This is a genomic window from Micromonospora sp. NPDC048839, assembly GCF_040649915.1.
GTDB lineage: Bacteria > Actinomycetota > Actinomycetes > Mycobacteriales > Micromonosporaceae > Micromonospora.
On sequence record NZ_JBEZGL010000013.1, the window covers coordinates 121761 to 177474 of the forward strand.

53 protein-coding genes and 2 pseudogenes (1 of these 55 running past the window's edge) are annotated in these 55714 nt (G+C 71.9%); 28 read left to right on the forward strand and 27 right to left on the reverse strand.

Going from position 1 to position 55714, the window contains the following annotated elements; all coding sequences use genetic code 11:
* Positions 1 to 654, forward strand: a pseudogene (locus tag AB0C25_RS23930) (ATPase); the annotation flags it as partial.
* Positions 655 to 658: 4 nt separating this feature from the next.
* Here the strand turns inward: AB0C25_RS23930 and AB0C25_RS23935 are convergent.
* Positions 659 to 1099, reverse strand: coding sequence for a MarR family transcriptional regulator (locus tag AB0C25_RS23935; protein ID WP_357376466.1), 441 nt, complete (start codon positions 1097 to 1099; stop codon positions 659 to 661).
* Positions 1100 to 1187: 88 nt separating this feature from the next.
* On the opposite strand from AB0C25_RS23935, the gene AB0C25_RS23940 reads away from it, so the two are divergent.
* Complete coding sequence (locus AB0C25_RS23940) at positions 1188 to 1679, forward strand: SgcJ/EcaC family oxidoreductase (protein WP_357376467.1); 492 nt, start codon at positions 1188 to 1190, stop codon at positions 1677 to 1679.
* A 100-nt stretch (positions 1680 to 1779) separates the two neighbouring features.
* Here AB0C25_RS23940 and AB0C25_RS23945 read toward each other — a convergent pair whose 3' ends face one another.
* Both AB0C25_RS23945 and AB0C25_RS23950 read right to left on the reverse strand, forming a co-directional pair.
* Positions 1780 to 2637, reverse strand: a complete 858-nt coding sequence (locus tag AB0C25_RS23945) for an ABC transporter permease (RefSeq protein WP_357376468.1) — start codon at positions 2635 to 2637, stop codon at positions 1780 to 1782.
* Entirely contained in the window at positions 2634 to 3647 is a 1014-nt protein-coding gene (locus AB0C25_RS23950; RefSeq protein ID WP_357376469.1) for an ATP-binding cassette domain-containing protein, read from the reverse strand. Before AB0C25_RS23950 ends, AB0C25_RS23945 begins: the two co-directional genes overlap by 4 nt.
* Positions 3648 to 3803: 156 nt before the next feature.
* Between AB0C25_RS23950 and AB0C25_RS23955 the strand changes: the two genes are divergently transcribed.
* The gene (locus AB0C25_RS23955; RefSeq protein ID WP_357376470.1) at positions 3804 to 4319 is read left to right on the forward strand and encodes a GNAT family N-acetyltransferase; all 516 of its coding nucleotides are present in this window, start codon (positions 3804 to 3806) and stop codon (positions 4317 to 4319) included.
* Positions 4320 to 4344: 25 nt separating this feature from the next.
* Here the strand turns inward: AB0C25_RS23955 and AB0C25_RS23960 are convergent, their stop codons facing one another.
* Together AB0C25_RS23960 and AB0C25_RS23965 are read right to left on the reverse strand one after the other, a co-directional pair.
* Positions 4345 to 5331 carry an aldo/keto reductase gene (locus AB0C25_RS23960; RefSeq protein ID WP_357376471.1) on the reverse strand — a complete coding sequence of 329 codons (987 nt, stop codon included), beginning with the start codon at positions 5329 to 5331 and terminating at the stop codon, positions 4345 to 4347.
* An 83-nt stretch (positions 5332 to 5414) separates the two neighbouring features.
* A complete protein-coding gene (locus AB0C25_RS23965; RefSeq protein WP_357376472.1) occupies positions 5415 to 6167 on the reverse strand; it encodes an SDR family oxidoreductase in 753 nt (250 codons plus the stop codon).
* 102 nt (positions 6168 to 6269) lie between these two features.
* Here AB0C25_RS23965 and AB0C25_RS23970 point away from each other — a divergent pair, with 102 nt between their 5' ends.
* The gene (locus tag AB0C25_RS23970; protein WP_357376473.1) at positions 6270 to 7112 is read left to right on the forward strand and encodes a helix-turn-helix transcriptional regulator; all 843 of its coding nucleotides are present in this window, start codon (positions 6270 to 6272) and stop codon (positions 7110 to 7112) included.
* Positions 7113 to 7180: 68 nt separating this feature from the next.
* Here AB0C25_RS23970 and AB0C25_RS23975 read toward each other — a convergent pair whose 3' ends face one another.
* Positions 7181 to 8032 carry an aldo/keto reductase gene (locus AB0C25_RS23975; protein ID WP_357376474.1) on the reverse strand — a complete coding sequence of 284 codons (852 nt, stop codon included), beginning with the start codon at positions 8030 to 8032 and terminating at the stop codon, positions 7181 to 7183.
* Positions 8033 to 8131: 99 nt separating this feature from the next.
* The gene (locus tag AB0C25_RS23980) at positions 8132 to 9091 is read right to left on the reverse strand and encodes a LysR family transcriptional regulator (protein ID WP_357376475.1); all 960 of its coding nucleotides are present in this window, start codon (positions 9089 to 9091) and stop codon (positions 8132 to 8134) included.
* Positions 9092 to 9142: 51 nt separating this feature from the next.
* Between AB0C25_RS23980 and AB0C25_RS23985 the strand changes: the two genes are divergently transcribed.
* Together AB0C25_RS23985 and AB0C25_RS23990 are read left to right on the forward strand one after the other, a co-directional pair.
* Positions 9143 to 10075 (forward strand): serine hydrolase, encoded by a 933-nt coding sequence (locus tag AB0C25_RS23985; RefSeq protein ID WP_357376476.1) that lies wholly within the window; start codon positions 9143 to 9145, stop codon positions 10073 to 10075.
* Between the two features lie 153 nt (positions 10076 to 10228).
* Positions 10229 to 11206, forward strand: coding sequence for an MBL fold metallo-hydrolase (locus AB0C25_RS23990; RefSeq protein ID WP_357376477.1), 978 nt, complete (start codon positions 10229 to 10231; stop codon positions 11204 to 11206).
* Between the two features lie 32 nt (positions 11207 to 11238).
* Here the strand turns inward: AB0C25_RS23990 and AB0C25_RS23995 are convergent, their stop codons facing one another.
* The 3 genes from AB0C25_RS23995 to AB0C25_RS24005 are packed head-to-tail and all read right to left on the reverse strand — an operon-like array spanning position 11239 to position 13629.
* On the reverse strand, positions 11239 to 11778 hold the full coding sequence (locus AB0C25_RS23995; protein ID WP_357376478.1) for a DUF1697 domain-containing protein: 540 nt from the start codon (positions 11776 to 11778) through the stop codon (positions 11239 to 11241).
* Between the two features lie 28 nt (positions 11779 to 11806).
* The gene (locus tag AB0C25_RS24000; RefSeq protein WP_357376479.1) at positions 11807 to 12475 is read right to left on the reverse strand and encodes a response regulator transcription factor; all 669 of its coding nucleotides are present in this window, start codon (positions 12473 to 12475) and stop codon (positions 11807 to 11809) included.
* Positions 12472 to 13629, reverse strand: coding sequence for a sensor histidine kinase (locus AB0C25_RS24005; protein WP_357376480.1), 1158 nt, complete (start codon positions 13627 to 13629; stop codon positions 12472 to 12474). Before AB0C25_RS24005 ends, AB0C25_RS24000 begins: the two co-directional genes overlap by 4 nt.
* A gap of 169 nt (positions 13630 to 13798) precedes the next feature.
* Between AB0C25_RS24005 and AB0C25_RS24010 the strand changes: the two genes are divergently transcribed.
* The 3 genes from AB0C25_RS24010 to AB0C25_RS24020 are packed head-to-tail and all read left to right on the forward strand — an operon-like array spanning position 13799 to position 18030.
* A complete protein-coding gene (locus AB0C25_RS24010; protein ID WP_357376481.1) occupies positions 13799 to 14560 on the forward strand; it encodes an ABC transporter ATP-binding protein in 762 nt (253 codons plus the stop codon).
* Complete coding sequence (locus AB0C25_RS24015) at positions 14554 to 16983, forward strand: ABC transporter permease (RefSeq protein WP_357376482.1); 2430 nt, start codon at positions 14554 to 14556, stop codon at positions 16981 to 16983. The genes AB0C25_RS24010 and AB0C25_RS24015 overlap by 7 nt, the downstream gene beginning before the upstream one ends.
* 48 nt (positions 16984 to 17031) lie before the next feature.
* Positions 17032 to 18030 (forward strand): hypothetical protein, encoded by a 999-nt coding sequence (locus tag AB0C25_RS24020; protein WP_357376483.1) that lies wholly within the window; start codon positions 17032 to 17034, stop codon positions 18028 to 18030.
* A gap of 10 nt (positions 18031 to 18040) precedes the next feature.
* On the opposite strand, the gene AB0C25_RS24025 is transcribed toward AB0C25_RS24020, so the two are convergent.
* Genes AB0C25_RS24025 through AB0C25_RS24040 form a run of 4 tightly spaced genes read right to left on the reverse strand, consistent with a single transcriptional unit; the run spans position 18041 to position 21079 of the window.
* Entirely contained in the window at positions 18041 to 18604 is a 564-nt protein-coding gene (locus tag AB0C25_RS24025; protein ID WP_357376484.1) for a heme-binding protein, read from the reverse strand.
* 32 nt (positions 18605 to 18636) lie between these two features.
* Positions 18637 to 19386: a hypothetical protein gene (locus AB0C25_RS24030; protein WP_357376485.1), complete on the reverse strand. Its 750-nt coding sequence runs from the start codon at positions 19384 to 19386 to the stop codon at positions 18637 to 18639.
* Positions 19387 to 19388: 2 nt separating this feature from the next.
* On the reverse strand, positions 19389 to 20186 hold the full coding sequence (locus tag AB0C25_RS24035; protein ID WP_357376486.1) for an ABC transporter permease: 798 nt from the start codon (positions 20184 to 20186) through the stop codon (positions 19389 to 19391).
* Positions 20183 to 21079: an ATP-binding cassette domain-containing protein gene (locus AB0C25_RS24040; RefSeq protein WP_357376487.1), complete on the reverse strand. Its 897-nt coding sequence runs from the start codon at positions 21077 to 21079 to the stop codon at positions 20183 to 20185. The genes AB0C25_RS24035 and AB0C25_RS24040 overlap by 4 nt, the downstream gene beginning before the upstream one ends.
* A 132-nt stretch (positions 21080 to 21211) precedes the next feature.
* Here AB0C25_RS24040 and AB0C25_RS24045 point away from each other — a divergent pair, with 132 nt between their 5' ends.
* From AB0C25_RS24045 to AB0C25_RS24060, 4 genes are all read left to right on the forward strand, one after another.
* Entirely contained in the window at positions 21212 to 22465 is a 1254-nt protein-coding gene (locus AB0C25_RS24045; protein ID WP_357376488.1) for a histidine kinase, read from the forward strand.
* 80 nt (positions 22466 to 22545) lie between these two features.
* Positions 22546 to 23331 (forward strand): response regulator transcription factor, encoded by a 786-nt coding sequence (locus tag AB0C25_RS24050; protein WP_357376537.1) that lies wholly within the window; start codon positions 22546 to 22548, stop codon positions 23329 to 23331.
* 103 nt (positions 23332 to 23434) lie between these two features.
* Positions 23435 to 24859, forward strand: coding sequence for a DUF234 domain-containing protein (locus tag AB0C25_RS24055; protein ID WP_357376489.1), 1425 nt, complete (start codon positions 23435 to 23437; stop codon positions 24857 to 24859).
* A 145-nt stretch (positions 24860 to 25004) separates the two neighbouring features.
* On the forward strand, positions 25005 to 25358 hold the full coding sequence (locus tag AB0C25_RS24060; RefSeq protein ID WP_357376490.1) for a hypothetical protein: 354 nt from the start codon (positions 25005 to 25007) through the stop codon (positions 25356 to 25358).
* A gap of 89 nt (positions 25359 to 25447) precedes the next feature.
* On the opposite strand, the gene AB0C25_RS24065 is transcribed toward AB0C25_RS24060, so the two are convergent.
* Positions 25448 to 26227, reverse strand: a complete 780-nt coding sequence (locus AB0C25_RS24065) for a D-Ala-D-Ala carboxypeptidase family metallohydrolase (RefSeq protein ID WP_357376491.1) — start codon at positions 26225 to 26227, stop codon at positions 25448 to 25450.
* 312 nt (positions 26228 to 26539) lie between these two features.
* Between AB0C25_RS24065 and AB0C25_RS24070 the strand changes: the two genes are divergently transcribed.
* Both AB0C25_RS24070 and AB0C25_RS24075 read left to right on the forward strand, forming a co-directional pair.
* Positions 26540 to 27172 carry a hypothetical protein gene (locus tag AB0C25_RS24070; protein WP_357376492.1) on the forward strand — a complete coding sequence of 211 codons (633 nt, stop codon included), beginning with the start codon at positions 26540 to 26542 and terminating at the stop codon, positions 27170 to 27172.
* 34 nt (positions 27173 to 27206) lie between these two features.
* Entirely contained in the window at positions 27207 to 27671 is a 465-nt protein-coding gene (locus AB0C25_RS24075) for a PPOX class F420-dependent oxidoreductase (protein WP_357376493.1), read from the forward strand.
* A gap of 21 nt (positions 27672 to 27692) precedes the next feature.
* On the opposite strand, the gene AB0C25_RS24080 is transcribed toward AB0C25_RS24075, so the two are convergent.
* Positions 27693 to 28925, reverse strand: a complete 1233-nt coding sequence (locus AB0C25_RS24080; protein ID WP_357376494.1) for a serine hydrolase domain-containing protein — start codon at positions 28923 to 28925, stop codon at positions 27693 to 27695.
* A 97-nt stretch (positions 28926 to 29022) separates the two neighbouring features.
* Here AB0C25_RS24080 and AB0C25_RS24085 point away from each other — a divergent pair, with 97 nt between their 5' ends.
* The 3 genes from AB0C25_RS24085 to AB0C25_RS24095 all read left to right on the forward strand — a co-directional run bounded on the left by AB0C25_RS24085 (position 29023) and on the right by AB0C25_RS24095 (position 31154).
* Positions 29023 to 29616, forward strand: a complete 594-nt coding sequence (locus AB0C25_RS24085; protein ID WP_357376495.1) for a pentapeptide repeat-containing protein — start codon at positions 29023 to 29025, stop codon at positions 29614 to 29616.
* Positions 29617 to 29816: 200 nt separating this feature from the next.
* Complete coding sequence (locus tag AB0C25_RS24090; protein ID WP_357376496.1) at positions 29817 to 30722, forward strand: hypothetical protein; 906 nt, start codon at positions 29817 to 29819, stop codon at positions 30720 to 30722.
* Between the two features lie 102 nt (positions 30723 to 30824).
* On the forward strand, positions 30825 to 31154 hold the full coding sequence (locus AB0C25_RS24095; protein WP_357376497.1) for a hypothetical protein: 330 nt from the start codon (positions 30825 to 30827) through the stop codon (positions 31152 to 31154).
* 45 nt (positions 31155 to 31199) lie between these two features.
* Here the strand turns inward: AB0C25_RS24095 and dacB are convergent, their stop codons facing one another.
* Positions 31200 to 32786 (reverse strand): D-alanyl-D-alanine carboxypeptidase/D-alanyl-D-alanine-endopeptidase, encoded by a 1587-nt coding sequence (gene dacB / locus AB0C25_RS24100; RefSeq protein ID WP_357376498.1) that lies wholly within the window; start codon positions 32784 to 32786, stop codon positions 31200 to 31202.
* 67 nt (positions 32787 to 32853) lie between these two features.
* A complete protein-coding gene (locus AB0C25_RS24105) occupies positions 32854 to 33570 on the reverse strand; it encodes an aquaporin (protein WP_357376499.1) in 717 nt (238 codons plus the stop codon).
* A gap of 315 nt (positions 33571 to 33885) precedes the next feature.
* Here AB0C25_RS24105 and AB0C25_RS24110 point away from each other — a divergent pair, with 315 nt between their 5' ends.
* From AB0C25_RS24110 to AB0C25_RS24125, 4 genes are all read left to right on the forward strand, one after another.
* Positions 33886 to 34167, forward strand: a complete 282-nt coding sequence (locus AB0C25_RS24110) for an adhesin (RefSeq protein WP_355032899.1) — start codon at positions 33886 to 33888, stop codon at positions 34165 to 34167.
* 62 nt (positions 34168 to 34229) lie between these two features.
* On the forward strand, positions 34230 to 35117 hold the full coding sequence (locus AB0C25_RS24115; protein WP_357376500.1) for a sulfotransferase domain-containing protein: 888 nt from the start codon (positions 34230 to 34232) through the stop codon (positions 35115 to 35117).
* Positions 35118 to 35600: 483 nt separating this feature from the next.
* The gene (locus AB0C25_RS24120; RefSeq protein WP_357376501.1) at positions 35601 to 35993 is read left to right on the forward strand and encodes a cupin domain-containing protein; all 393 of its coding nucleotides are present in this window, start codon (positions 35601 to 35603) and stop codon (positions 35991 to 35993) included.
* A gap of 48 nt (positions 35994 to 36041) precedes the next feature.
* Entirely contained in the window at positions 36042 to 37841 is a 1800-nt protein-coding gene (locus AB0C25_RS24125; RefSeq protein WP_357376502.1) for a glycoside hydrolase family 15 protein, read from the forward strand.
* A 1-nt stretch (position 37842) separates the two neighbouring features.
* Here the strand turns inward: AB0C25_RS24125 and AB0C25_RS24130 are convergent, their stop codons facing one another.
* Together AB0C25_RS24130 and AB0C25_RS24135 are read right to left on the reverse strand one after the other, a co-directional pair.
* On the reverse strand, positions 37843 to 39033 hold the full coding sequence (locus AB0C25_RS24130; RefSeq protein WP_357376503.1) for a threonine synthase: 1191 nt from the start codon (positions 39031 to 39033) through the stop codon (positions 37843 to 37845).
* Positions 39034 to 39049: 16 nt separating this feature from the next.
* Positions 39050 to 39627 (reverse strand): annotated as a pseudogene (locus AB0C25_RS24135) (DNA polymerase ligase N-terminal domain-containing protein).
* A gap of 94 nt (positions 39628 to 39721) precedes the next feature.
* On the opposite strand from AB0C25_RS24135, the gene AB0C25_RS24140 reads away from it, so the two are divergent.
* Positions 39722 to 40510: an aldo/keto reductase gene (locus tag AB0C25_RS24140; protein ID WP_357376504.1), complete on the forward strand. Its 789-nt coding sequence runs from the start codon at positions 39722 to 39724 to the stop codon at positions 40508 to 40510.
* Between the two features lie 108 nt (positions 40511 to 40618).
* Here AB0C25_RS24140 and AB0C25_RS24145 read toward each other — a convergent pair whose 3' ends face one another.
* On the reverse strand, positions 40619 to 40936 hold the full coding sequence (locus AB0C25_RS24145) for a helix-turn-helix transcriptional regulator (RefSeq protein ID WP_357376505.1): 318 nt from the start codon (positions 40934 to 40936) through the stop codon (positions 40619 to 40621).
* Complete coding sequence (locus tag AB0C25_RS24150) at positions 40933 to 41298, reverse strand: type II toxin-antitoxin system RelE/ParE family toxin (RefSeq protein WP_357256020.1); 366 nt, start codon at positions 41296 to 41298, stop codon at positions 40933 to 40935. The genes AB0C25_RS24145 and AB0C25_RS24150 overlap by 4 nt, the downstream gene beginning before the upstream one ends.
* A 237-nt stretch (positions 41299 to 41535) precedes the next feature.
* Between AB0C25_RS24150 and AB0C25_RS24155 the strand changes: the two genes are divergently transcribed.
* The gene (locus AB0C25_RS24155; protein WP_357376506.1) at positions 41536 to 41688 is read left to right on the forward strand and encodes a hypothetical protein; all 153 of its coding nucleotides are present in this window, start codon (positions 41536 to 41538) and stop codon (positions 41686 to 41688) included.
* A complete protein-coding gene (locus tag AB0C25_RS24160; protein WP_357376507.1) occupies positions 41688 to 42653 on the forward strand; it encodes an N-acetylmuramoyl-L-alanine amidase in 966 nt (321 codons plus the stop codon). Before AB0C25_RS24155 ends, AB0C25_RS24160 begins: the two co-directional genes overlap by 1 nt.
* 162 nt (positions 42654 to 42815) lie before the next feature.
* On the opposite strand, the gene AB0C25_RS24165 is transcribed toward AB0C25_RS24160, so the two are convergent.
* On the reverse strand, positions 42816 to 43928 hold the full coding sequence (locus tag AB0C25_RS24165) for a cellulose binding domain-containing protein (RefSeq protein WP_357376508.1): 1113 nt from the start codon (positions 43926 to 43928) through the stop codon (positions 42816 to 42818).
* Positions 43929 to 44228: 300 nt separating this feature from the next.
* Here AB0C25_RS24165 and AB0C25_RS24170 point away from each other — a divergent pair, with 300 nt between their 5' ends.
* Both AB0C25_RS24170 and ctaD read left to right on the forward strand, forming a co-directional pair.
* Positions 44229 to 45335 carry an FAD-dependent monooxygenase gene (locus tag AB0C25_RS24170; RefSeq protein WP_357376509.1) on the forward strand — a complete coding sequence of 369 codons (1107 nt, stop codon included), beginning with the start codon at positions 44229 to 44231 and terminating at the stop codon, positions 45333 to 45335.
* A gap of 130 nt (positions 45336 to 45465) precedes the next feature.
* Positions 45466 to 47223: a cytochrome c oxidase subunit I gene (gene ctaD / locus AB0C25_RS24175; RefSeq protein WP_357376510.1), complete on the forward strand. Its 1758-nt coding sequence runs from the start codon at positions 45466 to 45468 to the stop codon at positions 47221 to 47223.
* Positions 47224 to 48065: 842 nt separating this feature from the next.
* Here the strand turns inward: ctaD and AB0C25_RS24180 are convergent.
* The 4 genes from AB0C25_RS24180 to AB0C25_RS24195 are packed head-to-tail and all read right to left on the reverse strand — an operon-like array spanning position 48066 to position 53966.
* Positions 48066 to 49313 carry an MFS transporter gene (locus AB0C25_RS24180; protein WP_357376511.1) on the reverse strand — a complete coding sequence of 416 codons (1248 nt, stop codon included), beginning with the start codon at positions 49311 to 49313 and terminating at the stop codon, positions 48066 to 48068.
* Positions 49314 to 49353: 40 nt separating this feature from the next.
* Positions 49354 to 49935, reverse strand: a complete 582-nt coding sequence (locus AB0C25_RS24185) for an isochorismatase family protein (protein ID WP_357376512.1) — start codon at positions 49933 to 49935, stop codon at positions 49354 to 49356.
* 49 nt (positions 49936 to 49984) lie between these two features.
* Entirely contained in the window at positions 49985 to 51271 is a 1287-nt protein-coding gene (locus AB0C25_RS24190; protein ID WP_357376513.1) for a nicotinate phosphoribosyltransferase, read from the reverse strand.
* Positions 51272 to 51287: 16 nt separating this feature from the next.
* Positions 51288 to 53966 (reverse strand): LuxR C-terminal-related transcriptional regulator, encoded by a 2679-nt coding sequence (locus AB0C25_RS24195; RefSeq protein WP_357376514.1) that lies wholly within the window; start codon positions 53964 to 53966, stop codon positions 51288 to 51290.
* 197 nt (positions 53967 to 54163) lie between these two features.
* Between AB0C25_RS24195 and AB0C25_RS24200 the strand changes: the two genes are divergently transcribed.
* Positions 54164 to 55714 carry the 5' portion of a hypothetical protein gene (locus AB0C25_RS24200; protein WP_357376515.1) on the forward strand. 3 nt of this gene lie beyond the right edge of the window, so 1551 of the gene's 1554 nt are visible here — the first part of the coding sequence; its start codon is at positions 54164 to 54166; its stop codon lies off the right edge, out of view.

Below are 55714 nucleotides of genomic sequence, written 5' to 3' on the forward strand. Positions count from 1 at the left end.
GGGCCAGGCCCGCTTGCCGCGCCGGGTCAGAGCGGCGGGCCGGTCAATGCCGGGCCAGGCCCGGCTTCCTCGTCCGGCCGGGCCGCGGCGGACAAGCCAGCCGGCGAGGGGTACGAGTTTCGGCGCGACGGTCCGGTCTGGCAACTCGGGTACGCCGGGTCGGTGGTGCACCTGCCCGACGCCAAGGGCCTGCGCGACCTGCACCTGCTGCTGAGCCGGCCGGGCACCGACGTGCCGGCGGTGGAGCTGCTCGACCCGGCCGCCGGCCCGGAGCTGATCGCCGCCCGCCGGATGGGTGCCGATCCCGTCCTCGACGACGAGGCGAAGGCCCGTTACCGGCAACACCTGGCACGTCTCGACGAGGAGATCGACCGGGCCGCCGCACGCGACGACGACCGCAGGGTGGCCGCGCTGGACAGTGAACGGGGTGCGTTGCTCGACGAGCTGCGGGTGGCAGCGGGGCTGGCCGGCCGGAGCCGCCGGCTGGGCGACGAGGCCGAGCGGGCTCGCAAGACGGTGACCGCGCGGATCCGGGACACGCTGCGCAAGCTCGACGACCGCCACCCGGCGCTCGCCAGTCACCTGCGCGAATCCGTCTCCACCGGCAACGCCTGCCGCTACCTGCCCCCCGAGCCACTGCCCTGGCGGCTCTAGCCGGTCAATCGGGGAGGGCACCCCTGACCCGTACCGCTTGTTCTTCCTGCACCCGGCTGGCGGTCCGCAAAAAGTCCAGGATCGTCGCGAGCTGATCTTCGTCGTACCGCTCGAGGGCCTGTCTCCCGGCGGTGCCGACGGGAAGATAGACCTCCTGTTCGATAGCGCGGGCGGCGTCCGTGGCGGTGACCAGGACCCGCCGTCGGTTCTCGGAGTCCCGGGTGCGGCTGACCAGGCCGACCCGCTCCAGCCGGTCGATGACCGTGGTGGTCGCTGCTGGGCTCAGCCTGAGGGCGCCGGTGAGTTGCCCCGCCGACATCGGACCGCCGTTGGCTAACACGAGATCCATCGCGCGAAGGTCGGTGCGATTGAGCCTGAGCTGAGCGGCAGCAGCCTCCTCGAACGTGTCGAAGCTCTGTTGGAGCAGTCGCACCTGCACCGCCACGTCATGGATCAACCTATCCTTCGACATTCGAAACCTTCTGCTATCGTAGTCTTCGGCAGTCGAAATGATATCAGTCCGGGAGGGCGAAATGACAGTCGATGACCGCGAACTCAGGGAACTGTTCGGCCGGCTCATGCGGGCCTGGACTGACAACGACGCAGTCGCATACGGCGCCTGCTTCACCGAGGACTCCGACTACGTCTCCTACGACGGAACGCATGCCGTCGGGCGACGAGACATGCAGAACGCTCACGACCGGCTCTTCCGGGGCGTTCTCGCCGGATCGGCGCTCGTCGGAGACATCGAGTCGATCCGGCACATAGCTCCCGGGGCGGCGATCATCCACGGCACCGCCTCGGTATTGATGCCCTGGCGGTCCAAGCTGCCGAAACGACGCCTGTCCCGGCAGACGCTGGTCGCCGTGCGCACCGGTCACGGCTGGCTCTTTACGGCACTGCACAACGGGAGGGTGCGTCCGGTGCAGATCCCGGCCCCGGAATCGATGCCCTCCCGGATGGCCCAGACCGTCGGCCACGTCGCACGCCGCCTCGGGATGGGCCGGGCTCCGGTCGGAACGTGACCGTCCCGCCCCGCGATCGTGCACTTTCAGCGCCCGTTACGGGCCGACCAACCACAGAAAATGCACGATCGCGGGTGCGGGGCGACGGAGGTGGGGACTGTCAGCGGCGGTTGTACCGGTACATGGTCAGGGTGCCGAAGACGAGCAGGAAGCCGGCGCTCCAGAGCAGCAGCCACATCGTGGCCGTCGGATCCGACTCGCCGCTCATCGCCCCGCGGATCGCGGCCACCAGCTGCGTCACCGGGTTGACCTTCACGAACGCCTGGAGCCAGCCGGGCATGGTGCTCGGATCGACGAAGACGTTGCTCAGGAACGTCAGCGGGAACAGCACCATCATGCTGACCCCCATCACCGACTTCTCGCTGCGCAGGATCAGCCCGAAGAACGTCCACACCCAGGAGAACGCGAACGAGAAGACCACCAGCAGCCCGATCCCGACGGCCGCGCCGACCACCCCGCCGGCGGGGCGGAACCCGAGCACCAGCCCCAGGCCCAGGATCACCACGGCGGCGAGGATGTAACGCAGCACGTCGCCGAAGATCATGCCGACCAGGGCCGCGGGACGCCAGACGGGCAGCGTCCGGAACCTGTCGAAGATGCCCTTCTCGATGTCGGTGTTGAGGCCGATACCCGTGTACATGGTGATCATCACGACGCTTGTCACCATGATGCCGGGCAGGAAGAACTGCAGGTACTCGCGCGGGCTGCCGGCGAGGGCGCCGCCGAACAGGTACGTGAACATCAGCACCATGATGATCGGGAACGCGGTCACGTCGAAGAGCTGCTCCGGCACGTGCTTGATCTTCAGCATGGCCCGCCAGCCGAAGGTGAGCGACGCGCCGAGCGCGCTCGGTCGAGGCGGTCGGGCACCGGGCGCGAGCACCGTCGCCAGCGCCTCGGCGGAGGGGACGTAGACCGTCGGCGCCCGTTCGGTCGTGGTGGTCGTGGTGTCGCTCATCGGGCCGCCTCCAGCTCGTTGTCGCGCTCGTCGGCCGGCACGGCCGGGTGATCGGTCAGGGCCAGGAAGACCTCGTCCAGGCTCGGCTGACCGAGGGAGAAGTTGTCCACGACGATGCCGGCACGGGCCAGCTCGCCGAGCGCGCGAGAGGCCTGGGCGCTGGCATCGAGGTCGGTGCCGGCCTCACCGACCCGGGCGGTCAACGCCACCGGATCGGCGGCGAGCTGCACCGGCACGCCGAGTGCCTCCCGGAGCAGCTTCTCCGCCTCCGGGCGCTGACCCGGATCGCGCAGTCGCAGGTGGACCGTGCCGGAGCCGATCGACGACTTCAGTTCACCCGGGGTGCCCTCGGCGATCACCCGGCCGTGGTCGACGACCGCGATCCGCCCGGCGAGCTGGTCGGCCTCGTCGAGGTACTGGGTGGTCAGCAGCACCGTCGTGCCGTGCGACACCACCGCCCGGACGATCTCCCACACCTGGTTGCGGCTGCGCGGGTCGAGGCCCGTCGTCGGCTCGTCGAGGAAGAGCAGATCGGGGGTGTTGAGGATGCTCGCGGCGATGTCGATGCGTCGCCGCATCCCACCCGAGTACTTCTTCACCTGGCGGTCACTCGCCTCGGTCAGACCGAACGCGGCGAGCAGTGCCGCCGCGCGCTCCCGGGCGGCCGGCTTACGCAGGCCGAGCAGGCGGGCGAGGAGCACCAGGTTCTCCGTACCGGTCAGGTCCTCGTCGACGGAGGCGTACTGGCCGGTGAGGCTGACCCGGGAACGGACCTTGTCGGCATCGGTGACCACGTCGTGCCCGAACACCCGGGCCGAGCCCCCGTCCGGGCGCAGCAACGTCGCGAGCACCCGGACTGCTGTGGTCTTGCCCGCCCCGTTCGGACCGAGCAGACCGTAGACGGTGCCGGCGGGCACCTGGAGGTCCATGCCGGCCAGGGCCTTGGTGTCCCCGAACGAGCGGGTCAGTCCCTCGGCCTCGATGGCCAGGCCGGTGGTGCGTCTACTCATGATTCGTACCTTTCGAGGTGTACGGGTTGGCCTGCCACCCGTAAGGCGCGAGATGGAGGTCGGCCGCCCGCTAGATCAGATCTAGCGGGCGGCGTTTCGGGGCGGAATGTCGGCGGGGATCGGCTTGACTGGGGGGTCGACGGACAGGGGAATGGGATGGCTCAGGTACGCATCGACCCGTGGCGCGAGGAGGACCTCGACCTGCTGCGGCGGCTCAACACCCCGGAGACGCGCAAGCACACCGGCGGCCCGGAGACCGACGAGCAGGTGCTCGCCCGGCACGAGCGATACGTGCACTTCGCCGACGACGGCCAGGGTTGCATGTTCGTCATGGTCCTGCCAGACGGCGCGCGGGTGGGCAGCGTCGCCTACTGGTCCCGGCAGTGGCGGGAGCAGCAGGTCTACGAGATGGGCTGGGCGGTGCTGCCCGCGTACCGGGGGCAGGGGTTGGCCACCGCCGCGGTGCGCGCGGTGGTCGACGTGGCCCGCGCTCGGCGGACCCACCGCCACGCCCACGCCTACCCGTCGGTCGACAACGCCGCCTCGAACGCGGTCTGCCGCAGGGCCGGGTTCACGCTGCTCGGTGAGACCAGCTTCGAATACCCGCCGGGGCACCTGATGCGTGCCAACGACTGGCAGCTCGACCTGACCGCCCCACCGACCGCGAGCTGAGGTCGGCGGGGCGGCCGGTGACAGGTCACCAGGTGGTGTCGAGGCGGTGCCGTTGCTCGGCGGTCAGCTCCAGGTCGACCGCCGCCAGGCTCTCCTCCAGTTGGGCCACCGAGGAGGCGCCCACCAGCGGGATGGACGGCAGGGCCCCGCCCAGCAACCAGGCGAGCACCACCTGGTTGACGGTCGCGCCGCTCTGCCCGGCCACGTCCCGCAGCGCGGCCAGTCGCCGGGGCGCGCTCGGCAGGTCGTACGCCGAGCCGAGCGGCTTGTCGGCCCGGGTGAACGCCCCCTTGAGCAGCGGCGAGTACGCCACCAGGGTCAGCTCGGGCTCGGCACGCAGGTAGCTGAGCAGGTCACCGCCGACGCCGCCCGGCTCGCCGTCCGGGTCCAGTTCGCTGATCAGGTCGGTGCGGTTCGGCAGGTAACTGCGGTGGTACTGGAGCACCTCGTACCCGGGCAGGCCGGCGGCGGCGGCCAACGCGCGGGCCCGCTCCACCCGCCAGGCCCGGTGGTTGCTGGCGCCCAGCAGACCCACCGTGCCCTCGGCGACCAGCTCGGCGAAGCCCTCCACAGTTTCGTGGAGCGGCACGGTCCGGTCCTCGATGTGCGCGTAGAGCAGGTCCAGCCGCTCCACCCCGAGCCGTTCCCGGCTGCGCTCCGCCGACTCGCGGATCACCTTCGCCGACAGGCCCTCGGCGTTGTCCAGATAGCTGGTCCCCGGGGCCAGCGGTCGGGCACCCAGCTTGGTGGCGACGACGATCTCGGCGCCGACGCCTCGGCTGCGCCGCCACCGGCCGAGCAGCTCCTCACTCTGCCCGCCCTGCCCGCCGTCCACCCAGAACGCGTAGTTGTCCGACGTGTCGATGAACGTGCCGCCGGCCTCGACGTACCGGTCGAGGATCGCGTACGAGGTGGCCTCGTCGGTGGCGCTGCCGAACAGCATGGCCCCGAGGCTGAGCACGCTGACCTTGCGCCGGGTTGCCGGGTCGGTGCCGATCGTGCGGTACCGCATGGGGATCTCCTTCCGTGCGCCCTGCCGGTGGGCGCCTGCGGATCACCCTGACGGCTGGAGTGCGCTCCAGGTCAAGCGCTCGGTCACCAGGGCAGTACGCCGTAGCCACCGCCGGCATCCATCTGGAAGCCCCAGAGCAGCCCGCTCGGGCCGTCGGCCGGCAACGTCGCCAGGTGCGTGCTCACCTCGGCGCCCTGCTCGGCGGTGCGGAAGCCGTTGTTGCCGTTCAGGTCGGTGGCGCAGTAGCCCGGGTTGGCCGCGTTCACCTTGATCGGGGAGTCCCGCAGCTCCTTGGCGTACATGGCGGTGAGCATGTTCAGCGCCGCCTTCGACGACGGGTACGGCACGGAGGTCAACGCGAACAGCGCGCTCGCCGGGTCGGTCATCACCGCGATCGAGCCGACCTCGCTGGAGACGTTGACGATCCGGGCCGCCGGTGCCCGGCGCAGCAGCGGCAGCAGCGCGTTGGTCACCGTCGCCACCCCGAACACGTTCGTCTCGTACACCCCGCGCAGCGTCGTTACCGTCGTCTCGCTGGGCAGCCCCCGCTCTGCGTCGGCGAGGATGATGCCGGCGTTGTTGACGAGCACGTCCAACCGGCCGTACTCCGTCTCCACCAGTTTCGCGGCAGCGGCCACCGACTCGGCGTCGGTGACGTCCAGCGGCACGAACCGCGCGTCCGCGCCGCCGTCGCGCAGCTCCCGTTCCGCTGTCCGGCCGCGCTCGGCGTCGCGGGCACCGACCAGCACGGTCATTCCGAGGGCGCCGAGCTGCCGGGCGGTGGCGAAGCCGATCCCCTTGTTGGCCCCGGTGATCAGGGCGATCATGTTCGTCATGCCGTCGAGCCTGTCCCCGACGGCGGCTCCGGGGGAGAGACGGGCCGAGGCTGGGACCGGCGGTACCACCCTCGCGGACCCGGTCCGGGGCATGCTGGAGGCATGACGAGCAGCGGTCTGCGGCGGGACGAACTGGCGGCGTTCCTGCGCACCCGCCGTGCCCGGCTGCGCCCCGCCGAGGTCGGCCTCCCCGACGGGGTACGCCGGCGCACCCCCGGCCTTCGCCGACAGGAGGTGGCCCAGCTCGCCGGGATGTCGATCGACTACTACATCCGGCTGGAGCAGGGCCGGGGGCCGCACCCGTCCCGGCAGGTGCTCGCCGCGATGGCGCGGGCGCTGCTGCTGAGCCGCGACGAGCGCGAGTACCTGTTCCGGATCGCCGGGGAGAACCCGACGCCGGTGCGTGGGCCGAGCCGGGAGGTGCCGCCCGGCCTGCAGCACCTGCTCGACGCCATGACCGAGACTCCGGCGTACCTCGTCGACGCCGCGTACCACGTGCTGGCCTGGAACCGGCTTGCCACGTACTTCGTGGGGGATCTCGCGGCCGTGCCCGACGCGGACCGCAACATGATCCGGTGGACGTTCCGGCAGCCGGCGACCGGCGCGCACTGGACCGATGCCGAGGTGCTCCGCTTCGTGCGCAGCACGGTGGCTGACCTGCGGGCCGCCTACGGGCGCTACCCGGCCGATCCGGCGATCCGCGAACTGGTCACCGAACTGCTCGGCACCTCGCCCCGGTTCGCCCGGCTCTGGGCCGAACACGACGTCGAGGAACGCCGCCCGGTCGTCAAGCGGGTGCCGCACCCCGACCTGGGGCCGTTGGAGTTCGAGTGCCGTGTCCTGCTGGTGCCGGAGACCGACCAGCGGATGATCGTCTACGTTGCCGAGCCCGGATCGCCGACCCACGCGGTGTTCCGCCGGATCGCCGAGCGCGTGGGCTCGTGAACCCCACGGGCGAGCGTGATGCCGCTCAGTCATCTTGATGACTGAGCGGCATCACCATCATTCGAGCGTCAGTTGGGCAGGTAGGCGAAGGTGTCCGGGTTCGGGCCGGTCCGCCCGGCCTCGCCCTTGTCCAGGCTGGTGATCCGCTCCATCGCCGCGTCGTCCAGCTCGAAGTCGAAGATCCGGGTGTTCTCCTCGATCCGCTTCGGGGTGGTCGACTTCGGGAAGATGATGTCGCCGCGCTGCACGTGCCAGCGGAGCACCACCTGCGCCGGAGTCCGGTCGAGCTGCCCGGCGATGTCGATCACCGTCGGGTCGTCGAGCACCTTGCCCTGCGCGATCGGCGACCACGCCTCGGTGAGGATGTTGTGCGCGCGGCCGTAGGCGCGGACCTCGTCGTTGGTGAAGTACGGGTGCACCTCGATCTGGTTCACCGCCGGCACCACGCTCGCCTCGTCGGCCAGCCGCTCCAGGTGTGCCACCTGGAAGTTCGACACGCCGATCGAACGGGCGCGGCCGTCGCGCTGGAACTCCTCCAGCACCTTCCAGGTCGAGACGTAGTCACCGTCGTACAGGGTCGGCAGCGGCCAGTGGATCAGGAACAGGTCGATGTAGTCCATCTTCAGCGCCGCGAGCGTCGAGTCGAACGCCCGGCGGGCGTCGTCGGGGCGGTGGAAGGCGTTGTTCAGCTTGCTCGTCACGTAGACCGAACCCCGGTCGAGGCCGGACACGCGAACCGCCTCGCCGACCTCGGCCTCGTTGCCGTACATCTCGGCGGTGTCGATGTGCCGGTAGCCCGTCTCCAGGGCCGTCGTCACCGCCGCGACGGTGTCCTTCGGCTCGATCTGGAACACGCCGAAGCCGAGCTGCGGAATGGTGGTGCCGTCGTTCAGGCTGATGTCGGGAATGGTGTTGGCCATTGCGGCTCCTTCGCGTCGTCTTCGTTGCCTGTCATCCATACCCGAGCGAAAGGTGATTCACCGGCCAATCCGGCGTGACGAGTGCAACGCAAGATCTGTTCACCCGGTCGTGTCGAAGATCACCGGCCAGGGCCGGGCCGCCGGCACCGACGCCGGCGCGGGCGCGACGGGCTCGGCGTCGGCCAGCACCTCGGCGGCGAGCTGCCCGAACATCGGCGCCGCCGGGTGCGCCGACCGGTCCGGCCACGCCGCCGAGGTGCGCCGGACCAGCGACGCGCCGGTGATCGGCCGCCAGGCGATCCGGGGTTCCCGACGCGCCACCGTCGCCGGTTCCACGGCCACCGCGCCACCGGCGAGCACCAGCCCGAAGAGGAACTCCGGGTTGCGGGCCGGCCGGACCCGGGCCGGTCGCCAACCGTGCTGCCGGCACACCGTCAACAGGTGGTCGTGCCAGCCGGGCGCGGTCGCCCGGGGCGCGGTCACCAGATCCAGATCGGCCAGCGACGCCAGCGCCACCGAGCGGTCGCGGGCCAGCGGCGAGGCGCGCGGCAGCAACACCCCGAGGGGTACGTCCACCGGAGTACCGAAACGTAGCCCGTCCGCCGTCACCGGGTGGTGCACCAGCCCCACGTCCAGCGTCCGCTCGCCGAGCATCCGGGCCTGCTCGGCGGTGGTCAGCTCGTGCAGCTCCACGTCCAGGCCGGGCGCCCGGGTGGTGAGCCCGTCCAGCAGCGAGCGCAGCGTCACCGCGGGCGTCTCCGGCGGCACCCCGGCCCGGAGTACGCCCAGCTCACCGGCGCGGACCTGCCCCATCAGGCTGCGCAGCCGACCCGCACCCGCGAGCAGCTCCTCCGCCTCGCCGAGGAGCAGCTCACCGGCCGTGGTGAGGCGTACCTGGCGGCGGGACCTGTCGAACAACTCGACGGTCAGCTCCCGTTCCAGGCGCTGGATCGACTGGCTCAGCGGCGGCTGGGCCATCCCGAGCAGCTCGGCGGCCCGCCCGAAGTGCAACTCGTGGGCGACCACCACGAAGTGCCGCAGGTGCCGGAGCAGATCCACGGCCGGACCCTACGCCAGCGCCGGCCCGCTGCCGCTGGATACCGTGCTGGCGTGGACGTCAGCGAGCGCATCGAGGCCATCTTCGCCACCGTGGGGGTGACGGCCAGCCTGCACGCCGTCGACCTGGACGCCGTGGACCTGACCGTCGGCGACGACGACGGTGTCGGCGTTGGCGTCGGTGGCGGTCCGGAGGTCGGGGTGCGGGCCGACGAGCAGGTGGTGATCGCCTCGATCTTCAAGATCCTGCTGGTGCTGGAGTTCGCCCGGCAGGTCGAGGCCGGTCAACTGGACCCCACCGAACGGGTCCTGGTCACCGCCGCCGACCGGCTCGGCGGGTGGGGCCTGGCCGGTTGCGCCGACGACGCCGAGGTGTCGCTGCGCGACCTCGCGTACTTCGCCATGTCGGTCACCGACAACACGGCCGCCGACCTGCTGCTGCGTCGGGTCGGCCCGGATCTGCTGCCGATGCTCGCCGCCGAGCTGGGGTTGACCCGTACCCGTGTCCTCGGCGGTCCCCGGGACCTCGTCGAGACGATGCTCACCGACGTGGGCGCGCGGACCGAGGCGGAGTTCGCCCGGATCTTCCCCACGTTGCCGGCGGACCGGGTCCGGGCCATGCGGGTCTTCGACCCCGCCCACACCACCTCCAGCACAGCCCGGGAGATCACCCGGTTGCTCACACTGATCTGGCGGGACGAGGCCGGTCCGGCGGCGGCGTGCGCGATGGTCCGCGCCTGGATGGCCCGGCAGATCTTCTGGACCCGGCTGGCTGCCGGGTTTCCGCCCGGCGTCCGGGTCTCCGGCAAGACCGGCACCCTGCCCGGCCTGCACCTGGAGGCCGGCGTCGCCGAATACCCCGACGGCGGCCGGTACGCGATAGCCGTCTTCGCCCGCGCGGACCGGTTGGCCTCGCGCCGCATCGATGTGGACCTGGCGATGGGGGAGGCCGCCCGCACGGCCGTCGAGGCGTTGCGCGGCGACTGATTTCGCACCCGCCGCAACCTCGGTGGGCCGCCCCTGAGCTGGCCCGATATCCGCTGGCGTATGGGAGCCGACCGCCTTCGATCTTGGACCGGGACCCGGTGGCGCTGGTTGGCTCGTGGTCGACAAACAGCCCGACCACGGGAGCAGATTCGCATGCCCAGTCTCGACCGCCGTCGCTTCCTGCGTGACGCCGCCGCCACCACCGCACTCGTCTCCGCCGGGGGCCTCGCCGCCGGCGCCGCCACCCCGGCGCAGGCCGCCACCCCGGCCGCCGCACCCACCCCGACCGCCCGCCGCAGGGGCGCGGTCAGCTTCCGTTGGTGGGGTACGGCCGGCTGGCGCGTCGACATCTCCGACCGCACGGTCCTCGTCGACCCGTTCCTCAGCCGGATCGACACCGGGCTGTTCACCGGCGCGTTCCAGACGGCCACCCCGTTGACCGTGCGCGCCGACCTGATCGATCCGCGCGTCGACAGGGCCATGACGGTGCTTGTCACGCACACGCACTGGGACCACTTCATGGACGTGCCCCACATCGCCAAGCGCACCGGCGCACGGGTGTTCGGCACGCTCACCGCGTACCACCTGGGGTTGGCCTACGGGTTGCCGTCGACGCAGCTCAGCGCCGTGAAGGGTGGGGAGGTGTTGGACTTCGGGGACCACAGCGTGGAGGTGGTCGGCTCGCTGCACAGCCGCAACCCGTCGTACTCGGTGGCCTTTCCGGGGGTGCGGGTGACCCAGCCGCCGCAGCCGGCGACGATCGCGGACCTGCCGGAGGGGGACACGCTCGGCTATCTGCTGCGGGTCGACGGCGGCCCGTCGGTCTACTTCACCGGGGCCAGCGACGTCGCCGAGCGCAACCTCACCGGCCTGTCGCCCGACGTGGCGATGGTGGCCATGCAGAGCGCCACCACCACCGGCGACTACCTGCCCCGGCTGCTGGCCGGCCTCGACTATCCGAAGGTCATCGTGCCGGTGCACTACGACAACTTCGAGACGCCGCTGGAGAACCCGCCGACGGTCGCCGACACCGACCGCGCCCGGTTGACCGAGATGATCGCGGCGGTGCGCCGGATCTCGCCGCGCAGCCGGGTGCTGGTGCCCGAGTACGAGACCGCGTACCACTTCTGACCGGGTCCGGGCGGGCGCCCGCGCCCGCCCGGTCAGCCGGCGGCCAGCTCCGCCAGGGCGCGCACCGACTTCCAGTTGCGGGTGGTGGCCACCACGCCGAGCTTCTTCTCCAGGTACGCGTTGGTGAACTTCGACCGCCCGTAACCGCCGTCGACGAAGTGCAGGAAGACCTCGCGACCGGTCACCGTGAACGACACGTTCTCCCCACCGGGTACGACCAGACCGTCCACCGTGGACTTCGTCGGAGCGGTCGCGAGGAAGGCCACCAGCAGCCGGGTCGGGTCGTCCTCCCGATCGGCGTACGGGTTGCCGGCGACCACCGCAGCCAACTCCCGACCGCTGCGCACCAGCACCGGCACGGTCAACGCCAGCTCGTCGGCGAGCGCCCGCTCGATTCCGGCGGCCAGCTTCGCCGCGTCGCGCTCGCTGCTGCCGAAGGCCACATTGCCGCTCTGCAGGTACGTCTTGACGTCCTCGTGCCCGAGGTCGGTGACGATCCGGCGCAGATCGGCCATCGCCAGCCGGGTGGTACCGACGTTGACCCCGCGCAACAGGGCGACGTACCGGGTCATTGCTCCTCCTCGGTGCGGATCGACTGGCTCAGCGTAGGCCGCTCGGCCCCACCAGACCCGTCTCGTAGGCCACGATGACCAGTTGCGCCCGGTCGCGCACCCCCAGCTTGGTCAACAACCGCCCGACGTGCGTCTTGACCGTCGCCGGGCTGAGGTTGAGCCGCGTGGCCAACTCCGCGTTGGACAGCCCACGGGCGATCAACGTGAGCACCTCTCGTTCCCGCTCGGTCACCCCGTCCAGGTGGCGTGGCAACGGCCGGGTCGGCTCCGCCCGCCGGGCGAACTCGTCGATCAGCCGGCGGGTCACCGTCGGCGCGAGCAGCCCCTCACCGGCGGCGACGACCCGGATCCCGGCCAGCAGATCCGCCGGTGGGGTGTCCTTCAGCAGGAACCCGCTGGCGCCGGCACGCAGCGCACCGTAGACGTACTCGTCCAGGTCGAACGTGGTCAGGATGATGACCCGGGTGCCGGCCGTCGCCGGGTCGGCGCAGATCCGCCGGGTCGCCTCGATGCCGTCCATCTCCGGCATCCGGACATCCATCAGCACCACGTCCGGACGATGCTGGCCGGTCAGCGCGACCGCCTCCACGCCGGTGCCCGCCTCGCCCACCGTCGTGCAGTCCCCGGCGAGATCGACGAGCAGCCGGAAACTGCCGCGCAGCAGCGCCTGGTCGTCGGCGATCAGCACCCGGATCACGCGGCCACCCGGTAGGGCAGGCTGGCCGTCACCGCGAAGCCCCCGTCGGAGCGCGGCCCGGCCCGGAACTCCCCGCCGTGCAACGCCACCCGTTCCCGCATGCCGATCAACCCGTGGCCCTCCCCGCCGAGCAGGACCGGACGCTGGCCGTCGTCGGTCACCTCCACCCGCACCTCGTCGGGAGTGACGGTCACCAGGGCCCGGCAGGCGGCAGGCGCCGCGTGCTTCACCACGTTCGTCACCGCCTCCTGCACGATCCGGTACGCCGCGAGGGCCACCGACTCGGGTACCGCGCCGTCCGGTTCCTCGCGTCGGACGTCGAGCCGGACGTCGACGCCGCCGATCGCCGCCTGCCGGGCGAGCGCGGGCAGCTCGTCCAGGCCGGGCGTCGGCGCGTACGGGGTGCCCTCACGCAGGACACCGAGCACCCGACGGACGTCGGTGAGGGCGTTGCGGCCGGTCTCCTCGATCACCCGCAGGGCGGCTCCCGCCTCCTGCGGATCGGCCTCGGCGACGTGGTTGGCGACGGCCGCCTTCACCACGATGAGGCTCAGCGTGTGCGCGACCACGTCGTGCAGCTCGCGCGCCACCCGCAGTCGTTCCTCCGTGGCGGTCTGACGGATCAGTTGGTCACTCTGCCGGGCGGCGAGGGCGCGCCGCTCGCGCAGCAGCCAGCCGATCAACCAGGCGGGCGTGATCATGACGGCCGCGTAGGCGACGCCCCCGGCCCGCGACCACAGGTCACCCGCGGTCAGCACCAGGCCGACGCTGACCAGGGCGAGACAACCGGCCGCGCAGAGCACCGACCGACGCGTGGCCGTCGACACGGCCACCGTGTAGAAGGACAGGCCGATGGCGAACGCCGGCGCGGCGGCGGCGAAGTTGGGAATCACCCCGGTGACAAGCGCCCCGGTGGTGCCGGCGCTGATCACCACGGCGACAGTCATCGGCCACCGGCGTCGGACGGCCAACGGCAGGCCGAGGGCGAGCCCGACGAGCACGGACACCCAGAGCGGCTCGCGTACGCCACCGTGCAGCGGCGACGCCAACGCCGCGTACGGGCAGAGCAACCCACCGACGGACAGGGCGAGCACGGCGTCCACCAGGTACAGGTCCACCGGCCGCAGTCGCCGGGTCAGCAGGAGGGTGGTCACCTGTCCGACCGTATCGGTCGGCCGGGTCGGCCGCGTCCACCCGTGGGTGGTCATCACCGAGGACGACGGGCCGGTGTTTCCGGGCCGCCACGTCCACCCGGGGGAGGGCAACAAAGTGCCCGCTTGGGCACGACGCGCGACACCCCGGGAAACCGGCACCGTGGTGGTCATGACCACAGACACGGTGAGCCTGACGGGGCTGCGCGCGGTGTACGGCACCGGAACCCGGCGGGTGACGGCGCTCGACGGCGTGAGCACCAGCTTCGCGAGCGGCACGTTCACGGCGGTGATGGGCCCCTCGGGCTCGGGGAAGTCCACCCTGCTGCACTGCGCGGCGGGGCTGGACAGCCCGACCGAGGGCGTCGTCACGATCGACGGCACGCGCCTGAACGACCTCGGCGAGGACGAGCTGACCCGGTTACGGCGCGACCGGATCGGCTTCGTGTTCCAGGCGTTCAACCTGGTGTCCACACTGACCGCCGCGCAGAACGTCGAGCTGCCGTTGCGCCTGGCCGGCCGTCGCCCACCGGCCCGGGACGTGACCGCGGCGCTCGACGCCGTGGGCCTGGCCGACCGGGCCGGGCACCGGCCGAGTGAGTTGTCCGGCGGCGAACAGCAACGCGTCGCCGTGGCCCGCGCGGTGATCACCCGTCCGGCGGTGGTCTTCGCCGACGAGCCGACCGGCGCACTGGACAGTGCGGCGTCCCGTCAGGTGCTCCGGCTGCTGCGTGCACTCGTCGACGACCACGGGCAGACGGTGGTGATGGTGACCCACGATCCGGCCGCCGCCGCGTACGCCGACCGGGTCCTGCTGCTCGCCGACGGCCGCGTCGTCGACGAGCTGGACGGCGGGATCACCGCCGCGGTCGTCGCCGCTCGGATCGCCGAGCGGGAGACGCTCGCGACGACGCCTGCGGAGCGGTCGTGCTGAGCATCCGGCGGTCGGCAAGCGCGTTCGTGGCCGTCGCCATCGGCGTCACGCTTGTCGCGGCGGCCACCCTGCTGCTCGCCTCCGGCCGTCCACAGGTGCCGGACCGGCTCGCGCGGGCCGCGGTCGTGGTGCAGAGCCCCGAGGGGGGCGCGTCGGCCGACGAGTTCCTGCCGACCCGGCCCTGGTCCGCCACCGCGACGGCGGGACTCGTCGACCGGCTGGCCGCCCTGCCCGGCGTCACGGCGGCGGTGCCGGATCGGACCTTCTACGCCCAGCCGCTCATCGACGGCCGACCCTCGCGTGCCGACACCGGGCGGGAGGACGCCCACCAGGGACACGGCTGGTCCAGCGCCCAACTGGGCGGACTGCGCCTGACGGCCGGCGAGCCGCCCCGCCGGCCCGGCGAGGTGGTCGTCGACCGCGCGCTCGGGCTGCGTACCGGTACGCCGGTAACCCTGCTCACCGCGGCGGGACCGGAGCCGTACACCGTGACCGGTCTGGTCGACGCGCCCGGCGTCCAGGTCGCGGACGAGGTGGCCGCCGCGCTCGCGCCCGGCGTCCGGGCCGTCGGGCTGGTGCTCGCGCCGGGGACCGATCCCGAGCGGGTCGCCGCGGCGGCACGCGGTGTCGTCGGCCCGGACGGGCGGGTGCTGACCGGCGACGCACGTGGCGCGCTGGAGCCGCGCAACGACGCCCGCACCCGCTGGATCGGCATGCAGGTGCTCACCGCCACGGCGGCCCTCGCCGGCTTCGTCACGATCTTCGTGGTCGCCTCCACCTTCGCGTTCACCATCGCGCAGCGCCGCCGTGAGCTGGGCCTGCTCCGCGCCGTCGGCGCCACCGGACGCCAGGTCCGCCGCATGGTGTCCGTCGACGCGCTCGTCGTCGGTGCCTCGGCGGGGCTCGTCGGCCTGCTGGTGGGCGCGGCGCTCGCCCCGGTCCTGGGCCGGCTGCTCGTCGAGGTCGGCTTCGAACCATCGACCTTCCGGGTGCGCTACACCCCGTGGCCGATCGTGCTCTCGCTCGTCGCCGGGCCGGTGATCGCGCTGCTGGCCGTCTGGTCGGCGTCGCGCCGGGCGGCGCGGGTTCGACCGTTGGAGGCGTTGCGCGAGGCGGCGGTGGAGCAGCGACCGATCGGGCGGCTGCGGGTCGCCACCGGCGCGCTGCTCGTCGCCGCGGGGGTCGCGCTCAGCGTCGGGACGGCGACGGCCGACGAGGCCCGCGTCGGTGCGCAGTACGCCCTGTACGCGGTGATGGCGCTGGTGGCCGGTGCCACAGTGCTCTCCCCGGCGGTGGTCGGGCCGGTGGTGCGACTGCTGCGGTCTCCGATCCGGCGGCGCGGTGGAGCGATCGGGATGCTGGTCCGGGGCGGGGCGTTGACCGCGACCCGGCGGACCGCGTCCACGGCCGCCCCGGTGCTGCTCACCGTCGCCTTCGCGGTGCTGGTGTCCGGGATGGTGCGGACCAGCACCGCCGCCTGGGCGGCAGGGCGGGCGGACAACGTCAACGCCGGCTGGATCGTGTTGCCCGACCGGGCACCCGGTCTGTCGGACCAGGCCGTCGCCGCGACCAATGGCACCGCCCTCCTGCCGACCACGGTCTTCCGTACCGACCCCGCGACGCCGCCGGCGGACCGGCCACTGACCGCGCTCGGTGTGGATCCGGCCGGCTTCGCCGCCGCGAACCGGGCGCTCACCGTCGTCGCCGGCTCGCTCGACGACCTGCGCGGCGACGACACGGTGGTGGTGACCGCCGCGGCGAACCTGCGGCCGTCCGAGCCGTACGCGGTGGTCTTCGCCGACGGGGAACTGGTGTCGCTGCGCGTCGTCGCCGTGGTCACCGAGGACTCGCTCCCCGGCGACCTGCTCGTGCCCCGGGCGGTGGTGCGTACGCACGACCCGTCGGCCCTGACGTCCACGGTGTACGTCCGGGACCGGATCGATCCTCCGCTCGGCGCGCGGATCGTCGACGTCGCCACCTGGGCGGCCGAGGCGGACGCCGCCGAGGACCGCCTCGTCTGGCTCTTCACCCTGCTGCTGATCGGTGTGTCGGCCGGCTACGGTGCCATCGCGGTGGCGAACACGCTGCTGCTGGCCGCCGCCGGCCGGGCCGCCGACCTGCGGCTGATCCGGATGGCCGGGGCGACCCGGCGGCAGGTGATCTGGTTGGTGACGGCCGAGTCCGCCCTGGTGGTGCTGATCGGCGCGCTGCTCGGTGGGGTGGTCGCGTTCGTCGGTCTGCTCAGCATCCGCGCCGGCCTCGCCGCGCAGGTCGGTGCCCCTGTCGACCTGGTGGTGCCGTGGTCGGTGATCGTCGGTGTGGTGGGGCTGTGCCTGCTGCTCGCGGCGCTGGCGAGCGTGCTGCCGACGTGGCGGATGCTGCGTCACCGCCCCGCGCGGTCACCGGTCGGGGTCGCCGGATGAGCGCGTTCCCGCCCCCCGGGGGAGCGGCCGGGCCGCTACGGTCCACGGATGCGATTCGCGCGGCCGGTCGGGCTGCTGCTCTCCGCCGTCGCCGTCGTGCTCTGGGCGTTCGGCGTGACCGTGCTGCAACCGCTGACCGAGCCGATCGGCCCGTGGTCGGAGCGCCTGCCGGGCAACAACGCCTACTGGGCGCGCGACCTGCGGTTCATGGCGATCATGGCGGTGGCGGTCGGGCTGGTGCTGGCCGGTCGGGGTCTTCGGTCCTGGAGCCGGACGGCTGTGGTGCTCGGCGGCTGCTGGGTTGCCGCCGACCTCGCGATCGACCGGATCGACCCGATCGGTGTCCCGGCGACGGTGCTGCTCGCCGTCGGTGGTTGCGCGGTGCTCGGAGTACTGGCGGTGGTCCTGGTGGGCTGGGAACGCGGGCTGCCCCCAGCCGCCGATCGGAAGGTCCTGACCGGCGCGGCGTGTGTGGCCGGCGTGTTGACGATCGTGGCGGCCGGCATCGAGTCACCGACGGACCGGGAGCCGGAACTGAACCAGGGCGCCCTGGCCACCGCGGCGCTGCTCGTCGTCCTGTCCGTCGCTGCCGCGCTGGCGGCGGCCCCGGCGCGGTCGGTGTCCCGCGTCGGGCTGGCGGTCGGCCTCGCCGTGGTGGCGTTGCTCGGTGTGGGGCTGGTCCGGGCCGTCCCGCCCGGGACGCGACTCCTGCCGGAGATGGCCCTCGGCGCCGTGCTGCTCACCGGGGTCACCCTGCTGGCCTGGGACTGGCCGGGCGGTCGGCCGATCTGGCGGCACCACGCGCTGGCCGCCCTCGCCGCCTTCGTGGGACCGTTGGCGTTCCTGCTGGTCACGGCCATCCCGATGCTGGTTCTGCTGCCGATCGGGGCGACGTTCACCGCGCTGGCCGGCAACAGCCCGATCAACGCGGCCGACTCCGACCTGCTGGTCTCGCTGTGCGGGCTGCTCTCCGGGCTTGGGATGTCCCTGCTGCTGGCCTGGCCGACCGCCGACAACCGCCGTAGCTTGCTCGACGACCGCCGGTAGCCCGACCGGCTCACTCGACGACCGGCAGCACGACCTCGTTGCGGCGCAGGAACCACGGCTTCCACGGCAGGTCGAAGCGCGCGTACCGGATCGCTCCCGTAGGTTGCAGCCCGGCCGCGGTGACCGAGCGGCCGAGCATGGTGGCGCGTTGGCCGAACGCCTGCTCCGTCCACCGCCCGGAGAACCGCGTCGCCGCCGCCAGTTGCCCCGGCACCTCGCGGGTCCGCACCCTCGGGTCGACCGGCTCGGGCAGGGTGGCGGCGGTGAAGACGGCGGGCATGACGAACTGGATCAGGTACGCGCCCGGCCGCTCACCCTCCACCTGGACCACCGGGACGGTCATCGCGATCTTCTCCGAACCGCTGGCCACGGGCCTCGCCGGCGCGGCCGTCCCGATCGGTTGTCGGGTTCGGTTGGCGCCGCCGAGGTACGCGGCCAACGGCCGGAACGCCTCGATGGGCGCCCGGGTGAACGACGCCTGGATCTGCATCTCGGCCACCAGGTGGGCCGGGTACCGACGCAGTTCGAAACCGGGGTGTCGGGACACCACCCGGTACGGCTGCTGTTCGGTCATCGCGCGGCTCCCAGGATCTCCTGGGACAGACGCTACCGCTCGTCCGGCTTCCGCTCGGCCGAAGTCGGCTGCTCCGGCCCCGGGGCGACCGCCCGGGTGGTCAACCGCCAGTACTGCCGCTTGCCCTCGTCGCGCAGCACCACCCCGAGCAGACCCAGCTCCCGGCGCAACTCCCGGGCGTCGTCGCGGCGGTCCCGCTCGATCGCCCGTTCGCGGGCACGCAGCAGCGCGTCCGCGCCCGCGGGCAGTCCGGGCAGGTCCGGCACCCACAGCCGGTACGCCGACCGGTGCGGATCGTCGTCCGCCCAGCTCCAGCCGTGCGTGCGGAACGCCTCCGCCAGTCGGGCGGCCGGCAGGTCCGTCGACTCGCGGACCAGTTCCGCGCCGTCGCCGTCGAGCAGCACCAGGTGCTTGTCGGCCAGGAAGGCCACCCGGGTGTCGACGCGTGCGACGGCGCGGTCCTGGTCGGAGCGGCGCAGCCGGACCTGCGCCGCGTCGACGGTGACGATCAGCCGTTCGGCGGTACCGATCCCGGCGACGACCAGGCCGGCCAGGACACCCACCCCGACCGCGCCGAGGGTGGCCTGCGGCTCGGGCAGCCGGTCCAGCCACTCGACCAGGTCACCGAACGGCACCCAGGGGAGCCGGGTGAGCCAGCCGGTCGTCGCCGCGAGCAGCCAGCCGGCCCCCCCGCCGAGCAGCGGGAATGCGCCCCACAGGACCGCCAGTTCGCTCGCGCCGCCGCTGACCACGGTGCGGGGCCGGTCGCCGGACATGTCCATGGTCAGGACACCTCGCGACGCAGCGTCCGGAACAGACCGGCGGCCAGCGGGAGGACCATCCAGACCAGCAGGGACACCACGACCCGCCCCCACTGCTCGCCGGTGACGGCGTCGCTGCTGAACAGTGGTTCCATGGTCTTGCTGGTGTCCAGCCACTCGGACGGGCCGCGCAGCGGCTTGACCATCTCGCCGAGCACGCCCCAGAGGGTGGGCAGCAGCAGGTAGCCGACGATCGCCAGCGGCGGGTTGAGCAGCAGCAGGCCGAAGGCGGCGCCCATCAGCACGCTGGTGACCTGGAGGACACCCGCGTTCAGCAACAGCGACCAGTCGATCTCCCAGGTGCCCGCGCCGCCGGTGGCGGAGGCCACAAGCGTGCCGACGGCGGCGACGGCGAGGCTGGTCAGCACCGAGGCGAGCGCGGTGAGCATCACCGCGACCAGCTTCGCGGCGACCACCCGCTCCCGGCGGGGCACCAGGGCGTACGTGGTGAGGGCGGTCCGCTGCGACCACTCGCTGGTGATCGACAGGATGCCCAGCACCGGTAGCAGCACCGACACCGGCAGCAGCGAGGGGACGAAGAAGTTGAGGAAGGTCTGGTCGGCGTCGCCGGCGTAGATCAGTTGCAGGGTGACGATCACGGCGGTGGCCAGGGCGATGGTGATCAGCAGCCAGCGGCCGGCCCGGGTGTCGACGAGCTTGCGCAGCTCGACGGCGGTGAGGCGGAGCAGCGACGGCCGGCGTATCGGGGTGTGCTGCCGGGGCGCGACAGCGCCGGCGGCGGGCGCGGTGGTGGTGGTCATCGGACGGCCTCCTTGGTCGATTCGCCGGCGGTCAGGGTGAGGAAGAGCTGTTCGAGGCCGCCGCCGCTGGCGGGGCGCAGCTCGGCCAGCGCGACGCCGGCATCGGCGGCGGCCTGGCCGACCGCCTCGGCGTCGGCCTGCACGAGCAGCCCCTCCGAGCTGTCGGCGGTGGTCAGGTTGGCCGCGTCCAGCGCGCGACGCAGCGCCGCGACGTCACGGGCCCGTACCACCGTGCCGCCACCGGCCAGCAGCTCGTTCTTGTCGCCCTGGGCCACGATCCGGCCACCCCCGATCACCACCAGCCGGTCCGCGACCGCCTCCACCTCGCGCAGCAGGTGGGAGGAGAGCAGCACGGTGCCGCCCCGGTCGGCGAAGTCGCGCAGCAGGCCGCGCATCCAGAAGATCCCCTCCGGGTCCAGGCCGTTGGCCGGCTCGTCGAGGATCAGCACCCGAGGGTCGCCGAGCAGCGCCTGCGCTAGGCCGAGCCGCTGGCGCATGCCCAACGAGTACGCCCGTACCCGACGCTTCGCCGCCACCGCGTTCAACCCGACCAGGTCGAGCTTCGCGGCGACCTCGCGCCGGTGCAGACCCATGGTGTACGCGGACAGCGTCAACGCCTCACGCCCGGTGCGCCCGGCGTGCTGGGCGGAGGCGTCCAGCAGCACCCCGACCTCCCGCCCGGGGTTGGGCAGCTCCCGGTACAGGTGCCCGGAGACGGTGGCCCGGCCGGCGGTCGGCGCGGTGAGGCCGCAGATCATCCGCATGGTGGTGGACTTGCCGGCGCCGTTGGGGCCGAGGAAGCCGGTGACGGTGCCCGGCTCGCACTGGAACGAGACATCGTCCACGGCCGGGTGTGGCCCGTATCGCTTGGTGAGGTTCTCTACCGTGATCATGCGGTTGAGCCTGCCCGTGCCGCCCGGCCCTCCGCTGCGGCCGCCGGTCGGTGCCGCGCCGACCTTGGTCGACGTTCGGGTCTCGACTTTGGTAGCTGGTCGTGGTGCCCGTCGGCTGCCTAGCATGGGGCCGTGACCAGCCTCGCCGTCCCGGAGCACCCCTGGCTGCTGCCGGGGGAGCTGGTGGTGCCGGCCGACCAGGGGCGTAGGCGTCCGCGCCGCACCACCCGCGACTGGATCGTGGACAGCCTCGCGTTCCTGGCTGGCCTGCTCTGGGTGCTGTTCGTCACCGCAGACGCCCTGTCGCCGGATCCGGCGATGGCGATCCCGCTGCCGCACGACTGGATGACCGGCGTGGACGCACTGCTCGGTCTGGTCTGCTGCGGTCTGCTCTGGGTGCGCCGACGGTGGCCCCTCGGGCTGATCGTGGCCACGGCACCGCTGACCATGTTCGCGTTGGCCGCCGCCATTCCGCTGCTGATCTTCTACTTCACCGTGGTGGTGCACCGACGGACGGCCGTCGCGATCGCGGTCACCGGCGCCGGCCTCGTCACCAACCTGGTCTTCAGTTGGGTGCGTCCGGACCCGAACATGTCGTACTGGGAGACCACGTCCTGGGGTGTGGTGCTCAGTCTCGCGGTGCTGGCCTGGGGGATGTTCGTCCGCGCCCGTCGGCAGTTGATCGTGTCGCTGCGCGAGCGGGCCGAGCGGGCCGAGGCCGAGCAGCAGCTCCGCGTCGCCCAGGCCCGCCACCTCGAACGCACCCGCATCGCCCGGGAGATGCACGACGTGCTGGCCCACCGGATCTCGCTGCTCAGCCTGCACGCCGGGGCGTTGGAGTTCCGCCCGGACGCGCCGGCCGACGAGGTGGCCCGCGCGGCCGGGGTGATCCGGGGCAGCGCACACGCCGCCCTACAGGACCTGCGGGAGGTGATCGGGGTGCTCCGCGCCGAGGGCGACCACGACGTCGACGCCCCGGAGCCGCCCCAGCCGACCCTCGCCGACCTGCCGGCCCTGATCGCCGAGTCACGCTCGGCCGGCGTCAACGTCAACGTCAGCGACATCGTCGACCGGTCCGGGGAGGTGCCGGCGGCGCTGGGCCGGGCCGCGTACCGGATCGTGCAGGAGGGGCTGACCAACGCCCGCAAGCACGCGGCCGGCGCGGCCGTCACCGTGGACGTGGCCGGCGGGCCGGGCGATGGTCTGACCGTGGCGATCGGCAACCGGTGGCCGGTCGGCGCGCCGCCCGGGGGCACGCTGCCGGGCGCCGGCACCGGCCTGGTGGGCATCAGCGAGCGCGTCACGTTGGCCGGCGGCCGGCTGGCCTACGGCCGGGACGACGCGGGCGACTTCCGGCTGGCCGCCTGGCTGCCGTGGCCGGCGTGACCGGGCCGTCGGGCGGGACCGGGCCGTCGGGCGTGGCCGGGCCGTCGGGCGTGGCCGGGCCGTCGGGGCCGGAGTCGGCCGTGCCGTCGGGCGGGACCGGGCCCTCGGGCGTGGCCGGACCGTCGGGCGTGACCGGGCCGTCGGGCGGGACCGGGCCGTCGGGCGGGACCGGGCCGTCGGGGCCGGAGTCGGCCGTGCCGTCGGTGCGCGTGTTGATCGTGGACGACGACGCCCTGGTCCGGGCCGGCCTCTCGATGATCCTCGGCGGCCTGCCGGACCTGACCGTGGTCGGCGAGGCGGCCGACGGCGGCGAGGTGCCCGCCGCGGTCGCCGCGTACGCCCCGGACGTGGTGCTGATGGACATCCGGATGCCCCGGGTGGACGGGTTGACCGCCACCGAGGCGCTGCGCGCCCAGCCGCACCCGCCGGAGGTGTTGGTGTTGACCACCTTCGACGCCGACGAGCAGGTACTGCGGGCGCTGCGCGCCGGGGCGGCCGGATTCCTGCTCAAGGACACCCCGCCGGCGGAGATCGTGCACGCCGTGCGGCGGGTGGCGGCCGGTGAGGCGACGCTCTCCCCGACGGTGACCCGGAAGCTGATCGCCCACGTGACAGCCGCCACGCCCGTCCCGGTCGGTCCGGACCCGCGCCGGGAGCGGGCGCTGCGGTTGCTCAGCGGGCTCAGTGAACGGGAGCGGCAGGTGGCGGTCGCCCTCGGGCGAGGCCAGACCAACGCGGAGATCGCGGGGGAGCTGTTCATGAGTGTGGCGACGGTGAAGGCGTACGTCTCGCGGCTGCTGACCCGGCTCGACCTGAACAACCGGGTCCAGGTGGCCCTGCTCGTGCACGACGCCGGCCTGGTCTGAGCCCGCCGCGGGGATGCCCCGACACCATCTGTCGATCGCGACAACACGGATGAGGTTACACTCATTCTTGGTTGTTTCATTCTTGGTTGTGTCAGGAGTGATCGTGGATGGATTTGTCGGACGGGACCGTGAGCTCACGCTCCTGAGCGGCATGCTCGCTCGGGTGCAACGGGGCGGCAGAGCCGGCCGACCAGGTCGCGCACTCCTCATGCGTGGCCGCCGACGGGTAGGCAAGTCCCGGCTTGTCGAGGAGTTCGTGGAGCGGGCCGAGGTGCCGTACCTCTTCTTCACCGCCTCCGCGCAGCCGAGCGTCGCCGCCGACCTCGCACTCTTCGTGGAGGAGGCGGCAGCCTCGACGCTGCCGGACGCACAGCTACTTCGCGAGCAGCAACCACAGACGTGGGATGCCGCGCTGAGCCTGCTCGCCGCCGCGTTGCCGGCCGACCGGCCGAGCGTCGTGGTCCTCGATGAGATGCCGTACCTCATCGCGGGTGACCCGGGCTTCGAGGGGACACTGCAGAAGATCTTCGATCGTGAGCTTTCCCGACGGCCGGTCCTGCTGATCTGTGTCGGATCGGACCTGGCGATGATGGAGGCCCTGAACGACTACGGCCGGCCGTTCCACCAGCGGGCCACCGAGATGGTCATCCCGCCGTTGAGCCCGGCCGACGTTCGCGACATGCTGGACCTGTCCGCCGCCGACGCGTTCGACGCCTACCTGGTGTCCGGTGGTTTGCCGCTGATCCTCGACGAGTGGCCGACCGGCGTGTCGGTGCATGACTATCTGGCCGACGCCGTACGGGATCCGACCTCGGCCCTGTTGGTCAGCGGCGAACGGGCGCTGGCTGCGGAGTTCCCGCCCCAGTCCCAGGCGGGCCTGGTGCTGCGGGCCATCGGCTCCGGTGAGCGGACCTTCTCGCTGATCTCCCGCGCGGCGGGGGATCTTCCGCAGGCGTCTCTCAACCGCGCCCTGCGCCTGCTGACGCAGAAGCGGGCCGTGGAGGTCACCGTTCCGCTGTCCACCAGGCCGTCGCGGGAAACCCGGTATACGGTGGCTGATCCGTACCTGCGCTTCTGGCTGTCGTTCCTGGGGCCGCACCTCTCCGAGATCGAGCGGGGGCGGGGTGATCTGACCCTGGCCCGGATCCTTCGGTCCTGGACGTCCTGGCGAGGGCGGGCCATCGAACCCGTCGTTCGCGAGGCACTGCGCCGGCTACCCAGCGAGCACCTGCCGGCGGAGGCAGCGACGGTCGGTGGCTATTGGACCCGGACAAACGATCCGGAAATTGACATCGTCGGTGCTGACCTGGAGCCCGTCGCGCGGCGCATCACCTTCGTCGGGTCGATCAAATGGCAGGAGAGCCGGCCGTTCGACGCGCACGACCTCGGCCGGCTGCTCCTGCACCGGTCCCAGCTGCCGGGTGCCGACGAGTCGGTACCCACCCTTGCCGTGGCGCGCAGCGGCGCCGCCGTCGACGGGGTACACGTTCTGTCGCCGGAGGATCTGCTTCGCGCGTACCGGGATTGAACTTTCGTCGGGTGCCGGCCGTACCCATTGCCGAGGATGTCGGTGCGGTGAGTCCGCCGTACCGCTGCCGAGCTGCGGGAGGCCTGCCGTGCGAGTTGGTGAGCAGTCGACGGATCCCATCGATCAGGTACTGGGGGAGGTGCCAATGCCGGCACCGCTGACCCCGGAGGACGTTCGGCTCGCGGTCCGGGCGGTGGTCGTGCACACCGCCGAGGAGTGGCCCACCGGGCCGCTGTGCCGCAACGACGGCGCCTCCTACCCCTGCCGCCTGCACCGCTGGGGGCGACGGGTGTTGGAGACACACGGGCTCAATGAGCGGCAGATCGAGGCGGTGATCCGGCACGGCAACCCGTTCGTGCACGTGCCCTTCCCGTTCACGGCGACCGGGCCGTCGCGGCAGCAGACCGCGCGGGTCGTGCCGCCGGGGGCGCGGTCCACCGCCGCTGGCCGGCCGGTGGCACCCCCGGTCACCGCGCCGCGCTGGCCCCGGGCGAGCTGAGCACCGGTCCGCCCGACCGGGACGACAGGACGCCGGCCCGGCGCGGAGATCCCCTCCGCGTCGGGCCGACGTCACGCTGGGCGGACGGCTCAGTTGCCGACCCCGCAGTCCGGCGCCGACCAACTCGTCGTGTTCGAGCTGGAGTCGCTGTTGTTCTCTCGCCGCGAGTCGACGTGCACGTGGTCGTCGTGGTCGGGATAGCCCGGCCCGTAGATCCCACTGAAGCCGTTGTTGCGGGCACTGCGGGCGATCTGGCACAGCGAGGACGACCGCGCGGTGACGTCGGCCGCGTTGCCGTACAGGTGCTGGCTGTCGGACGCGCCGCCGACCTGGTTGTTGCAGGCACGGCTGCGGAAGCCGCTGGACACGTCGAGTGGTTTGTCGCCGAGGCTCTTGCGCAGCGCCTCCAGCTTCCACATGGTGCGCAGCGCGTTCTGCCGGGTCTGGGCCGCCGAGAGCGGTCCACCGCTGTAACCGGACCCGCCGCACCCGTTGTCCATCTCGCTGTGGCTGAAGTGCGCGGGCGTGCAGTCGTTGTCCTGTAGCTGGTACAGCTTGGTGTAGGTCTGCGGGCCGGCGACGCCGTCGGCACGCAGCCCGTACGCCTGCTGGAACCGCTTGACCGCGGCGGCGGTCTTCGGTCCGAAGCGGCCGTCGTTCTCCACGATGTCCCGGTAGCCGGCCCAGCCGGCGATCCGGATCTGCAACTGACGGACATCGTCGCCCGAGCGTCCCTGGTACAGGTTGCGGTTCCAGGTGTAACAGCCGTCCGCGTGTGCCGCTGGCGCGGCGACCACCGTGGCGATTGCTGCCCCGGGCAGCGCCAGGGCGAATGCGACGGCGACTCGCTTCAAGGTGTTTACGCGCACAGAAGTCCTCCCGATAGGAGAGCGAATGGGGTGGCTCCAGGACATCGACCGAGAAGTCCCGTGATTTCCACCCTGACACTCCCCGGGTCGATTGGAGGCCATTAACGAGAATCGTCCTCACAAACCGTCGTCCCTGGGTGTTGGCTGGGAATTGTGCTGATTTACGAAACAGCCATTCGCCACCGATCACCCCTGCTCCGGCCAACCACGACAAGCGCACCGAACGTCGCAATCAATCACACCGAGGGTGATGTTCCGCTGTCGTTGGCTGGCGGTAACGTCAGCCCGGGCGGCGGACTGGCGGAGGTGCACGTGGCACGCGGTGGCGTCTTCTGTGTCGAGGGTCAGTGGCACCGGGACCTCAACGAGCGGGGTTCCGTGTTGCCCACCCTTGAGCTGCTGGAGCGACTGGGCAAGATCCGCTTCATCCACAAGGACGCCGCCACGCGCGACGAACTGTTCTACTTCCTGGACCGTTGGCTGCTCAAGCAGTACGCCGACCACCGGGTGGGCTTCTTCGCCATGCACGGCGAGCCGAGCCGGCTCTGCCTCACCGACTGGCAGTCCGTGGAGCTGAACGAGGTCGCCGACCTGATGGCCGGCCGCGCCGAGGGACGGCGACTCTATTTCGGCAGCTGCTCGGTGCTGCGCGCCTCGGACGCGGTGTTGCGTGAGTTCCTGGAGGTCACCGGTGCCGCGCTGATCTGCGGTTTCAGCCGAGAGGTCGACTGGGTCGAATCGGCGGCGTTCGAAACCGTCCTGCTCGACGTGCTCGCCAACGGTCAGCGGCACAATGCCGCCGAGCTGCGGATGGGCTCCGCCCACTGGGCGCCGCTCGCCTCGTACCTCGGTTTTCGGGTGATCTACGCCAACGGTCGGGCCTGGCGCCCCTCCAGCCGCCCCCGGGTGCCGACCCAGGCGGTGCACCGCTCCGCGCCCCGCTGACCCGCCGTCGCCGCCGCCCTGGTAGGAACGGGGAATGGCGCGCAGCATCGCACGGAACACCCGGGTCGACCGGGACGGCCTGCTCGACTTCCTCCGGCCGCGGCACCGCGTCGTGCTGATGACCACCCGGGTCGACGGCCGACCGCAGTCCTCCCCGGTCTCCGCCGGGATCGACGGACAGGGGCGGCTGGTCGTCTCCACCTACCCCGAGCGGGCCAAGGTGACGAACATCCGCCGCGACCCCCGGGTGTCGGCGTGCGTGCTCAGCGACGACTGGGACGGCCCGTGGGTGCAGATCGACGGCACCGCCGAGGTGCTCGACCTGCCCGAGGCGGTGGAGCCGCTCGTCGAGTACTTCCGCAGCATCTCCGGCGAGCACCCGGACTGGGACGACTACCGGGCGGCGATGGTGCGCCAGGGCAAGTCACTGATCCGCGTCACGATCGACGCCTGGGGCCCGATCGCCACCGGAGGCTTCCCCGCCCGCCTCGCCGACTGACCGCGGCCCCCGCCGCCCAGGTCAGTCGACCAGGGCGGAGTAGACGAGTTGGCGCAGTTGGGAGCGCAGCGGGTAGGTGCTCGACGGCATCAGTTGGGCGAACAGCAGCGCGGTGACCTCCTCGGCCGGGTCCACCCAGAAGGCCGTGCTGGCCACCCCACCCCAGTAGAACTCGCCGACGCTGCTCGGCACCCGGCTGGGGATCGGGTCCTCGACCACCGCGAAGCCGAGGCCGAAGCCGATCCCGTCCAGGGTCGTCTCGGCGAAGCCGCCGGTGGACAGCGTGCCCAGGTCCTGGCCACCCGGCAGGTGGTTGCGGGTCATGAACCGCACCGTGCGTGACCCGAGCAGCCGAACCCCGTCGAGTTCCCCACCGCGCAGCAGCAGTTGGGTGAAGCGGTGGTAGTCTGCGGCGCTGGAGATCAGACCACCACCGCCGGAGAGCAGGGTCGGCTTGCGGTACGCGTGCGACCCGAGGCCGTCGTGCCGAACGGCCCGGCCGCTGCGCGGGTCCGGTACGTAGAGCGCGGCCAGCCTCCCGGCCTCGTCGCCGTCCATCCACCAGCGGGTGTCGGTCATGCCCAGCGGGCCGAAGATCCGGTCGGCGAAGAACGCGTCGAGGCTCTGCCCGGAGACCACCTCGACGAGCCGGCCGAGCACGTCGGTGGCGACCGAGTAGCCCCAGGCGGAGCCGGGCTGGAACAGCAGCGGCAGCTCCCCGAAGGCCGCGCAGGCGCTGGCGAGGTCGACGTCCTCCGGTGGGTGCAGGTCGTAACCGGCGGCCCGGTAGAGCCCGTCGACCACCGAGGTCTGCAGGAAGCCGTACGTCAGACCGGCGGTGTGGGTGAGCAGGTGCCAGACCCGGATCGGCTCGGTCGCCGGCACGGTGAACGGCTTGAGCGCCGACCCCTTGGAGTAGACCCGCAGGTCGGCGAACTCCGGCAACCAGCGGCTGATCTCGTCGGTCAGCTCGAACCGGCCCTCCTCCCACAGCATCATCGCCGCGACCGAGGTGACCGGCTTGGTCATCGAGTAGATCCGCCAGAGCGTGTCGGCCTCGACCGGTGCGCCCGACTCCCGGTCGGCCAGCCCGTACGTCGAGGAGTGCGCCACCTCGCCCCGACGGGTGACCACCACCTGCCAGCCGGCCAGCCGGCCGTCGTCGACGTACCGGCCGAAGTGCTCGTCGATCCGCGCCAACCGCGTCGGGTCGAAACCGATCTGATCCGGGTCCGTGCTCTGAGCCACACTCACGTCGCCGAACCTACTAGCCGGTACGCCGACACCGGAAGGGGGCTGCCACCAGCGACGCCGGCCCGGCGCTGTCGGTGGTGGCCACTAGCCTGGTCGGATGCCGGAGCTGACCGAGAACGCGACCTTCCGCAACGAGGACTGGTACGGCGAGGAGCTCGTCGACAGGCACTTCGTGGGTTGCGAGTTCTTCGACGTGGACCTGACGGAGGCGGTGAGCCGCGGCGCGGTCTTCACCGGCTGCACGTTCGGCAACGTGCAGTTCAACGCATCCCGGCACGTCGACTCCGCCTTCACCCGTTGCGTCTTCCGGCGGTGCAACTTCTTCGAGGCCGAGTTCGCCGGCTGCAAGCTGATCGGCAGCACCTTCGTCGAGTGCGACCTGCGTCCGATGACGGTGGACGGCGGGGACTGGTCCTTCGTCGCGCTGCCCGGTGCCGACCTGCGGGGTGTCCGGCTGACCGGGGTGCGGATGCGCGAGGCGGACCTGACCAGGGCCAATCTCACCGGTGCCATCGTCACCGGCGTCGATCTTTCCGGCGCGCTGCTGCTCAACGTCCGGCTCGGCGGCGCCGACCTGCGCGGCAGCGACCTCACCGCGCTCGACCCGACGGTCGTCGAGCGGGACGGCGCCATCGTCGACGCCGAGCAGGCCATCGTCATCGCGCAGGTGCTCGGGTTCCGGATCGGCTGACGCGAGAGGCACCGGCGGTCCAGCCGGTACGCCGTTCGCGTGAGGCGGGGCATCCGGCAGCGTCCGGTCACGGGGCTGGACACGTCCGCCGCTCCGGATCTAGCGTGTCGTCCACACCGGTGCAAACGTGAAACGACCCACAGTGGACGGCGCGGCTCGCGACGGTCGATGGCAGCCGGGGCGGTGGAGGTGGAGGGTCGGTGACGGACGACGACCACGCGAGGACGCAGACCCGCACCGGGCTGCGCCGGGTCGCCCGTGCCCGGCAGCGGCGGCGTTGGGCGGTGGAGGGGGTTGCCGTACTCGTCTGCCTGGTGCTGTTGGTCTCGTACCTCGCCAGCCGGTCCGACCCGGAGTCCGGCGACGACCAGGCGGGCCGCGCGGGAGAGATGCCTGCCGGCGCCGCCCGTTCCGCCGCCCACCCGGCCACCGACGGGCGCACCGGCGAAGCGGGGCCGGCGATGCCGGGCCTGCGTCCGCGTCAGCGCCCACCCTCGCCCGATCCGACACCCGCGACAAGCGCGCCCGTCGCACCTCCCGCACCTCCCGCGTCGCCCGGGTCCCCGGTGCTGTCGATGACCCAGGGGGAGATGCCCGCCGAGGTCGACCTCACCGCCGTCGGCACCCGGGACTGGATGCACTGGGGGCCGCGCGGGGGTAACTCGACGGTCCGCAAGCGCTCCGGCTCCGGGGAGATCATTGATGCGGGCGGCGCCGGCACGCGGGTCGGCTGGGACGGCAACCAGGAGTACGTCCGCTGGTCCGACGGCTCGTCGCAGCGGTCGACGAACGGCACCTCCAACGGCGTCTACACCTGCGGTGCCGGCAACGGGTTCACCCTTGCCGTCGCCGGCAGCGGTGAACCGCGCACGGTGCAGGTCTACGGCGGCACCTGGATGGCTCGGGGCCGGCTGGAAGCACGCCTGTCCACCGGTGGGTCCGCCCGCACCGCCGTGCTGGAGGACCCGTACACCAGTCGGAGCGCCCAGTTCACCGTGCGGTTCGCCGCGCCGAAGAACGCCCGACTGCTGCTGACCTGGACCGTTGACAAGGTCTTCACCCCGCACTGCGGCAACGTCGGCCTCCAGGCCGTGGCGGTGCGCTGACCGGTCCGTCGCACCGCGGGACAGTTTGTCCGTCGCGGACCGTCGAGGAGGTCGTAACTTTCTGCTGTCCCCAACCAACTATCCAGTGTGGAGGCAGCGGAGATGAGCAGCAGCACCGCCCACCGCGTCCGTCGCGCCGTTACGTCCGGTGCCGATGAAGCGCCCGGGGAGGTGCTCCGCGACATTCCCCTGCCGCCGTACGTGACCGGTGAGGACACCCAGTTCGCGGTGCGGGCGGTGGTGGTGCACGCCCCGCAGCGGTGGTCCGGGGGAGTGGTCTGCCGCAACGATGCCAGCCCGCACCCGTGCCGCCTGCACCGCTGGGGCACCCGGGTGCTCGCCCTGCGCGGGCTGCGGGCCGCCGACATCGACGCGCTGATCGAGCGCGGCGACCCGACGGCGGTGGTCTCCCCACCGGACCGTCCGGCCTGACCGCGCGACGGGCCGGGAGGCGTGGACACACCTCCCGGCACTCGCTCAGCAGGTGATCGGCTTGACCCAGGAGCACTCGACGCCCTCCGCGGTCCGGGGCGTCTCCGGCACCGCAGGCGGTGCCATCCGTGCCGTGGTGGCCGCCCCGTCCTCGCGGTATCCCGCCAACGCCACGGCGATCTGGTCCTCCAACGGCTTGACCGATGCCGTCAGGTAGTTGTTCAGCAGGATGGAGAACGCCAACAGTCGGCCGTCGGCGCTCGTGACGTAGCCGGAAAGGCCGGAGACACCTGTCAGACTGCCGGTCTTGGCGTGCACGTTGCCCGCTGCGGGCGTGTTCGCCATCCGGCTGCGCAGGGTGCCGCCGACGAACCGGTCGGGTTGCCCGGCGATCGGCAGTGCCGAATGCCAGGTGGCGAACCACGGTTCGGCGCGGATGGCGCTCAGCAGGTCGACGAACTCCGTCGCGGGGACCAGGTTGCGCCGGGACAGCCCCGAGCCGTCGCGCTGGCGCAGCTTTCCGGTGTCCATGCCGGCGTCGGCCACGTACTCGCTGATCGCGGTCAGTCCGGCCGTCCAGGTGCCCGACCCGGACCGGACCCGGCCGATCTCCTTGGTCAACACCTCGGCGTGCCCATTGTTGGAGAGCTTGAGGAACGGGGTCATCAGCTCACCCAGGCTCATCGACTCGTGCCGCGCCACCGGGTCGGCCGTCTCCGGGGTGGACTGGCCGAGCACGGTCCGACCGAGCACCCGGACGCCGTGCCGGTGCAGCGCCGCCCGGAACACGTCGGCCGCGTAGCCGGTGGGCTCCTCGACGGTCACCCAGTCGCTGGCGGGCTCGTGTCCGACGGCGATCTGACCGCTCACCACGACCGTGTTGTCGCCGTGTTCGCGCTCGATCGAGATCGAGGTCGCACCATCGGTGACCGTGCGGGCGCGGTTGTCGATGCGCACGTACGCGGTGGGCGGGGTGGTGCTGATCACCGGTGCGGCGCCGGCTCGGGCCGCCGGGGCGGCGTGCACGATCACGGTGCCCGCGTCGTAGTCGGTGCTCGGCGCGACGGTCAGCGCGGACACCTGGGCGGCGTAGTAGTAGGGCTCGTCGTCCCAGGTCCAGTCGGGGCCGAGCCGGGTGTGGTCGTAGCGGGTGTCGTCGGCGACCAGGTTGCCGGCGACCACGCGCACGCCGTCGGCGGCGACCTGCGCGGCGAGCGCGTCGTAGTCCGTGGCGAGCATCGTCGGATCACCTCCGCCGCGAAGGTAGAGGTTGCCGGAGAGCAGGCCCGCGCGGCGCTTGCCGGTGGCGCGTACGTCGGTGCTGAAGCGGTGCCCCGGGCCGAGCAGCTCGAGGGCCGCCGTCGAGGTCAGCAGCTTGGTGTTCGAGGCCGGGATCAGCCGACGGTCACCGTTGCGGTCGTAGAGCGTCTGGCCGGTGCTCGTGTCGACCACGACCACCGATGTCTGCGCGCCGGCAAGCCGGGCGTCGGCGAGGATCGTGTCGATAGTGGCGTTCAGTCGGGTCGTCGCGGGCGTGGGCGACTCGGCCGTGGCGCCGGGCGCTCCGGCGGTGGCCGCGACGGCGACGAGCGTGAGCAGCGCGATGGCCCGAGGAAAGTGACGGCGATGCATGCGCCGATGCTGTCATGAGGTGTATTCGCCGGAGAAGGGCCGCGGGCGCGGGTCCTCGCCAACCGGACTACGTCGGTCGGCCGACCGACTTGTCGTGACCACCCCAGTAGTGCCGCTGCGCACCCATCACCATCGGCGCGACAAGCGCGGCGAGCGCCCCGCCGAGCAGCGGGAAGACGATGAACACCCAGAGCTGCCGCAGCGCCACGCCACCCTCGAAGACCGCCGGGCCGAACGCGCGGGCCGGGTTTACCGCGGCGCCGGTCAGCGTCACGCCGATCAGCTGGGTCGCGGCGAGGGCCAACCCGATGGCCAGACCTGCGGTGCCCGGATTCTCGCTACGACTGGTCACCACCAGGACGACAAGCACGAAAAGGAAGGTCAGAACGACCTCCAGCACGGCCGCGCCGCCCCGGTTGATGTGCGCGCCGTAACCGTTCGTGCCCAACGCCCCGGTCTGGTCCGCGACGTCGCCCCAGCGGGTCAACGCCCAGAGCACGAAGGCCGCCACTGTCGCGCCGACGAACTGCGCGATCCAGTACGCCACGGCACCGATCACCGAGATCTTTCCGGAGAGCAGCACACCGAGCGTCACCGCCGGATTGACGTGGCTCCCGGACAGGGGGCCGATCGTGTAGACGAGGGCGACCATCACGAAGCCGAAGGCCAGAGCGACCACCACCACGCCACCCTGGACCCGCGCGGCGACGGCACTGCCGACCCCGAAGAAGACCAGCAGCAGGGTCCCGAGGAACTCGGCCGCGTACCGACGAAAGTCGCTCATGAACTCAGCGTAAGCGCAGGCCAGGTGGCTGTTACCGGAATGGCCGGCCCCGCTGGCCCGAAGCGCGCCGGCCGTCGGTGTGATCGTCACCGAGGTGGCCCCCGGGCCCCGCTCTCGACTGATCTGGCTCTATTTGACGGATGCTCCGCCAGCGGGCACGGTGGTAGTGACGGGGCCGTCAGCTGCCCCGATTCCGAGCGACGGCGACGACCGTTCGCCCTCCTGTCGCCTCCCACGTGCGCTCGTACGCGAGCCGACCGTCCGGTCTGCGCATGATTGCGACCGCGAGCCGAGAATCCACGAGGAGTTCCGAAAATGCTCACCATGACCGACAACGCCGTGCTCGTCATCCGTGACCTCGCCAACCAGCAGGACGTCGCCCAGGACGGCGGCGTACGCATCGCCGCCGACACCGAGGCGGGCTCGCTGACCGTCGAGTTGGTGCCCGAGCCGGTGCAGGGCGATCGTGTGGTCGACAACCAGGGCGCCCGGATCTTCCTGGACGAGGATGCCGCCGAACTGCTCGGTGACGCCTCGGTGGACGCCACCGTCGACGACGAGGGTGTCATCCAGTTCGGCTTCACCGAGCGGCAGTAGACGCGGCCCGCCGGGTCGGAATTCGGCTGCTCGGGCGTCGGCCCGGCGACTACGCTGCCGCGGTGCCCCCGCCAGCTAACCGGTATCGGTCCACCGACGAGGACAGCGCCCGCTGGACGGGCTTCCCGTTCCGCGACGGCGACATCGTGATCAGCACCCGGTCCAAGAGCGGTACGACCTGGATGCAGATGATCTGCGCGCTCCTGGTGCTGGGCACTCCGGAGCTGCCGGCGCCGCTGACCGTGCTGTCGCCGTGGCTGGACTGGTTGGTCGAACCACGCGACGAGGTGTTCGACCGGCTGGCCGCGCAACCGCACCGGCGGTTCATCAAGACGCACACCCCGCTGGACGGCGTGCCGCTCGATCCTCGGGTGCACTACGTGGTGGTGGCCCGGCACCCGCTGGACCTGGCGGTGTCCCTCTATCACCAGGCCGGCAACCTGGACCCGGTGCGCCTCGCCGAGCTGACCGGCGCGCCCGCCCCGACGGGGCCGCCCCGGACAGCGCAGCCGTTGGAGCAGTGGCTGTCGAGGTGGGTCGACCGAAAGGCGGATCCGCGCGCCGACCTGGATTCGCTGCCCGGGGTGATGCTGCACCTGAGCGACGCCTGGGCCCGCCGGCACGAGCCGAACATCGTGCTGGTGCACTACGACGACCTGCTTGCCGACCTGGGCGGTGAGATGCGTCGGCTCGCCCATCGGTGGGGCATCGCGGTCCCGCCCGAACGCTGGCCCGACCTCGTCGAGGCGGCCACCTTCGGGCGGATGCGGGCGCGCGCGGACCGGCTCGCCCCGGACACGCTCGGCGTGCTGCGCGACCGGCAGCAGTTCTTCCGCCAGGGCACCTCGGGCCAGGGCCGCAACCTCCTGGACGAGTCCGGGCAGGCCCGATATCAGGAGCGGGCGGCGGCGCTGGCCCCGCCCGACCTGCTCGTCTGGCTACACCGCTAGGCGAGTAATTCCTCACCCGGCTGGGGCGGTGGGCGCAGCCGGCTGCCGTCGGTGACCGTCGGTCACCTCAGTGGGAGCGGATGCGGTAGTGAGCGATATACCTCTGAGTCATATTCATACCTCTGTGGTATATCGCTCAACAGTAGATCGAGAGCTAGGACCTACTCGTCCAGCCCTCAATCCCCTCACTCGCGGTGGGGCGTTTCCGGAGTGCTGCGGACAGGAGCGCGCGGCGCCGCTTCGACACTGGTCGGAACGTCGCCGCGCTCTGGCCGTCTCCCACCATCGCAGCCGTTCGGCAGTACGCCGGCAGGGACCTGGCTCGACCGACTCTTGGTGCCGGTCCGCGTACTCGATCCCCGGTCGGCGTGGATCCAAACCCGCCGACCGTGGGGAATTCCGTCGAGTGGTCAAGATGTCGCCTGGGTCGCCATCCGTTCAGTCCCTGCGTGACGCGCCGATGAACGGGGTATGAGCGTGGTCATGGAACATTTCACTATCGCGACCGTTGCCGAGCAGAGTCCGGACTTCCGGCGGGTGCTCTGGACCGGCGAGCACAGCCAGTTGGTCATCATGACCATCCCCGAGGGCGGGGAGATCGGCGAAGAGGTGCACGAGGACGTCGACCAGATCCTGACCTTCGTCAGTGGCGTCGGCGAGGCCCGGGTCGCCGGCTCGAAGCGGAAGGTCGTCTCCGGCGACCTGGTGGTCGTGCCGGCCGGCACCAAGCACAACTTCGTCAACACCGGCCCCAACCCGCTGGTGTTGTACACGGTCTACGGCCCGGCGGAGCATGCCGACAAGGCAGTCCACCGGACCAAGGAGGAGGCCGACGCGGCCGAGGAGGCGGGCAAGGACGAGCCGCCGACCGACTGAGCAGTTGGGCAGCGGTCTGATCCAGGCCGATGCGGGTACCCGCGGCGGGTGGAGCAGCAGCCGTCGATCTCCGACTACGGATTCCTCTCGGACTCCCGTTCGGGTGCCCTGGTCGGCAAGGACGGCTCGATCGACTGGTGGTGCCCGCACCGGTTCGACGGGGCCTCCGTGTTCGGGCGGCTGCTCGACCCGACCGCCGGGCACTTCCGGCTCGCACCGGTTGGCGCCGGTGGCCCGGGACACCGGGTGGAGCGCGCGTACCGGCCGGGCACGTTGGTGTTGCGCACGGTGCACCACACGCCGCACGGCAGCGTGGCGGTCACCGACGCGCTCGCCGCCGAGATCGGCGCCCGCGCCCACGAGCTGGGGATGAACTCGCCCGCCGTGCTGCTCCGGGTGGTCGAGGGGCTGTCCGGGCGAGTCCGGATGGAGCTGGATTTCGCGCCCCGACCGGAGTACGGCCTGCTCACGCCGTACCTGCACGAGCAGCCGGACGGCGGGGTGCTGGCCGGCGCCGGCCCGGTGGTGCTGGTGCTGCGCGCGCCGGGCCTGCGCCTGCGGGCGGGCCGCGACCGGGTGACGCACGAGTTCGAGGTGTCCACCGGTCAGGTGGTCGGGGTGGACGTGGCATTCGGTGCCGCGTACGGCGACCCTCCGGCCCGGCTGGATCCGGTGGCGGCGCTCGCCGAGACGACGCAGGCCTGGGACGCGTACCGGGATGTGCACGAGTACTCCGGCCGGTACCCCGATCTCGTCCGGCACAGCGCGACGGTCCTGACCGGCCTCACGTACGCCCGCAGCGGTGCGGTCGCCGCGGCGCTGACCACGTCGCTGCCGGAGCGGATCGGTGGCGACCGCAACTACGACTACCGCTACTCCTGGCTGCGGGACTTCTCGTTGACCATGCGCGCGCTGTGGGTGGCGGCCTGCCCGGACGAGGCGTCCCGGCTGTTCGCCTGGGCGTCGCGCTCGATCGGCCGGATCGGCGACGATCCGGTGCCGGTGCTCTTCGGGCTGGAGGGCGAGCGTGACCTCTCCGAGCACCACTGCCACCACCTGCGCGGATACCGCGGCAGCAGGCCGGTCCGGATCGGCAACGACGCCTGGCGGCAGCGGCAGCTCGACGTGCCGGGCGAGGTGATGTCGGCCGTGTGGCGGCTGCGCGACTATCTCGGTGCGCCGTTCGAGGGCGAGTTGCGGGAGATGGTGCTCGGATTGACCGAGCAGGTGGCGGCGACGTGGCACCTGCCGGACCGGGGCATGTGGGAGACCCGCGACGAGGAGCGCCACTACCTGTCGTCCAAGGTGATCTGCTGGCTGACGCTGGACCGGGCGGTGGGCCTCGCCGACCGGCTCGGCGAGGGGGCCGACCCGCAGCGCTGGGCACGGGTGCGCGACGAGATCCGCGAGACCGTGCTGCGTGAGGGCTGGAACGACCGGATCGGGGCGTTCACCGGTGCCTTCGGGTCGGCGGAGCTGGACGCCTCCGCGCTGACCCTGCCCGTGGCGCACTTCCTGCCCGCGACCGACCCGCGGATGCGTTCGACGATGGAGTTGGTGGAGCGGGAACTGGGCACGGACGGTGGGCTGGTCCGACGATGGTCGACCGACCCGGGTGGATTTCTGCTGTGTTCGTTCTGGCTGGTGGAGTGCCTGGTCATGGCGGGCGAGCCGGGGCGGGCCGAGGCGCTGTTCGAGCGGGTGGTGGGGTACGCCAACGACGTGGGGTTGTTCAGCGAGCAGATCGACCTGACCAGTGGGGAGCAGCTCGGCAACACCCCGCAGGCGCTCTCCCACGTCGGGCTGATCAACGCGGCCTGGCGGTTGACCGCGCCGGACAGTTACTGAGTCACACCAGCACCGGTACGCCGGACACGTCGACCGTGTCCGGATACTTCAGCCCAGCGCCGGTGTTGAGCACCACCACCCGCTCCCCGGCCCGGATCCACCCGCCGGCGCGCAGCTGCCGTGCCGCGGTCAGGCAGGCCGCCCCCTCCGGGCAGAGCAGCAACCCCTCCCGACGGGCGAAGTCCCGCAGGTCGGCCAGGATGTCCGCGTCGTCGACCGCCACAGCGGTGCCGGAGGACTCGCGCAGCGCCGCCAGGATCAGCTCGTCGCCCAGCGGGGCCGGCACGGTGATGCCGAACGCCACCGTGTGCGCGTCCGCCCAGGGCCGCGCCCGGTCCTCACCGGCGGCGAACGCCCGCACGATCGGTGCGCAGCCGGTCGACTGCACCGCCACCAGCCGGGGCAGCTTGTCGCCGATCCAGCCCAGCTCGCGCAGCTCGTGCAGTGCCTTGTGGATGCCGATCAACCCGACACCACCGCCGGTCGGGTAGATGATCACGTCGGGCGCCTGCCAACCGAGCTGCTCGACGATCTCGTACCCCATCGTCTTCTTGCCCTCCAGCCGGTAGGGCTCGCGCAGCGTGCCGGCGTCGAAGATCGCCCCGTTCGACTCCGCGATCAGCTCGGCGACCCGCCGGCCGGCGTCGCTGATCAGCCCGTCGATCAGGCGCAGGTCGGCCCCCGCGGCGACGCACTCGCGCCGGCAGATGCTCGGGGCGCCCAGCGGCATGACGATTGTCGCGCCCATCCCGGCGCGCGCGGCGTACGTCGCCCAGGCCGACCCGGCGTTGCCGTTGGTGGGCATCGCGATCCGCTCGACCCCCAGCTCACGGGCCCGACTCACGCCGACCGCCGCCCCGCGCGCCTTGAACGAGCCGGTCGGGATCAACCCCTCGTCCTTGACCATCAGGTCCGCGATGCCGATCTCGGCGCCGTACGCCGGGGCGCGCAGTAGCGGCGTCCAGCCCTCGCCGAGCGTCGTGACGTGCCGTGGGTCGCCGACCGGCAGCACCTCCCGGTAGCGCCACAGGTCGGCCGGGCGCAGTCCGAACCGTTCCGGGGTGACCGCCTTCGCCACCGCCGGCAGGTCGTAGCGGGCCAGCAGCGGGGAGCCGCACGCGCAGAGGTTGCGCAACTCGTCGGCGGAGTGCCTCTTGCCGCAGCGCGGGCAGTCCAGGTGGGTCAGGTACACATCGCTCCTCGCCGTTTCAGACCGCGTCGATGCTCAACCAGCGCCGGCTGCGCCGCCCCGGCTCGTACACCGAGTCGAGCCGCTTGGCGACCACGCCCGGTAGGCCCTGCTCCCGCCCGGTGCGCAGGGCCTCGTCGCCCGCGCCCGGGAACCATGGCGGAGTCTGCCAGTGCACACCGGCCAAGGCCAGCCCATCGAGCAGCTCCCGGCGTTGCGCGTACGGCACGTCGACGCTGCTCACACCCTCCAGCCAGAGCAGGTCGACGATCAGGTACTGGGCTCGTACCCCCAGGCGGCACGGTCGCGGGGGAGCCCGGCGGCGGCCGTGGCGTGCATCGGGTGGTCTTCGGTGTGCACGGCGAGGTGGTTGCGACCCGGATCGCGGGGCAGGCCGCGCGGCACCGCCCAGGACGCCAGCACCCCCTGGTGCTCCAGGCGCAGGTCCCAGTGCAGGCTCCGGGCGTGGTGCTGCTGGATGACGAAGCGCGCGGTGTCGCCGTCGGCCCCGGGTGTCGCGGGGGTCCGCGCCGGCACCGGCTCCGGCGTACGGGCCGCGTCCCGTCGTCGCCGGTACTCCTCCAGCCGGTCGGTCACACAGGCATTCTGCGGCACACCGGATCGGTGCGCTGGATGCCGGAGTGTCCGGTTCGCTCGGCGGCCGGGTGCTCGGCGGGGTAGAACGGACCTGATGGACCTCACCGACCAGCCCACCGTCCTGCTCCCGGGCGACGTCCGGATGCCCCTGCTCGGCTTCGGCACCTGGCAGGCCACCGGCCAGGCCGGTTACGACGCGGTGCTGGCCGCGCTCGACACCGGCTACCGGCACGTCGACACCGCCACCGTGTACGGCAACGAGCGCGAGGTCGGCCGGGCCGTGCAGGAGAGCGGGCTGCGCCGGGAGGACATCTTCCTCACCACCAAGCTCCCGCCGAACCGGGTGGGCCAGGAGCGGGCGACGTTGGAGGCCAGCCTGGAGGCGCTCGGCGTCGACCAGGTGGACCTCTGGTTGATCCACTGGCCACCGTCGTCACCGTCGGACAGCATCCCGCTCTGGCGTGAGCTGCTGGCGGCCCGGGACGAGAACCTCGTTCGGGCGGTGGGTGTCAGCAACTACAGCACCGGGCAGATCGACGAGCTGATCCAGTCGACCGAGGAGAACCCGGCGGTCAACCAGATCGAGTGGAGTCCGGCGCTGTACGACCGGCAGCGGCACGCCGAGCACCGGGACCGGGGCGTGGTGCTGGAGGGTTACAGCCCGTTCAAGACCAGCGACCTCAGCGACCCGGTGCTGACCAGGATCGCTGCCGCGCACGGGGTCTCGCCGGCGCAGGTGGTGCTGCGGTGGCACATCGACCACGAGATCGTGGCGATCCCGAAGTCGGTGACCCCGGAGCGGATCACCGCCAACTTCGACGTCTTCCACTTCTCGCTCACGGCCGAGGAGATGCGCGACATCGACGCGCTCGGCAAGGTCTGAACCGGCGGCTTCGTTCAGATCGGGCCGGTGCCGTGCCCGAGCAAAGGCTGCTCGGGCACGGCACCGTTCACGATTCAGCCGAAAGCTGGTTTAGGCCAGGTGGGGTGGTTATGCGATGGCGGCGATGTCACCGTCGTCGAAGTAGATGGCTTGGTGGAGGCGTCCGCCGAGGGCGGCGGCGTAGCGGGCGACGATGTCTTGGCCGGAGATCTTGCCCTGTTCGATTTGGGAGACGCGGCCTTTGGTGACGCTCATGCGTTCGGCGACCTGCTGTTGGGTTAGGCCACGGGCGCGGCGTACCTCGGCAAGGCGGTGTCCGACCACGGTGGCGAGTAGTTCCTGCTTGCCCGTCTCGACGGCCTGTTCGCCGCCGGCGCGCTCGACCTGAGCGGCGCGGATGTCGCTCCAGCGTGCGTAGCTGCTCATGGCTGTCGGCCCTCCTCCTCGGCGCGTTCCTTCAGATAGATCTCGTAGCGTTGCTCGGCCAGGGGGATTGCCTCCGCGTACCACTGCTGCCATCGTCCGGCCTTGTCTCCGGCGACGAGCAGGATGCTGGAACGCCACGGGTCGAAGGCGAAGAGTATGCGTACGGTGCCGGGGCGCAGCTCTTTGAGGTTGGCGACCGACGAGCCGTGGATCGTGTCGACCAGCGGCCGGCCGAGCCCTGGACCAGCTTCGGCGAGCAAGTCGATGGCTTGCACGACGCGGGCGTGGGTGAGTGGATCGAGGCTGTCGATCCACTCCTGTACTTCGCTGACGAGGTAGATCTCCCACTCGTCCGTTGCCATCCGTGAAGTATAGCGTCTGCTATACCTGGGGTGTGTGAGGTTGCACAGGTAGCCGCGCAGCGTGGCGGCCGAGGAGATGCGCGGACATCGGCGCGCTCGGCGAGGTCTGAGTCGGCGATTTCCTTCAGTGAGCTACATGATGATGAAGGGTATCGACATCGACGTTCGTGACGGTATAGCGTGCCCGTCAGCACGCTCGTCGATCCGTTCGAAACCCGCCGTCGCTGGAGGATCGCCATGTCCCGACCCTCGTCCACCCGCCTGCGCCGCCGTGGGGTGCTCGGCATCCCGGCCCTGGTGGCCGCCGCGCTGACCGTCGTCGCCCGACCCGCCCCGGCGAGTGCCGCGCCGAAGGCCGAGTGTCTCGCCGACCTGCTCCAGGACGCCTGATGGCGACGATTCCCTGGCTGGTGGACGTCCTGCGCGCCGCCGGGGTCCAGGTCGTCGTCGAGGGGGACTGGCTCAACCGGATGCGACCGGGCTCCTTCGACCCGATCGGGGTGCTCTGGCACCACACCGCCTCGACCTCCAGCGCCAGCAACCCGCACCCGGCGCTCGGCATCTGCATCAACGGCCGGTCCGACCTGCCCGGCCCGCTCTGCCAGGCGCTCGTTGACTACAACGGTGTCTTCCACGTCATCTCCGCCGGCCGCTGCAACCACGCCGGAGTCAGCGGCGGCAGCGGGCCGATCCCGGCGGGCGACGGCAACACCCTCATGATCGGGTGGGAGATCGACTACAACGGCGTCAGTCAGGAGATGACCGCCGCGCAGTACAGCGCGTCGCTGGCCGCCACCGCTGCCGTGCTCACCCGCCTGGGCCGGGACAGCAGCTATGCCCGGGGGCACCGGGAGACCAGCACCACCGGCAAGATCGACCCGTCGTTCATCGACCTGAACGTGATGCGGGCCGACGTGGCGGCGAGGATGGCCGGCGGCGGCACGGCCTGGTCCTCCACGGTGGACAACACGACCAGCGGCCGGTTCACCGCCAGCGCCAACTGGGGCGTGTCGTCGTACTCCGGGCAGCGCTACGGGGCCGACTACCGGTACGCGGACCCGGTCGCGGCCAGCGACGTCGCGTGGTACCGGTTCAACGTCCCGGCCACCGCCAGCTACCGGGTCGAGGCCTGGTGGCCGGCGAACTCCGGCTACAACAGCGCCGCCCCGTACATCGTCGCCACCAGCACCGGCAACCAGACGGTGCGGGTCGACCAACGGGCCACCGGCGGGCAGTGGCGCGTCCTCGGCACGTTCGCTCTCCCGGCGGGCGACGCCAACCGGGTGGGCGTGAGCCGGTGGAGCAACACCACCGGCCTGGTCATCGCCGACGCCGTACGCCTCACCCGCGTCTGACGGCTGCCTTCCGGCGCTTGATCTCGGCCGTCCGGGCTTGATCGACTCGACTTTCTGAAAGTCGGGGCGTCCCAGGCGCGATGATGCCCCGACTTCAGGTAACCCGAGTGGATCTTTTGAGTGGTGGGGGCGCGACCGGACGGTCGCGCCCCCACCGCAGGTTCAGGAGCGGGAGCAGGTTGCCCCGTTGAGCGAGAAGCTGGTGGGGGACGAGTACGACCCGCTCAGCGTGCCCTGGTAGCCGAAGCTGGCCGTGCCACCGGGTCCGACCGACCCGTTGTGGCCGACGTTGCGGGCGGTCACCGTCGACCCGCTCTGGCTCACCGTGGCGTTCCAGGCGTTGGTGACCTGCTGCCCGCCGGGCAGGCTGTAGGTCAGCGTCCAACCGTTGATCGCGCTGGACCCGGTGTTGCTGATCTGCACGTCTGCCGTGAAGCCGTTGTTCCACGAGTTCGCCGTGTACTTCACCGCGCAGCTCGCGCCACCGCCCGGCGGCGGGGTCGTCGGCGGCTGGCCGCCACCGTTGACGTTCGCTGAGAACGAGGTCACCGCGAGGCCGGCGCCACCCTGCCAGGGCTCGAAGCCGGCCTGGATGCTGGTCAGGTACCAGGAGTTGGTGATCGCGCCCCGGTTGCGGGTGTCGTTGATGAAGTCCAGCACGCTGAAGTTCAGGCTGGAGATCGCCGACGACGCGACGTAGGAGATGACGTTGTTGGAGCCGTTGCTACCCCGCCAGACCTCCCAGGTGCGGCCGGCCAGGTTCGTCGTGCCGACGACCGAGCCGATGGGCTGGATCGGACCCTGCCGGTTGAGCCAGATCATGATCTCCATCTGGTTCACCCCGTCCCGCTTGGGCGACGGGTCCAGCCAGATGTCGTACGACGCGTTGTAGGTCGCCCCGCTGACGTAGCGGTAGGAGATGCTGCTGGTGGCGCTGCTGATCTGGCTCACCTGGATCGGCAGGTTCGTGCCGGGGGAGCAGTTGGTGTAGTGACAACCGAAGAACACCGAGGGGTACGCCGTGGGCGCCCCGTTGGTGGGGCTGCTGCCGTTCAGGGTGGTGATCTCGAAGCCGTTGTTGGTGGCGTTGATGCACTGCTGGGCGGTGGTGCCCCAGCGGTTGTTCTGCACCACGTAGCGGCCCTGGATGACTGTCGAGCCGTACTGTTCGCAGATCTGGGTGTCGGCGGAAGCTGTGCCGCCGAAGGCCACCGCTACCAGCGAGCCGGCGAGCAGCACGCCGGCGGCGGCCAGGGCCCGAAGTTGACGTTTCATGACGCTCCTTGACTCGGCGCATGCCGGGCGCCGCGTGTGGTGGGGTGGTGCGGGAGCGCTCCCACGCTCAACGACACATTTACATGCCTGAAACTGCTGCGCAACCGTACGCGGCAAACTGATGAATCGGGCGGATTGCCGTGCACCCACCGGACGGCTGCCGACGGGCGACCAGCCAAGCGGCTCGGGCACGCCGACGAGTGGAGCCGCGCGGCCGATCGGGCCTGGCGTGCGCCGATCGCTCCGAGTAGCGTGTTGCCTCCAACGCGTTCCGCTCCCCCTCCGGAGGCGTACACCACCATGGGTGGCTCCCCCCTGCGCATCCTCGTCGTCGGCGCGGGCATCGCCGGCCTGGCCGCGGCTCGGGCCCTGCGCCTCGCGGGCTTCCGGCCCGACGTCACCGACAAGCTGCCACCGGGGGAGTCCACCGAAGCCGGCCTCTACCTGCCCGGCAACGCCGCCCGCGCGCTGCACCGGCTCGATCTGCACCACCCGGTCCGCCCGCTCGGGCAGGTGATCCACCGGCAGCTGTTCTTCGACGCCACCGGCGCGCGACTCTGCGAGGTCGACCTCGACACCCTCTGGGCCGGCGTCGGCGAATGCCGGGCGCTGCCCCGGGCCGACCTGCACCGGGTGCTGCTCAGCGGTGCCGGCGGCGCCGTCCGGCACGGTGCCGAGGTCCGCACCCTGGAGCTGCTGCCGGGCGCGGTCGGGGTCACCTTCACCGACGGCACCACCGCCGAGTACGACCTGGTCATCGGTGCCGACGGGCCACGCTCCTCGGTCCGCGCGCTGGCCGCGCTCGGCGGGCCGCCCCGCCCGGTCGGTCAGGTGGTCTACCGGGCCGTGCTGCGCGACGGCCCACCCGTCACCGAGTGGACCGCCCTGCTCGGCCAGCGCTCCGGGTTCCTGATGGTGCCGATCGGAGCGGGGCGACTGCACCTCTACGCCGACGAGGCCGGCACCGAGGAGCCCGCCGATCCGCTGGCCCGGTTGCGCGAACTCTTCGCCGACTACCGCGGCCCGGTGCCGGAGGTGCTGGCGGCACTCGACAAGGTGCACGTCGGGATCACCGACGAGGTGGAGTTGGGCCGCTGGTACCGGGGACGGGTGCTCCTGGTCGGCGATGCCGCGCACGCCACCGCGCCCACGCTCTCCCAGGGAGCGGCGATGGCACTTGAGGACGCGGTGGTGCTCGCGGAATCGTTGCGCGCCGCCGGCAGCGTGGAAGCCGCCCTGGTGGCGTACGAGAGTCGTCGTCGTCCGCGTACCCGATGGGTGCGGGACCGGACCCGGGACCGCAACCGGACCAGGGACGTGCCGCCGGCGCTGCGCGACCCGCTGCTGCGCGGGCGCGGCGGCCGAATCTTCGGGGAGCACTACCGGCTACTGCTCGGCCCGCTGTAGGCCCGTAGTAGATCGTGTCACGCCACCCCACGCGGCGCTGCGACCTGCCGGGGACTATCCTCCTTGCGGATGACGGCCCGCCGATAAACAGCGTGTGCCGAGCGGGACAACCGAGAACCGGAGGCCACTCGTGACCACCGTCGCACCCAAGCCGGTCGTGACCCGGCCCTGGCCGGTCCGGGAGCCGGTCAAGGGGTCGGCCATCGCGCGGCTGCTGCGAACCACGGACGCGAAGCAAATCGGGATCATGTACATGGTCACCGCGTTCGCGTTCTTCATGATCGGTGGCCTGATGGCCCTGATCATGCGTGCTGAGCTGGCCCGACCCGGGCTGCAGTTCCTGTCGCCGGAGCAGTACAACCAGCTCTTCACGATGCACGGCACGATCATGTTGCTGTTCTTCGCGACGCCGATCGTGTTCGCCTTCGCGAACTACATCGTGCCGATCCAGATCGGCGCGCCCGACGTCTCCTTCCCCCGCCTGAACAGCTTCGCCTACTGGCTGTACCTGTTCGGTGGCACGATGGCGACCGCCGGTTTCCTCACCCCGGGTGGCGCCGCCGACTTCGGCTGGTTCGCGTACGCCCCGCTGAGCAGCGTCGAGCACTCGCCCGGCGTCGGCGCCAACATGTGGATCATGGGTCTGGCCATCTCCGGTCTGGGCACCATCCTCGGCGCGGTAAACATGATCACCACGGTGCTGACCCTGCGCGCGCCCGGCATGACCATGTTCCGGATGCCGATCTTCACGTGGAACATCCTGGTCACCAGCCTCCTGGTGATCCTGGTCTTCCCGCTGCTGGCCGCCGCGCTCTTCGCGCTCGCCGCGGACCGCATCCTCGGCGCCCACGTGTACGACCCCGCAACCGGTGGGCCGATGCTCTGGCAGCACCTGTTCTGGTTCTTCGGGCACCCCGAGGTCTACATCGTCGCGCTGCCGTTCTTCGGCATCATCAGCGAGATCATTCCGGTCTTCTCCCGCAAGCCGATCTTCGGCTACAAGGGTCTGGTCGCCGCGACCGTCGCGATCGCCGCGCTCTCCATGAGCGTCTGGGCGCACCACATGTTCGCCACCGGCCAGGTGCTGCTGCCGTTCTTCAGCTTCCTGAGCTACCTGATCGCCGTGCCGACCGGTATGAAGTTCTTCAACTGGATCGGCACCATGTGGCGGGGCCAGATCAGCTTCGAGACGCCCATGCTCTGGGCGGTCGGCTTCCTGGTCACGTTCCTCTTCGGTGGTCTCACCGGTGTGCTGCTGGCCAGCCCGCCGATCGACTTCCACGTGTCGGACTCGTACTTCGTGGTGGCGCACTTCCACTACGTGCTCTTCGGCACCATCGTGTTCGCGGTCTTCGCCGGCATCTACTTCTGGTTCCCGAAGATGTTCGGCCGGATGCTCGACGAGCGCCTGGGCAAGGTGCACTTCTGGCTCACCATGATCGGCTTCCACACCACGTTCCTGGTGCAGCACTGGCTCGGTGCCGAGGGCATGCCCCGCCGGTACGCCGACTACCAGCCCATCGACGGCTTCACCACGCTGAACACGATCTCCACGATCGGCGCGTTCGTCACCGGTATCTCCACGCTGCCGTTCATCTACAACTGCTGGAAGTCGTACAAGACCGGCCCGGTGGTGGAGGTCAACGACCCCTGGGGCCACGGCAACTCGCTGGAGTGGGCGACCAGCAGCCCGCCGCCGCTGCGCAACTTCGACCGGATGCCCCGCATCCGCTCCGAGCGGCCGGCGTTCGACGCGAAGTTCCCGGAGCTGGCCGCCGGTCAGACCCTGGCCGGCCCGCCCGAGGGCGGCTCGAAGCCGCTCACGAGCGAGTCGGACGGCGGCGCCAGCTACCGCGAGGACACCGCGAGCGACATCGACCGGCACTGACGCTCAGGCCCAGCAGTACGACGGGCGCCGCCCCCGGACCACCGGGAGCGGCGCCCGTCGCCATGTGCACCCCACCCCTGCCCGCCCGTCCGCTCCGCGCGGCCTGCTCGGCCTGCTCGGGCTGCTCGGACTTGTCTGCCCGGCTCGGTGATGCCTGCCCGGCGTGGCCTGCCCGGCCCGGCGTGGCCTGCCCGGCCCGGCGTGGCCTGCCCGGCCCGGGGCGGCCTGCCCGGCCCGGCGTGGCCTGCCCGGCCCGGCGTGGCCTGCCCGGCCCGGCGTGGCCTGCCCGGCTCGGCGTGGCCTGCCCGGCCCAGCGTGGCCTGCCCAGCCTGACCTGCTCGGCCCAGCGTGGCCTGCCCAGCCTGACCTGCTTGGCTTGGTTTGCTCGGCTTGGCCGCCACGACCCGGTCCGCCGGCACCCGCGGACCCATGAACCGTAGAGCGATATACCTGTGAGTCATATTTATGACTCACAGGTATATGTGCTGCGAGCATGTATGCGGTGAGCCACCGCTGCTGCGGGGAGCGCGCGCCCGTGCGCTGGGTGTGGATGCCCTGCGGGGGAGTGCGTGCCGATGGACGTGGGGGCCCCGCGATGGCGTGGGTGCGGCCGTGGCCAGCGATAGTCCCTGTGGCAAGCGGAGTGGCCACGCGGCCGGGGAACGCACGTACGGCGCTCGGGCGCGCCCGCGCCAAGCGCCCGCGCCAAGCGCCCGCGCCAAGCGCCCGCGCCAAGCGCCCGCGCCAAGCGCCCGCGCCAAGCGCCCGCGCCAAGCGCCCGCGCCAAGCGTGCCCGCGCCAAGCGTGCCCGCGCCGCGAGTGGTGCCGGCTGGTCGGCAGCGTCAGCGGGCGGCGGGGGTGAGGTCGGCTTCGACCGGCGGCGGGGTGGCCGCGTCGGCGGTGCGGCGGCGGCGGAGCTCGATCGTGAGTACCACGAGGGTGACAAGTGCGCCGAGGGCGCCGGTGACCGCGAAGCCCCAGGGCGGCGAGGTGGCGTCGATCACCGCGCCGGCGAGTGGCGCGCCGATCGCGATGCCGACGGTGACCGCGGAGCCGTGCAGGCCCATCGCCTCACCGCGTACCTCGGCTGGAACCAGGCGGCTGACCGCGTCGGACCCGGCCGCGATGGTCGGCGCGCAGAGCGCGCCGGCCGGAATCAGTGCCAGGCTGAGCAGCCACCAGTGCGCACCGCCCAGCCCGACCGGAATGGTGCACAGGGCGAGGGCGGCGGTCAGGATCAGCGGGGAGAACGAGCGGTGGACGGCCCCGTAGGCGAAGCCACCGACCAGCGAGGCGACCGCCCAGATGGCCAGCACCGCGCCGGTCCAGCCGACCTCGCCGCTGGCCCGCAGGACGGCGACCACCGCCACGTCGGTGCCACCGAGCACCAGGGTCGCGGCGCCGCTGAGCGCCAGCACGGCGAGCAGTCGAGGTGTCAGCCACTCCCGGCGAGGCGTCCGGCGCTCGGGAGCGGTGGCCTCGGCGGCGTCGCGCATCGGTGGGTTGACCAGCCACAGGGCGATCCCGGCGGCGACGATGCCGCCGCCGACCAGGTACATGGTGGTCTGTGCGGAGATCGCGGTGCACAGGGCCACCGCCAACGCTGGGCCGATCATGAAGGACAGTTCCACCGACATCGAGTCCAGCGCGTACGCGGGGCGTCGTCGGTCCTCCGGAACCAGCGCCGCGATCGACTGACGGACCACCGAGAAGATGGGCAGGGCCAGGGAGCCGGCCACGAAGGCGGCCGGCAGCAGCAGGGGGTACGGCAGTCCGGGCGCGGTGGACCAGAAGATCGCCTCGGTGATGCCGGTGAGCACGAGGACCGGGCGCAGTCCACGCCGGTCCACCAGTCGGCCGAGAAGCGGCCCACCGATCGCCGCACCCACGGTGACGGCCGCGCCCACCAGGCCAGCGGCCCCGTAGCCCCGATCGAGGTCGAGCACCACGTGGAAGGTCAGCGTCACCCCGGTCGCGGTGAGGGGTATGCGGGCAAGGACGGCGACCAGCAGGAGCGACCGCAGGCCGGGCAGGGCGAGTGCCTGCCGGTAAGGCTTCATGTTCACGTGGGTCCGTACCTCCGGCGACATCCTCGACCGGCGGCGGCCCGATGGCCAGCCAATTAGGGTCTTATGCGGCCCTGATCACAGGCTGGCCCTGCAGGGTGACCCCGGCGCCGTCCATGGCGCGTAGTGCCACGTCGGTGGTCGCCGGAGCGACGGCGGCGGTCAGTTCGAGCAGCACGGTGGTGGCGAACCCCTCCCGGGCGGCGTCCAACGCGGTCGCCCGGACGCAGTGGTCGGTGGCGATGCCGACCACATCCACCCGATCCACGTCGTGCCGGCGCAGCCAGTCGGCCAGGCACTCGCCGTCGTCGGCATGCCCCTCGAACCCGGAGTACGCCGCCGCGTGCTCGCCCTTGTGGAAGATCACCTCGACTCGATCGGTGTTCAGTTCGGGGTGGAACTCCGAGCCGCTGGTGCCGACCACGCAGTGCCGCGGCCAGGACTCCACGAAGTCCGGCGGATCGCCGAAGTGCGCACCCGGGTCGACGTGGTAGTCCTTGGTGGCGACCACGTGCGCCCAGCGGTCCGGCTCGGCGGCGAGCAGCCGGGAGATGCCGGCGGCCACCCCAGCGCCGCCCTCGACGGCCAGCGAGCCGCCCTCGCAGAAGTCGTTCTGCACGTCCACGATGATCAGTGCGTTGGCCATTGGAGTTCCTCTCCTCACGGGCTGTCTGCGGCGACGGTGCGCGACGAGTTCAGTCGGCGGGTACGACGGAGACCGGGACCGCCGGGTCGCCGGCCGAGAGCTTCAGCCCCTCCCACGGGATGGAGATCAGGCATTCGCGCAGGTGCTCCCGCGACTCGTCGAGGGTGGGCAGCCACACCGGCTCGCCGGCGACCACGTACGAGTGCTGGAGCATGCGGTCGTTGGGCTGCCGGTCCGGTACGCCCTGCGGCACAATGATCTCCTCGGTGGCGGTGCCGGTCGGCTTGTGCCGGCGGACCGCGACCTTCCGGCCACCGATGGTCGCCTTGTGCTCGGAGCGCTTCACCACCGGGCGTCCCTCGACCTCGACGAGCTTGTAGACGAGCCCGGCGGTCGGCGCCCCGGAGCCGGTGACCACGGCCGTGCCGGCGCCGTACATGTCCACCGGTTCGGCGGCGAGGGCGGCGATCGAGTACTCGTCGAGGTCACCGGAGACGATGATCTTGGTTTCGGTGGCGCCCAACGAGTCGAGCAGCTCCCGGGACTGCTGGGCGATCACCGCCAGGTCGCCCGAGTCGATCCGTACCGCCCGCAGTTCCGGCCCGGCCACCGCTATCGCGTTGCGGATGCCCTGGCTGATGTCGTACGTGTCGACCAGCAGCGTGGTGTCCTTGCCCAGCGTGGCGACCTGCGAGGCGAACGCCGCCCGCTCGTCGTCGTGCAACAGGGTGAACGCGTGCGCCGCCGTACCCGCCGTCGGGATGCCGTAGCGCGCACCGGCGGCGAGGTTGGAGGTGAACCGGAACCCGGCCAGGTACGCGGCCCGCGCCGCGGCCACCGCCGCCTCCTCGTGGGCCCGGCGCGACCCCATCTCGATAAGCGCTCGACCCCGTGCCGCGGTCACCATCCGCGCCGCCGCCGCGGCCACCGCGCTGTCGTGGTTGAGCACGGAGAGTGCCAGCGTCTCCAGCACCACACACTCGGCGAAACCGCCGGAGACGGTGAGGATCGGCGAACCGGGGAAGAACAGCTCACCCTCGGCGTACCCGTCGATGTCACCGGTGAAGCGGTAGTCGGTGAGCCAGGCCGCGGCCGCGTCGTCGACCACGCCGGTCCGTCGCAGGAAGTCGACCTCGGTGGGGTCGAACCTGAAGTCGCGGATCAGTTCGATCAGTCGGGCCGTGCCGGCGACCACGCCGTAGCGGCGGCCGCTGGGCAGCCGGCGGCTGAACACCTCGAAGACGCACCGGCGGTCGGCGGTGCCGTCCTTCAGTGCCGCACTGACCATGGTCAGCTCGTAGTGGTCGGTCAGCAGCGCGGGGCGGTTGATGCTCACCGCCCCAGCCTAAGGTTCAGTCCGCGTTGCCGTCGTCGTGGCCCGGGATCGACCGTAGCGCGGCCCACAGCTCGGCCCGTCCGGTCACGCCGAGCTTGCTGTAGATCCGCTGGAGGTGATTTTCGACGGTGCGCGCCGAGAGGTAGAGCCGTTCCGCGATGGCCCTGCTGGACGCGCCGTGCGCGGCGAGGCGGGCGACCTGCCACTCCCGTTCGGTCAACACCGGCGCCCCCGCGTGCAGCGCTGGCGTGCGGATCAGGTCACAGTGCCCGAGCAACCCGGCCAGACGTTCCCGGGCGCCGTTGGCCGCCGTCGAGTGCTGCCGGCGCAGCCTCTGCACGGCCTGGGAGGCGGCCTCGGCCGCGTACACGGTCAGCTCCAGCGCGGCGTAGTCGTCGGCGACCGCGAGCAGATCGGCGGTGGAGTCGGTCACCGCCGCGCGGGCGTGCCGGGCCAGCAGCGGCGGGAGCACCCCGTCGACCCGCTCGGAGAGCTCGGCCAGGCGCTGCGCCACCGTGCGTCGACCACCGTCGGAGCAGGTGGGCCCGACCGCCATGCCGGCCTGGTCCAGCCGGACGAGATCGTGCAGGACGTGCACCTCGTGGCCGGCGAACCCGTCCGAGCGCAGCCGGTCCACCAGGTCACCGAGGTGCTTGACCGCACCCGGCAGGTCACCCGACGCGGCGAGCGTCGCACCCCGGGCCTGCTCCAGCCACGGGTAGAGCACCGCCATGCCCGGTGCGTGGGTGCGGTCCGCCTCGGCCATCGCCACGGCTGCCTGGGCGGCGTCACCGCGCAGCGCGGCCGACTGGGCTCGCTCGGCCTGGGCCAGACCGGCGTAGACCCGGCTGGTGGCCAACACCGCGCAGGCACCCAGCGAGGCGCGGGTGGCGGCGTCGCTCTGCCCACGCAACCGGGCCGCGTACGCCTGGAGGATGGCCAGGTAGCCGGTGCCGAGCCGGAAGTCGCCGGCATCGGCGAGGTCGGCGAACTCGTCGGCCACTATCGCGTCGATCCCGGCCAGGTCGCCGGTCAGCATGAGCCGGGTGCCCCGGGCCAACTCCAGAGCCAGTTGCAGGTACGGCATGTCGGTGCGCCAGTTGGCGACGGCGGAGTGCACCTGGGCGATCGCCGTACCGCTGCGGGTCAGCTGGCCCTGCGCGGCCTGGACGTACGCGATGGTGCAGCGGGCCAACTCGCGGGCGGCGACGCCTGCCGCCGGTCGGTCCAGCACCTGTTGGCTGAGCCGTACCGCGATGCTCGTGTCCATCCGGTGCAGACGCATGATCGCCTCGAAGGCATGCACCCGGGACCGGTCCGCCGAGTCGCTGAGCTGCTCGACGCGGCTCGCGATCTCCTCCACCGTGGACTGCTGGCTCAGCCCCCAGTAGCTGACCATTCCGCGGACGGTCAGCCAGCGGCAGTATCGCCGCTCGTCGCCGGGCTCGGGGGTCACGGCGTCGAGGACCTCGATGGCCTCCTCCGGCCGGTCGGCGAACATCAGGATGGTGGCCAGCAGCTCCGCCGCGTCGGAACCGCCACCGGCGTGCAACGCGGCCCGCGCCAGGCGGGTCGCCAGCGGCACGTCGTACCGGGTGAACGCCTGGACCGCCGCGTCCACCAGCAGGGCCGGATCCTGTGCGGTGCCGGAGTCGAGGCGCCACACCGCGACCCGCAGCAGGTCGTCGCGGCGGCGCTTACCGACCTGTTCGAGCAGCTCGGCGAGGTGTGCCTGAAGCCGGCGGGTGCGGCTGACCGGGCAGCGTCGGCGCATCACCTCGCCGTACAGCGGATGGGCCAGCCGGACGTTCGTCCGTCGGTCGTTCTGGACCACGCTGATCAGCCCGCGCTCCTCGGCGGTCTCCACGTCCACCTGGTCGGCGGCCTGCCTGAGCAGGTGCAGGCCGAGTGGTTCGCCGAACGCGACAAGCTCGACGACCGCGCGGACGCCGTCGGTGAGTTTGCCGACCCGGGTGTCGATCAGGTCGGTCAGGTTGGGCGCCAGCTCCAGTCGGCCGGTCCACTTCCAGATCCCGTAGGTCTGTTTCAACTCCGAGCTGCCGTTGGCGGCGTGTACCAGCTCCCGCAGCAGCAGCGGATTCCCGGCCGACAGCCGGCCCAGCCGGTCGGCGGAGTTGGCGTCGACCGGGCCGCCCAGGATCGCCGCCAGCAGGCCGGCGGTCTCCGCGTGCGGCATCGGGGTCAGCTCGACGTGCTCGACCAGGTCGTCGGTCCAGAGTGCGCGGATCGGCAGCGGGATCTGTTCGCCGTCGCGCAGGGTGCCGACCACTGTGGCGTTCTCCGCGCGTGCGACCAGGTGCACGAGTGCCGCCGAGGGTGGATCGAGCAGGTGGGCGTCGTCGATGGCGAGCACGATCCGTCGACCAGCAGCCTGCTGTTGCAACACGTTGAGCGCCCAGCGCAGGATGCCGGCGGGGGAGAGGCCCTGGGGCTGCTCGGCGGGAAGGACCTGCACCAGCCCGCCGAACGGTAGTGCGGCGGTGGTGGCGCTGGCCGCGATGGACCAGATCGCGAAGCGTTCGGTGGGCAACGTGCTCACGCCCTCGCGCAGCAGCCGACTCTTGCCGATCCCGGCGCTGCCGCTGAAGAAGAGCCCGCGACCAGCCTCGCCGGTCACCGCCGCCAGCAGGCGGTTGAGCTCATCGGTCCGGCCGACGAACTTCCATCGACTCATTCGCGCAGCATATCGACCGGAATCCGTCCGCGCCCGCACCGTCACTCAACGAAGTTGAGTAGCCGCACAATTACCGCTGAGTATCCGAGGTGTTCCACCTGGTTACCGGCCCGCCCGTAGTCTTCCGACATCCGGGTTTTTCGACCGGATTCCCCACCTGGCCGGGCGTCCGGCCACCTGCCCTGGGAGGCCACCTGATGAAGCAGGGCCCTCTCCGCTCGGTCGACTCCTCGGATGACGTGGTCGGCCCGTCCGATCTGCCCCGCTGCGGCCCGCTGCCCTCCCAGGTCGGCGTTACCAACCCTGGCCCGGAGGAGCTGCTCGGCGTGGTCGCGGTCGGTCCGGCCGGCGCCGAACGACGCGCGGTGCTCGCCACGTTGCTCGGGCTGGACCCGGTCATGCTCACCGTGCCGTCGGGCAGTTGGCTGCTGGTGCGCAACGCCAAGGTGCCCACCCGGGCGGCGTACGTGCCCGGCTACCGCCAGCCCCACTCGTACGGGGCCGACCGAAATGCCGCCGGCCCGGCGTTGGCCCGTCCACCCCGGCGGGTCGAGCTGAGCGTGCCCGAGCCGGTGCTACGGCACTTCACGCTCATCGACGTACCGGACACCGCGACGCTCGGCGTGTCCGGCCGACAGGTGCTGCTCGACGCGGTGGGCCGGGCCGGCGCGCTGCTCTTCGTGATCGCCGCCGACCAGGCGTTCACCGCCGCCGAGTTGAACCTGCTCGCCGAGGTCGCCCCGACCCCGGTGGAGGTCGTCTTCGCGGTGACCCCCGGCGCGGCAGGGTGGGCCCCGCCGGTCGACGGCGTGGCGACGACGGAGGACGCGGGGGCGTCCGTCTCGCCGGTCGGGGGTCAGGCGACCGAGATGGACGCGGCCGCGGTGACCGTGGCGGCGCACCGTGCGGCGCTGCTGGCCGCGGTGCCGGCGCTCGCCGACGCGCGGTGGTTCCCGGTCGACGCCCACGGCACCGACTCCGCCGCCGACCTGCGGCGGGCGTTGGTGGGTTGGTCGTCGGAGGAGGGGTTGCGGCGGGCCAGCGTCGAACCGCCGGTGCTGCCGGGGCAACACGACCGGGTGGCCGTGGTCGCCGATCCGGGAGACTGGTCGGAGCAACTGGACCGGCAGACCCGGACGTGTGCGCAGCGGATCCGTCAGCACCTCGCACTGGAACTGGCGAACATCCACCTGCGGGCAGTCCAGGAGATCGTGTTCGGGGTCGGCTGCGCGGGCCTACCGGACCTCCTGGATCGGGAGATGGCGGCGCTGTCGCTGTTGGCCACCGCCCAGTGCGACCAGGCGGTGCGCGGCATCGTCACCGACGCCGCGGTCCGGGTGCTCGGCGCGCCGCTGGCCGAAGGAGTACGGCGGCGGATCGCCACCGCCGTGCAGTACGGCCTGGACGACCGGCCCGGCCATGAGCTGGACAAGGTGCTGCTGATCACCAGCACAGCCGGGGTGGCCGGGTTGACCGGTCCGGAGGCGATCGACGCCCTCGCCAACTATCCGGCGGTGTTCCGCGACGAGGTGCTCCCGCCGATCGCGGTGGCGCTCTCCGGCGGGTGCTGGCAGCAGTGGCGTACGCCCGGCAGCGACGACCACAACGCGGCGCGGGCCTGGTCCCAGCGCGCGGTGCGGGAGGTCGAGCTGGGGTTGTCCCGGGAGATATCCCGACGGTTCGAGGTGATCCGCCTCTCGCTGGGCGCGGTGCTCTCCGATGCAGTCGATCACGGCATCCTGCTCGCC

Coding starts and splice junctions, on each gene's coding strand:
- AB0C25_RS23940 (WP_357376467.1), top strand. CDS start 1,188: ATGACAGTCGATGACCGCGAACTCAGGGAACTGTTCGGCCGGCTCATG.
- AB0C25_RS23945 (WP_357376468.1), bottom strand. CDS start 2,637: ATGAGCGACACCACGACCACCACGACCGAACGGGCGCCGACGGTCTAC.
- AB0C25_RS23950 (WP_357376469.1), bottom strand. CDS start 3,647: ATGAGTAGACGCACCACCGGCCTGGCCATCGAGGCCGAGGGACTGACC.
- AB0C25_RS23955 (WP_357376470.1), top strand. CDS start 3,804: ATGGCTCAGGTACGCATCGACCCGTGGCGCGAGGAGGACCTCGACCTG.
- AB0C25_RS23960 (WP_357376471.1), bottom strand. CDS start 5,331: ATGCGGTACCGCACGATCGGCACCGACCCGGCAACCCGGCGCAAGGTC.
- AB0C25_RS23965 (WP_357376472.1), bottom strand. CDS start 6,167: ATGACGAACATGATCGCCCTGATCACCGGGGCCAACAAGGGGATCGGC.
- AB0C25_RS23970 (WP_357376473.1), top strand. CDS start 6,270: ATGACGAGCAGCGGTCTGCGGCGGGACGAACTGGCGGCGTTCCTGCGC.
- AB0C25_RS23975 (WP_357376474.1), bottom strand. CDS start 8,032: ATGGCCAACACCATTCCCGACATCAGCCTGAACGACGGCACCACCATT.
- AB0C25_RS23990 (WP_357376477.1), top strand. CDS start 10,229: ATGCCCAGTCTCGACCGCCGTCGCTTCCTGCGTGACGCCGCCGCCACC.
- AB0C25_RS23995 (WP_357376478.1), bottom strand. CDS start 11,778: ATGACCCGGTACGTCGCCCTGTTGCGCGGGGTCAACGTCGGTACCACC.
- AB0C25_RS24010 (WP_357376481.1), top strand. CDS start 13,799: ATGACCACAGACACGGTGAGCCTGACGGGGCTGCGCGCGGTGTACGGC.
- AB0C25_RS24020 (WP_357376483.1), top strand. CDS start 17,032: ATGCGATTCGCGCGGCCGGTCGGGCTGCTGCTCTCCGCCGTCGCCGTC.
- AB0C25_RS24025 (WP_357376484.1), bottom strand. CDS start 18,604: ATGACCGAACAGCAGCCGTACCGGGTGGTGTCCCGACACCCCGGTTTC.
- AB0C25_RS24030 (WP_357376485.1), bottom strand. CDS start 19,386: ATGGACATGTCCGGCGACCGGCCCCGCACCGTGGTCAGCGGCGGCGCG.
- AB0C25_RS24035 (WP_357376486.1), bottom strand. CDS start 20,186: ATGACCACCACCACCGCGCCCGCCGCCGGCGCTGTCGCGCCCCGGCAG.
- AB0C25_RS24040 (WP_357376487.1), bottom strand. CDS start 21,079: ATGATCACGGTAGAGAACCTCACCAAGCGATACGGGCCACACCCGGCC.
- AB0C25_RS24060 (WP_357376490.1), top strand. CDS start 25,005: ATGCCGGCACCGCTGACCCCGGAGGACGTTCGGCTCGCGGTCCGGGCG.
- AB0C25_RS24075 (WP_357376493.1), top strand. CDS start 27,207: ATGGCGCGCAGCATCGCACGGAACACCCGGGTCGACCGGGACGGCCTG.
- AB0C25_RS24085 (WP_357376495.1), top strand. CDS start 29,023: ATGCCGGAGCTGACCGAGAACGCGACCTTCCGCAACGAGGACTGGTAC.
- AB0C25_RS24095 (WP_357376497.1), top strand. CDS start 30,825: ATGAGCAGCAGCACCGCCCACCGCGTCCGTCGCGCCGTTACGTCCGGT.
- dacB (WP_357376498.1), bottom strand. CDS start 32,786: ATGCATCGCCGTCACTTTCCTCGGGCCATCGCGCTGCTCACGCTCGTC.
- AB0C25_RS24105 (WP_357376499.1), bottom strand. CDS start 33,570: ATGAGCGACTTTCGTCGGTACGCGGCCGAGTTCCTCGGGACCCTGCTG.
- AB0C25_RS24110 (WP_355032899.1), top strand. CDS start 33,886: ATGCTCACCATGACCGACAACGCCGTGCTCGTCATCCGTGACCTCGCC.
- AB0C25_RS24120 (WP_357376501.1), top strand. CDS start 35,601: ATGGAACATTTCACTATCGCGACCGTTGCCGAGCAGAGTCCGGACTTC.
- AB0C25_RS24140 (WP_357376504.1), top strand. CDS start 39,722: ATGGACCTCACCGACCAGCCCACCGTCCTGCTCCCGGGCGACGTCCGG.
- AB0C25_RS24145 (WP_357376505.1), bottom strand. CDS start 40,936: ATGAGCAGCTACGCACGCTGGAGCGACATCCGCGCCGCTCAGGTCGAG.
- AB0C25_RS24150 (WP_357256020.1), bottom strand. CDS start 41,298: ATGGCAACGGACGAGTGGGAGATCTACCTCGTCAGCGAAGTACAGGAG.
- AB0C25_RS24155 (WP_357376506.1), top strand. CDS start 41,536: ATGTCCCGACCCTCGTCCACCCGCCTGCGCCGCCGTGGGGTGCTCGGC.
- AB0C25_RS24160 (WP_357376507.1), top strand. CDS start 41,688: ATGGCGACGATTCCCTGGCTGGTGGACGTCCTGCGCGCCGCCGGGGTC.
- AB0C25_RS24165 (WP_357376508.1), bottom strand. CDS start 43,928: ATGAAACGTCAACTTCGGGCCCTGGCCGCCGCCGGCGTGCTGCTCGCC.
- AB0C25_RS24170 (WP_357376509.1), top strand. CDS start 44,229: ATGGGTGGCTCCCCCCTGCGCATCCTCGTCGTCGGCGCGGGCATCGCC.
- AB0C25_RS24180 (WP_357376511.1), bottom strand. CDS start 49,313: ATGTCGCCGGAGGTACGGACCCACGTGAACATGAAGCCTTACCGGCAG.
- AB0C25_RS24185 (WP_357376512.1), bottom strand. CDS start 49,935: ATGGCCAACGCACTGATCATCGTGGACGTGCAGAACGACTTCTGCGAG.
- AB0C25_RS24195 (WP_357376514.1), bottom strand. CDS start 53,966: ATGAGTCGATGGAAGTTCGTCGGCCGGACCGATGAGCTCAACCGCCTG.